Source organism: Bacillus litorisediminis, from assembly GCF_022808645.1.
GTDB lineage: Bacteria > Bacillota > Bacilli > Bacillales > JC228 > Bacillus_BF > Bacillus_BF litorisediminis.
The window spans coordinates 1-57,671 of record NZ_JAKZKT010000011.1 but is presented as its reverse complement, the minus strand read 5'-3'; the positions used below and the strand labels follow the sequence as shown (position 1 = coordinate 57,671).

General features: G+C 42.1%; 53 protein-coding genes (1 of these 53 running past the window's edge). 14 read left to right on the top strand and 39 right to left on the bottom strand.

What is annotated here, in order from left to right; translation table 11 throughout:
• Positions 1 to 1,530: the 3' portion of a PTS beta-glucoside transporter subunit IIBCA gene (locus MLE14_RS07870; RefSeq protein ID WP_243297811.1), read on the top strand. 354 nt of this gene lie to the left of the window's left edge; 1,530 of the gene's 1,884 nt are visible here — the last part of the coding sequence; the start codon falls outside the window, past its left edge; it ends in the stop codon at positions 1,528 to 1,530.
• Positions 1,531 to 1,679: 149 nt separating this feature from the next.
• On the opposite strand, the gene MLE14_RS07865 is transcribed toward MLE14_RS07870, so the two are convergent.
• The 6 genes from MLE14_RS07865 to MLE14_RS07835 form a co-directional block, all read right to left on the bottom strand.
• Complete coding sequence (locus MLE14_RS07865) at positions 1,680 to 2,282, bottom strand: class I SAM-dependent methyltransferase (RefSeq protein WP_243297810.1); 603 nt, start codon at positions 2,280 to 2,282, stop codon at positions 1,680 to 1,682.
• Positions 2,283 to 2,534: 252 nt separating this feature from the next.
• The gene (locus tag MLE14_RS22440; protein ID WP_390628459.1) at positions 2,535 to 3,311 is read right to left on the bottom strand and encodes an REP-associated tyrosine transposase; all 777 of its coding nucleotides are present in this window, start codon (positions 3,309 to 3,311) and stop codon (positions 2,535 to 2,537) included.
• A gap of 394 nt (positions 3,312 to 3,705) precedes the next feature.
• A complete protein-coding gene (locus tag MLE14_RS07850) occupies positions 3,706 to 4,716 on the bottom strand; it encodes a FecCD family ABC transporter permease (RefSeq protein ID WP_243297809.1) in 1,011 nt (336 codons plus the stop codon).
• Complete coding sequence (locus MLE14_RS07845; protein ID WP_390628456.1) at positions 4,713 to 5,714, bottom strand: FecCD family ABC transporter permease; 1,002 nt, start codon at positions 5,712 to 5,714, stop codon at positions 4,713 to 4,715. The genes MLE14_RS07850 and MLE14_RS07845 overlap by 4 nt, the downstream gene beginning before the upstream one ends.
• Positions 5,715 to 5,781: 67 nt before the next feature.
• Entirely contained in the window at positions 5,782 to 6,717 is a 936-nt protein-coding gene (locus MLE14_RS07840; RefSeq protein ID WP_243297808.1) for an iron-hydroxamate ABC transporter substrate-binding protein, read from the bottom strand.
• Positions 6,668 to 7,513: an ABC transporter ATP-binding protein gene (locus tag MLE14_RS07835; RefSeq protein ID WP_243297807.1), complete on the bottom strand. Its 846-nt coding sequence runs from the start codon at positions 7,511 to 7,513 to the stop codon at positions 6,668 to 6,670. The genes MLE14_RS07840 and MLE14_RS07835 overlap by 50 nt, the downstream gene beginning before the upstream one ends.
• A 234-nt stretch (positions 7,514 to 7,747) precedes the next feature.
• Between MLE14_RS07835 and MLE14_RS07830 the strand changes: the two genes are divergently transcribed.
• The 7 genes from MLE14_RS07830 (at position 7,748) to MLE14_RS07800 (ending at position 14,625) form a co-directional block, all read left to right on the top strand.
• Positions 7,748 to 8,797, top strand: a complete 1,050-nt coding sequence (locus MLE14_RS07830) for an NAD(P)/FAD-dependent oxidoreductase (RefSeq protein ID WP_243297806.1) — start codon at positions 7,748 to 7,750, stop codon at positions 8,795 to 8,797.
• 154 nt (positions 8,798 to 8,951) lie between these two features.
• The gene (locus tag MLE14_RS07825) at positions 8,952 to 9,713 is read left to right on the top strand and encodes a GntR family transcriptional regulator (protein WP_243297805.1); all 762 of its coding nucleotides are present in this window, start codon (positions 8,952 to 8,954) and stop codon (positions 9,711 to 9,713) included.
• Positions 9,714 to 9,736: 23 nt separating this feature from the next.
• Entirely contained in the window at positions 9,737 to 10,255 is a 519-nt protein-coding gene (locus MLE14_RS07820; protein ID WP_243297804.1) for an ECF transporter S component, read from the top strand.
• Between the two features lie 20 nt (positions 10,256 to 10,275).
• Entirely contained in the window at positions 10,276 to 11,058 is a 783-nt protein-coding gene (locus tag MLE14_RS07815; RefSeq protein ID WP_243297803.1) for an AIR synthase related protein, read from the top strand.
• Between the two features lie 5 nt (positions 11,059 to 11,063).
• Positions 11,064 to 12,800, top strand: coding sequence for an ABC transporter ATP-binding protein (locus tag MLE14_RS07810; protein WP_243297802.1), 1,737 nt, complete (start codon positions 11,064 to 11,066; stop codon positions 12,798 to 12,800).
• The gene (locus MLE14_RS07805; RefSeq protein ID WP_243297801.1) at positions 12,793 to 13,599 is read left to right on the top strand and encodes an energy-coupling factor transporter transmembrane component T family protein; all 807 of its coding nucleotides are present in this window, start codon (positions 12,793 to 12,795) and stop codon (positions 13,597 to 13,599) included. Before MLE14_RS07810 ends, MLE14_RS07805 begins: the two co-directional genes overlap by 8 nt.
• 36 nt (positions 13,600 to 13,635) lie before the next feature.
• The gene (locus MLE14_RS07800; protein WP_243297800.1) at positions 13,636 to 14,625 is read left to right on the top strand and encodes an ADP-ribosylglycohydrolase family protein; all 990 of its coding nucleotides are present in this window, start codon (positions 13,636 to 13,638) and stop codon (positions 14,623 to 14,625) included.
• 80 nt (positions 14,626 to 14,705) lie between these two features.
• Here the strand turns inward: MLE14_RS07800 and MLE14_RS07795 are convergent, their stop codons facing one another.
• The 11 genes from MLE14_RS07795 to MLE14_RS07750 all read right to left on the bottom strand — a co-directional run bounded on the left by MLE14_RS07795 (position 14,706) and on the right by MLE14_RS07750 (position 26,361).
• Positions 14,706 to 15,821, bottom strand: a complete 1,116-nt coding sequence (locus MLE14_RS07795) for an NAD(P)/FAD-dependent oxidoreductase (RefSeq protein WP_243297799.1) — start codon at positions 15,819 to 15,821, stop codon at positions 14,706 to 14,708.
• 132 nt (positions 15,822 to 15,953) lie between these two features.
• The gene (locus MLE14_RS07790; protein WP_243297798.1) at positions 15,954 to 16,964 is read right to left on the bottom strand and encodes a LacI family DNA-binding transcriptional regulator; all 1,011 of its coding nucleotides are present in this window, start codon (positions 16,962 to 16,964) and stop codon (positions 15,954 to 15,956) included.
• 166 nt (positions 16,965 to 17,130) lie between these two features.
• On the bottom strand, positions 17,131 to 19,242 hold the full coding sequence (locus tag MLE14_RS07785; RefSeq protein WP_243297797.1) for an ADP-ribosylglycohydrolase family protein: 2,112 nt from the start codon (positions 19,240 to 19,242) through the stop codon (positions 17,131 to 17,133).
• A complete protein-coding gene (locus MLE14_RS07780; RefSeq protein ID WP_243297796.1) occupies positions 19,243 to 20,418 on the bottom strand; it encodes an ADP-ribosylglycohydrolase family protein in 1,176 nt (391 codons plus the stop codon). It abuts the gene before it with no gap.
• Positions 20,419 to 20,432: 14 nt separating this feature from the next.
• The gene (locus MLE14_RS22595; protein ID WP_313897738.1) at positions 20,433 to 20,639 is read right to left on the bottom strand and encodes a hypothetical protein; all 207 of its coding nucleotides are present in this window, start codon (positions 20,637 to 20,639) and stop codon (positions 20,433 to 20,435) included.
• Between the two features lie 87 nt (positions 20,640 to 20,726).
• Positions 20,727 to 21,905 carry an extracellular solute-binding protein gene (locus MLE14_RS07775; RefSeq protein WP_313897737.1) on the bottom strand — a complete coding sequence of 393 codons (1,179 nt, stop codon included), beginning with the start codon at positions 21,903 to 21,905 and terminating at the stop codon, positions 20,727 to 20,729.
• Between the two features lie 63 nt (positions 21,906 to 21,968).
• The gene (locus MLE14_RS07770; protein WP_243297795.1) at positions 21,969 to 22,853 is read right to left on the bottom strand and encodes a carbohydrate ABC transporter permease; all 885 of its coding nucleotides are present in this window, start codon (positions 22,851 to 22,853) and stop codon (positions 21,969 to 21,971) included.
• A 16-nt stretch (positions 22,854 to 22,869) separates the two neighbouring features.
• Positions 22,870 to 23,772, bottom strand: a complete 903-nt coding sequence (locus tag MLE14_RS07765) for an ABC transporter permease (protein ID WP_243297794.1) — start codon at positions 23,770 to 23,772, stop codon at positions 22,870 to 22,872.
• Complete coding sequence (gene rbsK, locus MLE14_RS07760; protein WP_243297793.1) at positions 23,741 to 24,670, bottom strand: ribokinase; 930 nt, start codon at positions 24,668 to 24,670, stop codon at positions 23,741 to 23,743. Before rbsK ends, MLE14_RS07765 begins: the two co-directional genes overlap by 32 nt.
• 11 nt (positions 24,671 to 24,681) lie before the next feature.
• Complete coding sequence (locus MLE14_RS07755; RefSeq protein ID WP_243297792.1) at positions 24,682 to 24,993, bottom strand: DUF4387 domain-containing protein; 312 nt, start codon at positions 24,991 to 24,993, stop codon at positions 24,682 to 24,684.
• Positions 24,994 to 25,008: 15 nt separating this feature from the next.
• Complete coding sequence (locus MLE14_RS07750) at positions 25,009 to 26,361, bottom strand: acyclic terpene utilization AtuA family protein (RefSeq protein WP_243297791.1); 1,353 nt, start codon at positions 26,359 to 26,361, stop codon at positions 25,009 to 25,011.
• Between the two features lie 623 nt (positions 26,362 to 26,984).
• Here MLE14_RS07750 and MLE14_RS07745 point away from each other — a divergent pair.
• The 5 genes from MLE14_RS07745 to MLE14_RS07725 are packed head-to-tail and all read left to right on the top strand — an operon-like array spanning position 26,985 to position 32,655.
• The gene (locus MLE14_RS07745) at positions 26,985 to 28,241 is read left to right on the top strand and encodes a M20 family metallo-hydrolase (RefSeq protein ID WP_243297790.1); all 1,257 of its coding nucleotides are present in this window, start codon (positions 26,985 to 26,987) and stop codon (positions 28,239 to 28,241) included.
• Positions 28,238 to 28,456, top strand: coding sequence for a hypothetical protein (locus MLE14_RS07740; RefSeq protein WP_243297789.1), 219 nt, complete (start codon positions 28,238 to 28,240; stop codon positions 28,454 to 28,456). Before MLE14_RS07745 ends, MLE14_RS07740 begins: the two co-directional genes overlap by 4 nt.
• Positions 28,456 to 29,961: a sodium:solute symporter family protein gene (locus tag MLE14_RS07735; RefSeq protein WP_243297788.1), complete on the top strand. Its 1,506-nt coding sequence runs from the start codon at positions 28,456 to 28,458 to the stop codon at positions 29,959 to 29,961. Before MLE14_RS07740 ends, MLE14_RS07735 begins: the two co-directional genes overlap by 1 nt.
• A gap of 19 nt (positions 29,962 to 29,980) precedes the next feature.
• A complete protein-coding gene (locus MLE14_RS07730; RefSeq protein WP_243297787.1) occupies positions 29,981 to 31,603 on the top strand; it encodes an amidohydrolase in 1,623 nt (540 codons plus the stop codon).
• Positions 31,600 to 32,655 carry a C45 family autoproteolytic acyltransferase/hydolase gene (locus MLE14_RS07725; protein WP_243297786.1) on the top strand — a complete coding sequence of 352 codons (1,056 nt, stop codon included), beginning with the start codon at positions 31,600 to 31,602 and terminating at the stop codon, positions 32,653 to 32,655. The genes MLE14_RS07730 and MLE14_RS07725 overlap by 4 nt, the downstream gene beginning before the upstream one ends.
• Positions 32,656 to 32,812: 157 nt before the next feature.
• Here the strand turns inward: MLE14_RS07725 and MLE14_RS07720 are convergent, their stop codons facing one another.
• Both MLE14_RS07720 and MLE14_RS07715 read right to left on the bottom strand, forming a co-directional pair.
• The gene (locus tag MLE14_RS07720) at positions 32,813 to 33,562 is read right to left on the bottom strand and encodes a TerC family protein (RefSeq protein ID WP_243297785.1); all 750 of its coding nucleotides are present in this window, start codon (positions 33,560 to 33,562) and stop codon (positions 32,813 to 32,815) included.
• Between the two features lie 495 nt (positions 33,563 to 34,057).
• A complete protein-coding gene (locus MLE14_RS07715) occupies positions 34,058 to 34,522 on the bottom strand; it encodes a competence protein ComK (RefSeq protein WP_243297784.1) in 465 nt (154 codons plus the stop codon).
• A gap of 335 nt (positions 34,523 to 34,857) precedes the next feature.
• On the opposite strand from MLE14_RS07715, the gene MLE14_RS07710 reads away from it, so the two are divergent.
• The gene (locus MLE14_RS07710; RefSeq protein WP_243297783.1) at positions 34,858 to 35,358 is read left to right on the top strand and encodes a sigma-70 family RNA polymerase sigma factor; all 501 of its coding nucleotides are present in this window, start codon (positions 34,858 to 34,860) and stop codon (positions 35,356 to 35,358) included.
• A 76-nt stretch (positions 35,359 to 35,434) separates the two neighbouring features.
• On the opposite strand, the gene MLE14_RS07705 is transcribed toward MLE14_RS07710, so the two are convergent.
• The 20 genes from MLE14_RS07705 to larE all read right to left on the bottom strand — a co-directional run bounded on the left by MLE14_RS07705 (position 35,435) and on the right by larE (position 56,945).
• Positions 35,435 to 36,783, bottom strand: a protein-coding gene (locus MLE14_RS07705; RefSeq protein ID WP_243297782.1) for an IS3 family transposase whose coding sequence is annotated in 2 segments (ribosomal slippage) — positions 35,435 to 36,327 and positions 36,327 to 36,783 — 1,350 coding nt in all. Because the reading frame shifts where the segments join, the coding sequence is not laid out codon by codon here.
• 70 nt (positions 36,784 to 36,853) lie between these two features.
• Positions 36,854 to 37,762 carry a dihydrodipicolinate synthase family protein gene (locus tag MLE14_RS07700; RefSeq protein ID WP_390628444.1) on the bottom strand — a complete coding sequence of 303 codons (909 nt, stop codon included), beginning with the start codon at positions 37,760 to 37,762 and terminating at the stop codon, positions 36,854 to 36,856.
• Positions 37,763 to 37,884: 122 nt separating this feature from the next.
• The gene (gene gucD, locus MLE14_RS07695) at positions 37,885 to 39,351 is read right to left on the bottom strand and encodes an alpha-ketoglutaric semialdehyde dehydrogenase GucD (protein WP_243297780.1); all 1,467 of its coding nucleotides are present in this window, start codon (positions 39,349 to 39,351) and stop codon (positions 37,885 to 37,887) included.
• A 21-nt stretch (positions 39,352 to 39,372) separates the two neighbouring features.
• Complete coding sequence (locus tag MLE14_RS07690) at positions 39,373 to 40,548, bottom strand: UxaA family hydrolase (RefSeq protein ID WP_243297779.1); 1,176 nt, start codon at positions 40,546 to 40,548, stop codon at positions 39,373 to 39,375.
• On the bottom strand, positions 40,538 to 40,840 hold the full coding sequence (locus MLE14_RS07685; protein ID WP_243297778.1) for a UxaA family hydrolase: 303 nt from the start codon (positions 40,838 to 40,840) through the stop codon (positions 40,538 to 40,540). Before MLE14_RS07685 ends, MLE14_RS07690 begins: the two co-directional genes overlap by 11 nt.
• Positions 40,841 to 40,911: 71 nt before the next feature.
• Entirely contained in the window at positions 40,912 to 41,814 is a 903-nt protein-coding gene (locus tag MLE14_RS07680) for a fumarylacetoacetate hydrolase family protein (protein ID WP_243297777.1), read from the bottom strand.
• A gap of 82 nt (positions 41,815 to 41,896) precedes the next feature.
• Complete coding sequence (locus MLE14_RS07675; RefSeq protein ID WP_243297776.1) at positions 41,897 to 42,670, bottom strand: IclR family transcriptional regulator; 774 nt, start codon at positions 42,668 to 42,670, stop codon at positions 41,897 to 41,899.
• A 108-nt stretch (positions 42,671 to 42,778) separates the two neighbouring features.
• Positions 42,779 to 42,946 carry a hypothetical protein gene (locus tag MLE14_RS07670; RefSeq protein ID WP_243297775.1) on the bottom strand — a complete coding sequence of 56 codons (168 nt, stop codon included), beginning with the start codon at positions 42,944 to 42,946 and terminating at the stop codon, positions 42,779 to 42,781.
• Entirely contained in the window at positions 42,937 to 43,884 is a 948-nt protein-coding gene (locus MLE14_RS07665) for a U32 family peptidase (protein WP_243297774.1), read from the bottom strand. Before MLE14_RS07665 ends, MLE14_RS07670 begins: the two co-directional genes overlap by 10 nt.
• Before the next feature lie 23 nt (positions 43,885 to 43,907).
• Positions 43,908 to 46,118 carry a dihydroxy-acid dehydratase domain-containing protein gene (locus tag MLE14_RS07660; RefSeq protein WP_243297773.1) on the bottom strand — a complete coding sequence of 737 codons (2,211 nt, stop codon included), beginning with the start codon at positions 46,116 to 46,118 and terminating at the stop codon, positions 43,908 to 43,910.
• Positions 46,119 to 46,134: 16 nt separating this feature from the next.
• Positions 46,135 to 47,283 (bottom strand): galactonate dehydratase, encoded by a 1,149-nt coding sequence (gene dgoD, locus MLE14_RS07655; protein WP_243297772.1) that lies wholly within the window; start codon positions 47,281 to 47,283, stop codon positions 46,135 to 46,137.
• 34 nt (positions 47,284 to 47,317) lie between these two features.
• Entirely contained in the window at positions 47,318 to 48,583 is a 1,266-nt protein-coding gene (locus MLE14_RS07650) for a lactate racemase domain-containing protein (RefSeq protein ID WP_243297771.1), read from the bottom strand.
• Between the two features lie 24 nt (positions 48,584 to 48,607).
• The gene (locus MLE14_RS07645; RefSeq protein ID WP_243297770.1) at positions 48,608 to 49,657 is read right to left on the bottom strand and encodes a TRAP transporter substrate-binding protein; all 1,050 of its coding nucleotides are present in this window, start codon (positions 49,655 to 49,657) and stop codon (positions 48,608 to 48,610) included.
• 15 nt (positions 49,658 to 49,672) lie between these two features.
• Positions 49,673 to 50,704 carry a C-terminal binding protein gene (locus MLE14_RS07640; protein WP_243297769.1) on the bottom strand — a complete coding sequence of 344 codons (1,032 nt, stop codon included), beginning with the start codon at positions 50,702 to 50,704 and terminating at the stop codon, positions 49,673 to 49,675.
• A gap of 28 nt (positions 50,705 to 50,732) precedes the next feature.
• The gene (locus MLE14_RS07635) at positions 50,733 to 52,007 is read right to left on the bottom strand and encodes a TRAP transporter large permease (protein WP_243297768.1); all 1,275 of its coding nucleotides are present in this window, start codon (positions 52,005 to 52,007) and stop codon (positions 50,733 to 50,735) included.
• A 28-nt stretch (positions 52,008 to 52,035) separates the two neighbouring features.
• A complete protein-coding gene (locus MLE14_RS07630; RefSeq protein WP_243297767.1) occupies positions 52,036 to 52,599 on the bottom strand; it encodes a TRAP transporter small permease in 564 nt (187 codons plus the stop codon).
• A gap of 13 nt (positions 52,600 to 52,612) precedes the next feature.
• Positions 52,613 to 53,647 (bottom strand): TRAP transporter substrate-binding protein, encoded by a 1,035-nt coding sequence (locus tag MLE14_RS07625; RefSeq protein ID WP_243297766.1) that lies wholly within the window; start codon positions 53,645 to 53,647, stop codon positions 52,613 to 52,615.
• A 438-nt stretch (positions 53,648 to 54,085) separates the two neighbouring features.
• Positions 54,086 to 55,402, bottom strand: a complete 1,317-nt coding sequence (larC, locus tag MLE14_RS07620; protein ID WP_243297765.1) for a nickel pincer cofactor biosynthesis protein LarC — start codon at positions 55,400 to 55,402, stop codon at positions 54,086 to 54,088.
• On the bottom strand, positions 55,383 to 56,081 hold the full coding sequence (larB, locus tag MLE14_RS07615) for a nickel pincer cofactor biosynthesis protein LarB (RefSeq protein WP_243297764.1): 699 nt from the start codon (positions 56,079 to 56,081) through the stop codon (positions 55,383 to 55,385). The genes larC and larB overlap by 20 nt, the downstream gene beginning before the upstream one ends.
• Positions 56,082 to 56,129: 48 nt before the next feature.
• A complete protein-coding gene (gene larE, locus MLE14_RS07610) occupies positions 56,130 to 56,945 on the bottom strand; it encodes an ATP-dependent sacrificial sulfur transferase LarE (protein WP_243297763.1) in 816 nt (271 codons plus the stop codon).
• Positions 56,946 to 57,671: the final 726 nt, after the last annotated feature.

Genomic DNA, 57,671 nt, shown 5'->3' with positions numbered 1-57,671 from the left:
ATGGCTGGGGCCGGTATCCTGAAAGGTCTATTACTTATTGCAACGAACTTCGGCTGGTTAGATCCAGCAAGTACGACCTATATCATATTGGCGGCTACGGCAGATAGCTTATTCTACTTCTTGCCTCTTCTTTTAGCAGTTACAACGGCTAGAAAGTTTGAAGCAAATGTGTTCACAGCTCTAACTATCGCAGGGGCGCTATTGTATCCCTCTATCATCACTTTAAGAACAGATGGTGTTGAAACTGATTTCTTTGGGATTCCAGTCACATTGATGAGCTATTCATCAACTGTTATCCCGATTATTTTAGCTGTTATTGCCATGAGTAAACTTGAAAAGGTTTGTAATCGGTTCATTCATGATAGTGTGAAAAACTTCTTAACCCCATTAATCTCTCTTGTAATCATTCTGCCTCTTACTTTAATAGTATTTGGACCCATTGGAGTCAACGTAGGTAATGCGATTGCGGATGGATTAGTTGCAGTATTTAGCTGGAGTCCATTATTAGCTGGTGCCATTCTGGGTGCGAGCTGGCAGTTACTTGTGATTTTTGGTGTTCACTGGGGGCTAATTCCAGTATTTATTAACAACGTGGCGGTATATGGCAGAGATGGAGTCAAACCAGCCACTACCGCTTCCGTATTTGCACAAACGGGCGCAGCATTTGGCGTATTTTTGAAAACAAAGAATAAAAAGCTCAAAGCATTAGCAGGATCTACAACGATTACAGCATTATTCGGCATTACAGAGCCAGCTGTATACGGTGTCACATTACGATTGAAACGGCCATTTATCGCAGGAATTATTGGGGGTGCTGTTGGTGGTGCCATCATTGGCCAGGCTGGAACGCAAGCATTCGCTTCTGGAGCACCTGGACTATTAACTCTACCAATCTTCTATGGTCCTGGAGGCCAAGGATTCCCGGGTCTTATCTTAGGGATTGTGGCAGCGTTTATCGTATCAGCCGTTTTAACGTATATTTTAGGATTTGAAGATCCAGTTGAAGAAGCAGAAACAGACGATGAATCAAATGAAACAACTGAAAAATCAGATGAAGAAGTATTTAGCCCGCTAGATGGTAAAGTAACAGCATTGTCTAATGTGCCGGACCCAGCCTTTTCGTCCGAGGCAATGGGTAAAGGGATTGCCATCGAACCAACATCAGGAAGAGTGGTATCCCCTGTCAATGGAACCGTAACTGTTGCTTTTAAAACAAAGCATGCCATAGGTCTCGTTTCCGACAGCGGTGCTGAAATTTTAATCCATGTCGGGATTGATACGGTACAATTAGATGGGCAGTACTTTACTTCTCACGTCCAACAGGGCGACCGTGTTGCGGTTGGCGACCTTCTTTTAGAGTTTGATATCGATAAAATTAAAGAAGCTGGTTATCAAGTCGTAACCCCAATTATCGTAACCAACTCATCCAGCTATACAGAAATCGCAGCAACTAAAAAAGAATCCGTCAACCAACAAGACGCATTACTAAGCCTCAACGTACTAAGTGACACCGATAAAATAGCAGGATAGTGAAACATGGGGACGGTTCTTGTGTTTCAATCGCCATAGAAAAAACCAACTCCTAAGCTTGGAGTTGGTTTTTTCACTTAGTTCATGGTGAAAATAGACGGTTCTCCTGTTTCAGACGGTTGGCTGAACAGGAGAACCGTCCCTCTGTTTCACCTCGGTTTTGCCCAAACCAAATGTACAGTGCCGAACAAATGGTGTTCTATTTTTTCTATTTCTATATTCGATTGCTTAATGATGTGCACCATATCACGGTTAAGATGACATCCTACCATCTTCCTGTTTAATGGATTTAAAAGGTTTTGCAGATAACCAAGGAGTCGATTAGAACTAATCCCATGTTCGAGCAGCAGTATTTGTCCGTCTGGTTTGCACCATTTACTAAAGGAATCTAGCATTTTAATCGGATTCACGTATCCGCACATGGATAAGGTTGAGATCACGGTATCAAAAGACTGGTCCGGAAATGAGAAAGTTTCGACGTCGGAATGGATGAAAGTCGCTGAGACCCCTTCTTCATAGGCTGCTTCCTTTGCTTTCTTTAGCATTTCTTCACTAAAATCAACCGCTGTAACCTCAACCCCCTTAGGGTAAAAAGGAAAGTTTGCTCCTGCACCAACGGCTACCTCTAATACTTTACCTCTTGCAAAAGGAATCAACCTTTCTCGAAATTTCTTTTCCGATCGCTGTTTTCTTCTTCTCTCATAAATCCTCGCCTGTTTATCAAAAACTCGAATCAACTTGTCATTAGCCATTTACCCACAACCTTTTATCCAAATTTGAAACAAAGGGACGGTTCTTACGTTTCAAAAAACTGCCGTGCAGATGATTCAGTTATTTACCCCGCCTTATAATGTCTTTATCTTATTATATTCTTTGGCATAGGTCTTTTCTTTGTTTATTTAACAGAGGGACGGTTTTCACCCTTCGGCAGGAAAACAAAGATACGTTTAAAAAAGGGGGATGGAATGTGAAACAGAAGAACCGTCCCTCCGTTTCCCTCCGTTTCATGCCCTATTAATAAGCGAGGGGGAAACACCTAGAATTCTGGAGGCCTGGCGAAGTGATAGTCCATTGAGTTCTTTTATTGTTCGTAGCACTTTGGTTCGTTCTGTTTTAGGTAGACTCTTTACTTGTGCTATTTCCATAATGCCTAGTAATTTTTTGATTTCCATTCCCGCTTCTTGATCTGTTAATCTCTTCCGGCTTGCCCGCTCATCCAAAAAGCTATCGTTATCTAGAATCTCATTAAATTCTTTGAATCTTTCTTTTGCAATGAATAGATTGTCAGAGAAGTGACGTAGGATATATTGTTGATCCAGCAAATTCTCCGAAACAAGACTTTTTCCGTAGTAGCCACGACAGCTGCTCCATTTCCAGGCATCCACCCTTTCCACTATCCCTGCTTTCACTGGATTTTGGTGAATATATCTTATCACTCTCAATAAATATGGATATGTTTCCACATTCTCACTCCTGAAACGATCTTGAAACAGGTGTCCATTCGTATGGTACTTGCTGTTATAGTACCAAACAAAGCTCACACCTATTCGCTTCATCGTAACTGAAATATCTTCATTCCCCTCTTTTACAAGCAAGTGTACATGATTACTCATCAAACACCAGGCATAAATAATCATTTCAGATTGCGTTTTATATTTTGCGACAACATCTAGAAACCTACTACGATCATAATCATCGTGAAATATCTCCTGCCTATTAGCACCTCTCAGCATGATATGATATATACCACTATTACTCTTGACCCTGGGAATCCGGGGCATTCTATCACCACTATTCTGATTGGGTATTTGTGAAACATGGGGAAACATGGGTGAAACATGGGGACGGTTCTTGTGTTTCATAATAAAACAGAAGAACTGAACATTCTTTACCTTTAAAAGAGCTGAAACAGTCGATTGGAATTTTGTAAGTGAAGTTTTTTACATAATATAGAAGGTATTCGATAAAGGAAATTACTCTTAATGGGGCAAGTTACAAGCGGATATTCGTAATGACTGAATGGAGATATGGATTGCATCATCCTTTCTACAAGGTTTCTGGTCAACCGTCCCCTACTTATATCTTAAACTAGATTCCATATTTTTCAACATAAAACATAGGGACGGTTCTTGTGTTTCAGACGAGAGGATGAAACACAAGAACCGTCCCTCCGTTTCACTTAAGTTTTAGCAGCAAATAAATGAAATACGGGGCGCCGATGAGGGCGGTCATGATTCCGGCTGCTATTCCTTCTGGGTCTGCGAGGTTGCGGCCGATGGTGTCGGCCAACAGTAGGAGCCAGCCGCCAAGCAGGATGGCAATGGGCAGATACAGTTGGTTTCGCCGGCCTACTAGGGCTTTGGCTAGATGTGGTGCCATGAGTCCGATGAAAGCGATGCCTCCGGTAACGGAAACGGCTGCGGCTGCTAGAGCTACGGCCGCTAACAGAAGGACAAACCGCTCTTTTCCAATCGAGACGCCAACACCAATCGCCGTTTCCTCTTGCAAGCTTAATAGATTTAATTGTTGTGCCTTCAATAGGGTAAATGGAATAAGAATAACCAGCCACGGAAGTAATGCCAGAATAAACGGCCAATCTGTCCCCCAGATACTTCCTGCTAACCATTTTGAAATAAAATCAACTTTTTCCCGCTCCGAAGATGAGATCAGGATTACCATCGTTCCGGACATCGCCATCGAGAACCCGACTCCAACTAAAATCAACTTGACTGGCTGAAAACCGACCCGCTTGCTATACGAAAATAAAAAGATCAGACATGCTATCAAAAGCGCTCCCGCAAAAGCCACAACGGGAAGCAAATAAATAAACGTGCCAGCATCGATTGGGAAATACAAAAAGAATACGGCAATCGCGACTCCAGCACCAGAGTTGATTCCGATAATTCCCGGATCTGCTAAGTCATTTCGAGTAACGCCCTGAAGAATAGCACCCGATACAGCAAGAGCCATACCGGCTAGCAATGTAATCAAAATTCGCGGTAAACGGATCGAAAATAAAACGAATTCCTCTTTGAAGGTGCCCTCCCCCAGAATGGTCGGGAACAGCCGGTCGAATGATAGAGAAGCGTATCCGATCGACAAGCTAATAACCGCTGTCATCACAATCAGTACTAAAAACCCGAGCATGAGTATGCGCTGTTTTTTTACTAAACTAGGATGAATCATGAGAATGCCTTCCCTCCTTTACGGACAATGAATAAAAAGAAAGGAAGTCCCAACATGGCTACAATCGCTGGAACCGGGGTTTCAAAAGGAGCATTCAGATTGCGTCCAAGCGTATCCGCAATCAGCATAAATGCAGCTCCTAATAGTGCTGACATTGGCAAAACAGCGCGGTAATCGGTTCCGACCATTGCCCGTACAATATGAGGAATCATCAATCCGATAAACGCAAGATTTCCAACTAATGCGACCGAGGCCCCTGCCAATATGATGACAATCACAAACAAAGCGTATTTAATCTGGGTAATTTTTTGACCCAATCCAATCGCAAGCTCCTCATTTAAGCTAAGAATGGTAAGGTGTCTCGAGAGGAAAAGTGAAATCACAATGCCTGCAACAATAAAAGGAACTACAATCCCAAGCTGATTCCATGTAGTGCCAATAATCCCGCCGGCACTCCACATGGACACTTCCTTTGAAATTTTGAAATAAATTCCGACTCCTTCTGCAATAGCATAAAGAAATGCAGAAACGGCAGCTCCAGCTAGGACGATTCGAAGCGGTGAAAATCCTCCTTTTGTAAAGGCGCCAATACTAACAACCATAATCGCACCAATAGCCGCTCCTATAAAACAGGCAATCATGATTGCAAAGTAGTTGGCTCCAGGAATCAAGGCAATCGTTACAGCTAGGGCTGCGTTCGCTCCTGCTGTTAAACCGAGCAAGCCAGGGTCGGCTAAAGGATTTCTTGTTAATCCCTGCATGATGGCACCAGCTACTGATAGGCCCGCCCCGACAAATATTGCCCCTACTTCGCGCGGCAATCGGATTTCCCGAATCATGACAATCGTATCTGTTTTTACATCAGATGCGATAGCGAGCCACACTTCTTTTACACTGGTATCGGCCGCTCCAAAAACCATCGAAATAAAGAAGGTCACTATAAAAAGCAGGAAGCAAACGATAAATTTATAAAAAAATGACATTTTCCTTCTGTTCATCACCAATCAACCAATCTTTTTAGATATTAGAAGAGGAATTCCTTTTGAAAGAAATTCCTCTAAGCTATTACTTTCCAAGGAACGACTGCTTAAAAAAGTCGAGCTGATATTCTAGAGTAATAGGGTCATTAAAGTAAAATTCGTTTGCATTGGCAACAAACACTTGGCCATTTTTTACAGCCGGAATATTTTTAAACGTTTCGGACTCCATAAATGAACTTTGCTTATCCTCCGTTTTACTCACGACAAGATAATCTCCGACAAACTCTGGAAGCACTTCTAAAGATAATTGATAATAGCCTGGCTCTAATGCGGTTTCTTTCACTTTTTCTGGCATATTCAATCCCATTTCCTGATAGAGAATCTCCGTTCCGCGTCCCCAGTTATTACCAAAAACATAAAGCTCTTTATCAAAGTTTTCAATCACCGTCACAGTTGCATCCTCACCGATTTTCTTTTTAATTTCCTCTCCGGCTTCCTTTGCACGTTTTTTAAAATCATCAATCCACTTCTGAGCTTCTTCTTCCTTATTTAAAAGCTTTCCAATCTCTAAATGCTGTGATAAATAATCTAATTTTCCATAAGTAAAGGTAACAACCGGAGCAATTTCTTTTAATTTATCAATGTTTTTTGTATTAGAAAGCCCAATAATAAGGTCTGGCTCCAGTTCAATGATTTTTTCCAGGCTTTCATCTGTGACCTCTTCCACTCCCTCTAACGGATAGCGCGGATTCATTTTAGACCAAGAATCAACCCCAACAAGAGGGACATCTAGAGATAAAACATTCCCTGCAAAAGTCGAAAGTACAATGACACGCTGCGGGTTTGTCGGAACTTCTACCGGACCGTTTTCTGATTGATAGATAAACGTGTCAGATTCAGAAGATTTAGTATTGCTGTTAAAAGCATTTTGATCTGTTTTCTCTGACTGTTGGGCTGTTGAGCCACAAGCGCTAAGAGTGAGAGCCAACAAGAACAGAATCGTAATTTGCAGTTTTTTCATATTCGTTTCCTCCTTTTAAAAGGTTGTATGTTATACACATAGGCTTTTGAGTTCGGGGATCTCTTCCGATTTCAGCGTCGATTTGAAATACAGTTCGTAATACATCTCGTGTAATGACCTCTTCACTAGCTCCCGCTTTAACGATCTGGCCATCTTTTAAAGCAATTATGTAATCGGCGAATCGTGCCGCCTGGTTTAGGTCGTGAAGTACCATGACAATCGTACGCCCCTGTTCCCTATTTAGCTTTTGTAAAAGTTCAAGGACTTCAAGCTGATGGGCCATATCTAAATAAGTCGTCGGTTCATCCAGAAAAATCATGTCAGTCTCTTGTGCGAGGGACATAGCAATCCAAACACGTTGTCGCTGACCACCCGATAAGGCATCCACCGATTGATATTTAAACTCTGAAGTCCCCGTGACTTCCAATGCCCAGTTAATCACTTCCATATCCTTACTGGTTAAGCGCCCAAATCCCTTCTGGTAAGGATATCGTCCGTAGGATACTAACTCCCCTGCTGTAAGCCCGGTGGCACTTTCGGGTGTCTGCGGCAGGATGGCGATTTTTTTAGCCAAAGCTCTGGTACTCTCCCGAGAGATACTGCGACCGTCAAGGATGACTGCCCCCGACTGATAAGGAATAATGCGAGTCAGCGCTTTTAATAGAGTCGATTTTCCACAGCCATTGGAACCTATAATTGTAGTAATCTTTTTGTCTGGAATTTCGATACTCATATCCCGGACGATTAAGCGATCTCCATAGCTTATATTAAGGTCCTCTGTATATAGACGAGCCATCATACCGAGCCTCCCATAAAAAATTTAAGAATGATATTGATAATCATTATCATTACAGGTTACAATGACAATATAAAGTAATTGAGAATCATTGTCAATAAGGATTTGAAACACGGGGACGGTTCTTGTGTTTCAGAAGAAGAAACATAGGGATGAAACATAGGGACGGTTCTTCCGTTTCAACAATAAGAATAAAACAGAAGAACCGTCCCCCCGTTTCGAGGAGTGAGAAGGATGCAAAAAGCTGAATGTTTTGATGTAACGGTTATTGGCGGAGGTCCAGCTGGTCTTTACTCTGCTTTTTATAGTGGTCTTCGCGAAATGAAAACCAAAATTATAGATGCCCAGCCACAATTAGGGGGTAAACTGCATATTTATCCAGAAAAAATGATTTGGGACGTTGGGGGGCAAACACCCATCACAGGTGCCAGATTAATAGAACAGTTAGTGGAACAGGGTCTAACCTTTCAGCCAGAAGTTGTCCTAAACGAAAAGATTAATACGATTTCACGCAACGAAAATGGCCTGTTTGTTTTACGAGGATCATCTGGGCAGATACACGTTTCTAAAACCGTTATTGTTGCAGTGGGAAGCGGTATTTTGAAACCACAAAAGCTTGATATCGAAGGACAGAGTCTCGAAAAGGTTTCAAACTTACACTACACGGTGAAATCATTACAATACTTTAAGGATAAGGTCGTCATCGTTTCGGGTGGAGGAAATAGTGCGGTTGACTGGGCCAATGCGTTAGAGCCAGTAGCTAAAAAAGTATACGTTACACACCGGAGGGCCACTTTATCTGGACATGAATCGCAGGTTACGCAGCTATTAAATAGTTCAGCTGAATGCTTTTTTAACACATCCATAACAAGATTGTTAACGACAGAGAATGGAGATTTAATAGATCAAGTCGAATTAACCAATCATGCTTCAGGCGAAGTTTTCCATTTAGCCGCAGATGAAGTCTTGGTGAATCACGGATTTGAACAAGATGCCTCCCTCCTTAATAATAGCGAGTTAAATATTGAAATGATTGAAGACTTCTACATAGCTGGAAATGCGATGAGTGAGACTTCTGTAGAGGGCCTGTTTGCAGCTGGCGACATATTAAAGTTCGACGGTAAACTAAATTTAATTGCCGGTGCCTTCCAAGATGCAGCCAATGCCGTAAACAAAGCCAAACAATACATCCAGCCTGATGCAACGGCATATGCCATGGTTTCCTCTCACAATGAAATGTTTGATCAGCGAAATCGGGAAATCGTGAGAAGAATGTTGGGGTGAAACATAGGGACGGTTCTTTTGTTTCAGAAATAAGATGAAACAAAAGAACCGTCCCTCCGTTTCGTACCTACGTATCGGAAAATTTTTTATTGACTGAATATTCCATGTAATTTAGAATATGTCTAGACATATAGATTTTTGGGGGATAGGTGTGATGTCACAGAGTGTTAAAGAAGCGTTGCGGTTGAATTATAACAGTGAGTCTAAGGTGCCAAAGTATTTAAAAATCCGCAGTTCAATTCGGTCTATTATTGAACAAGGTCTAGTAAGGGAAAATGAGGTTTTGCCGACTGAAAGTGAGCTGTGTGAAATTTTTGAAGTAAGTCGGATGACGGTACGCCAGGCTTTAGATGAGCTAGTTCGGGAAGGGTTTCTTGAGAGACAGTCTGGATCCGGTACATTTGTGAAAACATTACGGTTAAAGGGCAGGCTTCGAACGATACAAAGTTTCTCAGGGGAACTCGCCTTAATGGGGAAATCCACGAGTACTAAATTGATAGGAGTTGATGTGGTTCAGCCAGATGAAGAAATTTTTAACAAGCTTCAGTTATCCGGCAAAATGAAAGCGCTTCAAATTAGAAGGATCCGGTATGTTGATGAGGAACCAATCGCTTACCAAAATTCATATTTGCCCTTCCCGCTTTTAGAGAGCTTGTTACATGAAAATCTGAATCATTGGTCTTTATACGATTTATTACAAGAAAAATATAAGCTTACTATGTCACATGGTATTGAGAATATCCAAGCGATCGTTATGCCTCGTTCGATTGCACCGTATTTACAGTGTCTTCCGGAGGCGGCCTGTTTTCATGTATCGAGATTGAGTTTCGTTAAGGAGTATGAAACTCCGATTGAGTACGTAGAGACGATCCTAAGAGGAGATAAATTCGTCTTTACGAATGAACTTAGTTATTAAATAAATTATTGGGGGTATGTGGGATGGCGGAGTTAGGTCGCAATGAGTCAGTAAAAATTAAGAAGGGATTTTGGACACCAAAACGTGTCGCACGTATTGCAATATTAATAGCGTTAAGTGCTGTCGGTGCTTTTATTAAGATTCCATCTCCAACGGGAACAGTTGCCTTGGATGCAGCAGCAGGCTTTTTTACTGCAGTAGCTTTTGGACCGCTTGACGGCGGAATTGTCGCGGGGCTTGGACATTTGTTTACCGCTGCAACTACTGGTTTTCCTTTAGGATTACCGTTGCACTTGTATGTAGCCCTACAAATGGTAGTATGGGCACTTATTTTCTGGTTTGTTGCCACGAAAGTAAATCTCTGGGTTGGCGTTGTCGTGGCTATACTGTGCAATGGTGCCGTTTCAGCAGCTCTTCTGATTCCGATTGGCGGTACGGGAATGTTTGTTGCCATGGTGGTACCACTTTTAGTTGGTTCGGCTGTGAATGTAATCGTTGCAGCACTGGCTTATAAAATTGTGAAAAAGAGTAACATCATTTAGATGGCGGAGGGGGTATGAACATGGTTTCTTACATTGATGATCCGGTAAAACAACTGCGAAAAATACGGGATTTAACCTTAATAGCTATCAATGATCACCAATACATTGTGATAGCTTGTGATTCTGATGGAGGTATTGGCAATAAGCCACAGGATGTTGTGAAGGTTGATGAGGAAACCATTGCTCAATTCGCTACGAGAGTCCCGCTCTTTGAGATCATCTCAAGCGGGGCTTCTCCCTTCCTCATCATTGATTGCTTATCATTTGAAATGGATGGTTCCGGCGAAAAAGTAATAGCCGCCATTAAGAAATACGTTCGTGAAGCTGGAATTCTGGAAGACATCCAAGTGACCGGCAGTACAGAAGACAATGTTCCGACGGTACAAACAGGGATTGGAGTAACTATTTTAGGTTTGGCAGATAAAAATCAATTCCATGTAGGCTCCTCAGTCCCTGGTGATCATCTTGTGTGTGTCGGAATCCCTAAAAGCGGACCAAAATATGAGGTTCGTATAGATGACCCAGAAATTATTTCTTTAAGAGAATTATTGAAAATCAGGAGACTGCCTTATGTTCATGACATTTTACCTGTAGGTTCTAAGGGCGTTTTGCATGAAGCCAACCAAATGGCGAAAAGTAGCTCCTTAGTTTACAAGCCTATCCAAAATCCAGGAATAAACATGAACCAATCTGCCGGTCCCTCTACTTGTGTTTTATTATCAATTCCTCTAGAAAAAATAAGAGATTTAATCATGGTTATACAAACACCAATCTTTATAATAGGTCAGTTGGGGAAGGAATAATCGACATGACGACCAAAACAGCTATTAAAATCTCAAACTTAAATTATACCTATGAAAAATCAAAAGAGCCCACCCTTTCAAATATAAATTTGACCATACCAAAGGGGCAGTTCACGGTTTTAATGGGGGCTGCTGGTGCCGGAAAAACAACGCTTCTGCTCACCTTAAATGGATTGATTCCGCAATTTATGGAAGGTCATTTTGAAGGATCTGTAGAAATTGGTGATTCTTTTACAGATGAAACTCCGATTCAGCAGCTCATTCAGAAAATTGGATTAGTGATGCAAGATCCTGAAACCCAAATATTCGGACTGACTGTAAAAGAAGATGTTGCATTTGGGCCAAGCAACTTGGGTCTTTTAATTGAGGAAATTGAAATGAGAATCCATGATTGTTTGGCTAAGGTTGGACTTTCCGGCTATGAAGAAAGGTCAACTGAATACTTATCTGGCGGCGAAAAGCAGCGTCTTGCAGTTGCTGGCATTTTGGCGATTGGTCCTGACATTATTGTTCTGGATGAACCAACTTCAGAATTAGATCCAGACGGGAAAGATGCGATTTTTGGAATCACGAAAGATTTGCAAAAACAGCGTGGAATGACGATTGTGATGGCAGAACATGAGTCGGAAAGGGTTCTTGCTTACGCTGACCATGTAGTAGTTATTCAAGACGGCTTAATTAAATGGCAAGGGGATCCTCAGACTTTGTTTGCACAAGAGGATCTGGTCAAACAGTTTTCTTTACGTCCTCCTGAAATTGCAAAGCTCTACTGGGAGTTCACGAAACAAGGAGGTCAGCTTGGAGAAAAATGTCCAAGGACCGTTGAAGAACTATATCGCTTATTGAACATCCAATCATTACCATACCCTTCAACTCAACAAATACACTATGAAGAAAATATGAATCTTCCCATTGACACCTCAGAACCAATCCTGCAAGTGGAAAACTTAAGACATGTATATCCGAACGGCCGGGAGGCATTAAAAGGAATCTCAACGACCATTTACAAAGGAGATTATATTGCAATCATTGGCCAAAACGGGGCAGGAAAGTCGACTTTCTGTAAGCACTTTAACCGATTACTTTCCCCTACAAGCGGTAGAATTTTATTTAAGGGCGAGGACATCTCTGACAAAACAACTTCCGACCTTGCGCAGCATATCGGATATGTTTTTCAAAATCCGGATCATCAAATTTTTTCTCCAACGGTTTACGAAGAAGTCACCTGGGGGCTGAAAATCAGAGGAGTCGGCGAGAAGAAACAAAAAGAACTTGCCCAAGAAGTCTTGGAGTTTGTGGGTTTGAACAAATATGCCAGCCAGCATCCCCTCTCCCTCAGTAAAGGGCTGCGTCAACGGTTAGCGGTGGCCACTGTATTAATTCTAGAACCAGATGTCCTAATTATTGATGAACCTACCACTGGTCAGGATTGGCAAGGAACGCAGGATATGCTCCGCCTAATCAACCGGCTGCATGAAAAAGGGCACACCATTATCATCATTACACACAATATGTCTTTGGTTACCGATCATGCCAAACGTGTATTTATCATGGGAAATGGTCAATTATTAAAGGACTGCAAACCTGAAGAAACATTCATTGACCATGAGATCCTAAGAGAAGCCAGAATTAAACCCACTCAGCTGGTACAACTAGCCGAGAAACTGCAGTTATCTCACCATGATATTTCGGTTACTTCTCTAGTCAGGAAGCTAATGGAAGGAGTGCCTAAACATGCTTGATTACATCCCGAGTAATAGTTTTGTCCATAGACTGGATGTAAGAGTAAAAGCTCTGGTGTTCTTATTATTAACGGTAGTTTCCTTTATTTTTAATCATCCGCTCTTCAATGCGGTGCTCGCCTTGTTTATTACGATTATTTATGTTTATATAAATATTCCTTTCTCACAATTATGGAAACTTTTAAAGCCTTTAGTTCCTATTTTTTTCATGATGATTTCCATATCAGGGTTCACCTACCCTGCTGATCAATTTAAAAGTGAGTTTGCGCAGCAGGTACTATTTTATGGCTGGTTTGATGAAGGTCTCCCTTTTTTATATGGAGGATTATTCTTTGGTCTGACTTTAATTTTTAGGATATACACCATGGTTGTTCTCACCTCCCTTTTTACGGCAACGACACCTTTAGATGATTTTATTCAATTGTTGAACGCCATGCGGCTACCCCAGCCGCTCACCTTTATCGTCGTAACAGGGATTCGCTTTATTCCAACCATGCAGAAAAAAGTCAACCAGGTTTATGATGCACAAAAAGCACGGGGTGCAAAGCTTGCCGGAAACGGATTTTTCAGTCAGATCAAGGCTTTTATTCCTGTGATGATCCCGCTTTTTGTAGACTCTATACGAATGTCAGAGAAGCTTGCTATTTCAATGTTGAATCGGGGCTATGGAGCCTCCAAAAAACGAACCGCTATTAAAACTTTAAAGATGCAGTCTAAAGATTACATCTTTTTTGCAACCGTATTAGTCATTACAGGATCATTAATATATTTGCGAATGTTAGGATATGGGGTTATTTAGGAAATAGATACGATATTTTGAAGGAGTTGCTGCTCTATGTCACTCAGCAAGGTGGTTGGAAGTTTAGTGGGTGTGGCTTTAGGAGATGCCATGGGAATGCCCTCCGAGTTATGGTCAAGAAAAAAGGTTAAAGAACGGTTTGGTAAAATCACTGAATTTCTGCCTGGCCCCGATGACCATTTTATTGTAAAGGGATTTAAAGCGGGAGAGTTTACCGACGATACATCTCAAGCCATCAAAATCTGTCAATCTATTATAAAAAACAATGGAAAGATCGAAGCGGCCTCGATTGCTTATGCGATACTAGAGTGGGCTGAAGAAAATGATGCTTTTAATAAAAGATATTTAGGACCAAGCTCTGAAAAGGCATTGAGAAATATTCAAAATGGCGTCCCTGTCGAAGAAGCCGGTGGAATGGGTGATACAAACGGAGCTGCAATGAGGATTGCCCCGATTGGCATGATTAGTAAATCGGAGGATATAACCGCTTTAGTAGATAATGTCGAAGAAGCAAGTAAGGGAACTCATAACACCAATATCGCTATAGCAGGTGCTGCTATGCTGGCTGCAGCCATTTCTACCGCTATCGACACAGACAACTGGAATACAATTCTTGAAAATGCTTTTAAAGCATACGATGTCGGCATGAATCGCGGGAATGATACGTACGGAGCTTCCTCCAAAGTACGGCTTAAGCTCGCCTTAGAATGGATTGACAATGGTGATGAAGAAGAAGTTCTTATGGATAAGCTGTATAATATCATTGGTGCTGGAGTAGCGACAACAGAAGCGGTCCCTACCGCTATTGCTCTCGCCTACTATGCAAAAGGAGATCCTATGAAAGGAACCCAGCTTGCTGCAAGTCTAGGCGGAGATTGCGATACCATCGGTGCCATGACCGGCGGATTATGCGGTGCCTACTCCGGAATTGAGGCTATTCCTTTAGATATAGTTGAGCAGCTTGAAACAGTGAATAACGTGAACCTGCGTGAGCTGGCGGAGAGGCTTTATCCATATCGGAGGTAAAAACATGGGTGAAACAAAGGGACGGTTCTTGTGTTTCAAAATCAAGAATGAAACACAAGAACCGTCCCTCCGTTTCAAAATCAAACATTTACACTGTTTCTAAATGGATTACAAGGACTAATATCAACTTCCACTTCTTCATTTAATGCCAGTTGAGCCGCTAATTTCCCTATGTATGGACCGATTGTAAGGCCTGAGGCGCCAAGACCCGTAGCAACTACTACTCCATCGATTGAAGGTACATGTCCGAATAACGGCAAGTAATCTGGACCAGCTGGACGAAATCCAATCCTGATGTCATGAAGTGTACTGTCTGATAGACCTGGTGCTACTGATAACGCTTCATCCAACACTTCTTTGAGTCCGGCAGCCGTTACACGATAGTCAAATCCGGAACCCGTTTCCCTTGTTGCCCCAACCACAACCCGATCATCAAAAGAGACAAGATAATGACTGCTTTGCGGAAGAACGACTGGCCAATTGGATGTATCTTGGCCTGGAAGCGTTAGATGTACGATTTGTCCCTTTTGGGGTTCAACCGGAATACTGATGCCGAATGGCTGTAATAATTCTGAAGCCCATGCTCCTGCTGCGATTACAACAGCATCTGCAGATAAGAATTCATCATTTACTTTGACGCCGGTTACTTTTCCATCTGCCACTTCAAGCTTAGCTTCTCCAGCCTGATGAACTACCCCATGTTTTTGCGCTGCTCTTTTCATTGCATCTCTTAATAATCGTCCATCCACTCGAGCGGCTCCAGTTACGTATACAGCTCCTAAGTTGGCTCTTAGAGGAGGAAACATATTACGAGCTTCTTCCGGAGATAAGCGGGTAACCTCACCAACCGCAGGTGTTTCAGCTTGACGTTTTCTTACCTTGTCTTCAATTCTATTCAATTCATCTTCATCATTACTGACAGCTAATGCACCAACCACCCGATATCCAAATTCATGTTCACCATCCTCTTTCAGCTGGGAAACTAAATTCGGATAGTAACAGGCTCCGCCTTTAGCAAACGTATACCAGTCTTGATCTTCTACTCTTGAAATCCAGGGGCAGACAATACCCGCACCCGCTGCAGTCGCTTGCCCCTCATGAAACTTATCAACCAAGACAACGTCCGCACCCTTTTTCGATAAATGATAAGCTGCGCTTGCTCCAACAATTCCCGCTCCTACGACTATTATTCTCATTCTAAAAAATCCTTTCTATCAGAATTTTAACGAAATTTTCCTAATGTTAAGTGAATTATAACATAGGGACGGTTCTTGTGTTTCATTCTGATTTCCGAAACACAAGAACCGTCCCTATGTTTCACCTCCGTTTTACACCCCGAATCCTAAGGTTGAGCGTCTTTTGACTAGGCGGACATCAAGTTCTTTTTCATCGGGAAGACCGTTGGTACCTTCGATTTTATGGATGAGTTTGTTGGTTGCTATAATGCCGATTTCGTAAATCGGCTGTTCGACTGTGCTTATTTCCGGTTCAACCATTTCCGTTAGTTTAATTCCGTCAAAGCCGATTAGGGCAACCTGTGTCGGGACTTGGATTCCCATTAGTTTTAAAGCCTTTAGCGATCCGATCGCCATCAGGTCATTAGCTAAAAATATACCATCCACATTGGGATTTTCCTGAAATAACTTTTCAGTTAAGACCTTTCCGCTTTCTAATGAAAAATCTCCTTCATATACGATAGGTTCCTTTTCTGGAAAGCGGCTTGCTAATCTATCTAGGTAGCCTCTCATTCTGTCTTGAGAAGGCGGATACGAAGCTGGACCGCTGATATGCGCAATATTTCTGCAGCCAACTTCTATTAAATGATCAACAGCTAAACTTGCCCCTTTAAAATTATTTAATCCAATGGAATCATCCGTATTATAATCCGCAGCTCGATCAATTCTTACAAAAGGGATTTGAAGTTCCTCAATTCCTTTTAAAACTTTTTCATCAAATTGGAATGATGCCAAAATAAAACCATCGACATATCTATTTTGAAGCTGGACCCAGAAATCATTGTTTTGCAGATCATCGTCATACGTGTTGACTAATATAATACTGTATCCCTTTGATTTAGCCACTTTTTCAATGGCAACTACGAGTTCCGGGAAAAAGGGGTTTGTGATATCAGGGATAATTAAAGCAATTGTCCTGGTTTTTTTCATAGCTAGCCCTCTTGCAATCTCATTGGGCTGATAGTTAAGGCGGTCCATTACATCTTTTATTTTTTTCTCTGCCTGATCACTGATATATCCATTATTATTTAAATATCGAGAAACAGTGGCGACAGACACACCGGCTTCCTTCGCTACATCTCGTATTGTTATTTTGCTTTTCACAAATTGTCTCCTTTTATTTGCTAAGTCTATCTTGTTTTTATTATATACATGCTGTTTTCGGAATCTATTTATTACGATATAAAATCCAACCACTGCAAATGTAAAAGGCTCAAGGAATGACCCTGAATATTTCAAACAGCATCTACCTTGAGCCTTCCCATCCCGTTTAATTGATCTCTTTCACTTTGAAACGATGGCATTCAGTTTCCCCTTGTTCAAGAACGGCTAAGCCAATCATTCCATATTCATTTTGGAGCTGATCGCTTTCAAAAAGAAGTTCCCCGTTAACTTCAAACTCAATCAAATTTCCTTTGCATGAAACGTGAAACTCATATACCTTACCATGGTCCCACTTATAAGAAACCGTTAGCAATCGCCTAATACCAAAATCATTTCTTATAAAAGATACTTGTCCCTCACCATCAAAACCAATGAAGTAATACCGTTCTGTCCCTTTTGCCCGGATTAGGAGACCATGACTATTACCACTGACAGGCTTAATCGCTGCTTGTAACTCAACATCACGGCAATAGTAATTGCCTGTATAGGAAGTAGCGTCCTCCTCGGTTACGCATTTTATATACCCATCCTCGAGAAGCCACTCTCCCCGATGGTGAGCAAACGGGGTGATGCTTTTAAATTCAACCGCTTGCTTCGAAAAATCCACAAAATACGTAGCATTTCCATAAATGCGGAACTCGTCAATAAACAGCTTTCCGAATGCCCGATTATGCAATGGAGATGGGCTTTCCACCACAAATCCTACCTCATCAATCATGGCACCGTCAGTATCAGGAATCACAAATTCTACATGTGTCCATTGATGCTGTTCTAAAACCACCTTTTCCAGCAATACTACTTCTTTTGAAAATGTATTGCGTACATAAGGCGTTAGATACACGTCTTCTCCCTGCCATTTGTCCAGAAAAACCTCTGCTGAAACTGTTTGCCCGCTATAAGCATTCGGAGCAAAAGTCGGTTTGTACTTTTCATCATTAAAATCTTCTCTTCGATAAAAGGGTTTGTAAAAAACTCTACTTTGGTCCCCTTCTACCATCCGGTCGAAAAGAACTTCCAAGGAACCCTTTGAAGAATAGCCCACTTCACTATTATGGCGAAGGAGAGTTTTAAAACGATTATTCGTACGAAAACCATGGGTTGATCCCGGTAATGTAAAATCAAAGTACACTTCCCCAAGGCGATAGCTGTCCTTTAAATAATCCGGAATCTCTTCTGCTGCTAGTTTATACCCTAATACAGCCAGTTCTTTACAAAAAGTCGGGATATCCAATAAGTTCAAGTATCCAGAAACACTCGAAGTAACAATAAAATCATTAACCGGTGCACGATAATGGTTAGGAATTCCTTCAATTCCATTCAGGACGCCTACAATCGTACCAACATTGCCCGCATTACAATCCGTATCCCAGCTGCACATCGTAGCTATTTCAATCGTTCTCGCAAAGTCACCTTTCCCGTATAGTAAAGCAAGAACACACACACCAGCATTCGGGATAATATGACATACACCCGTGTACTTATCATAGCCCCATTCATCTTCAAGAAATTGACGGCACTTTCTGAAATCCTCTTCATCCGGGTGCTTTTTGTAAAAGTCCATTACAGCCTGTGCAACTTCATAATAGGTGGACTGCTTTGGAATCACGGAAAGTCCAGCTTCGATTACTTCGTCAATCCCTTTAGCTGAAAATGCCTTAGAAATACAAGCAGCCATAAAACGTGCCCCATACAATCCATTTTTATCATGGGATACACTGGCTGCAATTTCTGCATACTGAGCAGCTTTGAACACATCGTTCGGAAACAACAAACCCCATGTATCTACGAAAATTTGCCCGCCAATTTGTTCAGCCAAGATAAGGCCATTTACATCAGCTGAACCCGACCTTGGTGCAGAAATCCCTCTCTTCAGGTTTAAATAAGCGGTATGTTCGGTACTGATGTTTTCTCCGCCCCACCAGAACATGCCAATACCTTCCCGTGTATAGTTGAGCCAAGCCCTGCCCACGTCTTCAGCAGTCAATTCCCTTCCAACTGCATCATCGATAAGAGCCCGAATAAAAAAGACCGGCCCATTTGCATCATCATCGGCTGAAAACATATTATAATCCTTGACGTATCCACGAATATCGCCGTGAATTTCTTGTATTTTTTCATAGGTCCACTCCACCGGTTCAAGCGGCGCTCCTAAGCGAATCCCTATATTCATCCCTAAAAATCCTGCGTATACTTTCTCTAAGTAGTTTTCAGGAAGCATTTACTCAACCCCTAGTTCTGCATTTCTCTCGAAGTACGCTTTTCTTTTTTCATTCACCCGGAGGTCTTCTGCGATGATGAGTTTTGCTACTTCAGCAAATTCGTCTGCCACCTGGATCAGCTTCAACTTATTGGTTTCTTCTAGCAATAGAATGTCTTCCTCCATAATCGAGCCAACACCATGCATGGCTCCTAAAATAACGCCAATCATTACACCGATTGAATCAGTGTCTCTGCCGGAGTTAATTCCGTCCAGAATAGCAGAATAGTAGTCTCCCTCATGTAAGACGATAAAAGCTAAAGCCAGCGGAAGCTCCTCAATCGAAAAGAGCCGGCTCGGCGTATAGTGATTAGAAGGAACTCCGACTTTTTCAATCTTCCGGTGAACATCATCTTTCATTGGAGAATATTTTTCTAAAGCTTGATGGAAAGTTTGAACCACTAAATCCATATTGGCTTTTTCACTTCGCAAATTCCTCGCAGCATCGGTTAAATCCTGTATCGCAGCTTTTGTGCCATCCTTCGCATAGTAAATAGCGGTGTCTACAATCTCATCCACCGTTACATTTTCTTCAAATGCCTTGGCCACACAGGCTGCCAGAACCCCAGCAGCTTCTAACCCGTAGCTGTTTTGGTGTCCCATTGCAAAAAGAATGGCTTCATCATAGGCTGCTTTTGGGTTACATGCATTAACGACTCCAATCGGAGCGATATACATAGCCGCTCCACAATTGACCATATTCCCAATTCCCGCTTCACGCGGATCGCAGTTAGCTAACACATGGCGCATAAAGATATATTTTTCGGGATAGAAGAGGCGATCAATAATGAGCGCCTCTCTGCCGAATTCCGGAATATAAGTTTTTCTGAAAGCAATTTCTTTGACAAACTCATTCCCCATATCATACGCGTCGAGATGTCTTTTTTCTTTAAGATAGACCTTGATAAGGGCAACTGTCATCAAGGTATCATCTGTTACAATGCCGTTGCCCCTCTTTCTTCCCAACGTAAGGTCAAGTGGATAGTCTTCTTTATACCACCTGGTACGCAAGGATTCGACCCGGTTATATTGACTTTTTATTTCTTCGTAGCTTAGCTTTTCCACGGGGGCTCCCATCGCATCTCCAAGAGCAGTAGATAAAACGACACCCCTTACTCGATCCTTAAATGAAACCATTGGAAAGACTCCCTTTATAGATTTTCGTTCGCGTATTCAGTGATTTGTTCTCCACCGGCATTTTTCCATTCTTCTACAAATTGATCAAAATCATCGATTGGCCGTTTACCAGTGATAATATCAGAAGCATATTCTTTATAAAGATTTTCCATCGCATCCCAGTTAGCTACGAACTCATCTGGAATAATGAAGCTATTATCTTCAGTATAATACTCATTCACAATCTCAGCCGATTTAGCAGCTGGCTCACTTAGCAGCGGAGTTTTTACAGGTGTTTCAGGATTGAACTCAGCTGGCTCCCAGAAACGTCAATACCATTCACTGTAGTATTTGTCATTTAATTCAATTTGGCCATCGACAATTTGATAGTGATCCCCTTCAAAGCCTAAGCGGTCAAGCATTTGGCCTTGTGGGCTAGCTAAATAATCTAACACCTGGAAGGCAATATCCTTATGTTCAGATTGAGAGGAAATCGCCACACCGCGAGATTCCTTTGTAATATCGGTCGCACCAAAACCTTGAGCTACTCCTTTTGCTGGCGGAAGCACCACTAATTCAGCACCTTCACCATTCACTTGCGTCATTTTTCCATTGTACAGGTCGATTACCTTACCATTTGTACCTACGATGACACCCACATCTCCGTCATAGAAAGCTTTTTCTTTCGTATCCCATGCTTTTGTCAGGTATTGTGGGTCAAGCAAACCTTCTTCATATAATTTGTTGTAGAATTCTAGTTTGTTTTTCTCGTATTCCGTAGTTTTTGCATATTGATAGCCTTCTTCTGTTTTAATCCAAGTATTTGTAATGCCAAAAGCCATGTTAAAGATAAAATCTAATTCAGTAATATCACCTGCTACCGTAACAGCGCTTGTTGGCTTTCCATTGCCTGGTGCTTTATCCACGAGCTCTTTGAAGAAAGCGTAATAGTTATCGACTGTCGGATCTTCCATTAAAGCCTGGGAGCTTTCCATTTGCTCAAACCAATCTCCGCGTATAACTGGTGTTTTTTGAGAAAGCGGCTTGATCCATAGTAAATATGGATAGTTTTCTAATCTTTTCTCATTGTATGGATATAAAACATCCTTAATATATTCCGATTCTTCAATATAAGGTCTTAAGTCTTCCAGCAATCCTTGCTGAGAAATCTGAACATCTCCGCCTTGGAAGTAAATAATATCCGGAATTTCTCCGCTATAAAGCAATAGATTTAGTTTTTCTGCATAGTTTCCTTGTGGTAATTCAACTTGTTCAAAATTCACATCCAAATTTTTGTCACGTTTTAGAGCCTTTTCTAATTCATCAAAATATTGGACAGCTACTGGATTGGATGGACCTTCATCCTTAAATGCAATTTTCAGGGTAACCGTTCCCTCTTCGGCGGTATCTTCATTGTTTTCCTCTTTCTTCTCAGCCTGATCTGAACAAGCGGCTAAAGTCATACTCATGACTACAGCGAACAAAAAGATAAAGATTTTCTTAAACATTCTCTTTTTTCCTCCCAAATTTTTAATGTTTTACTAGCAAATAATTGGGTTTCCCATCCGTCTTTAGTCCTTGACACCCCCTTCAAGCGCACCTTTGGTGTAGTATTTTAAAATCAGCGGGTACAACAGCAGTAATGGTACAATCGATATAATAATCGTCCCCGCCTGAAGGGATGCAAAATCAAGAGCGGCTACTTGTTCATAGGAAAGAAAATTTTGTACCCCGACGAGAGAAGTATTGTCCCTTTCTACAACAAATTGCCTTAAGACCACTTGGAGCGGCCATTTTTCTGTACTGGTTAAATAGATCATCGCCCTGAAGTATTCGTTCCAGTGATAAACTCCGTAGAAGAGTCCCATTGTCGCTAGAGCTGGCTTTGAGAGCGGCAGCATAATTCTCGTAAAAATTCTAAAGTGCCCCGCCCCATCAATGCGGGCCGCTTCAAGGATACTTTCAGGAACCTCCTCAAAGAATCTCATCATAATAAATAGGTAAAAGATATTGATCGTTTTATATAAAATCAGAGAAGCATACGAATCTAGTAAACCTAAATCACGTACAAGTAAATATTCAGGAATTAAACCTGGTTCAAATACCATGATAACGATCAGAAAAAGCATCACTAATTTTCTGCCTGGGAATCTGGTTCGCGCTAACACGTATGCGGTCATTGCGGTCAGCAGTAAATTAAAGGCTGTTCCCACAATCGTAATAAACAGCGTATTAAATATACTTTTTACAATTAAAGGATTCGACAAAAGAACCTGGTAGTTAATCAATGAGAAACCTTCTGGAATAATATCTAAACCGCCAAGTTCATGAACTTTCAGCGGATCAGATAGTGACATAGCCAGTAAGTGTAAAAGGGGAACCACAACCGACAAAGTTACTAAGAAGAGAAAACCGTAAATCAAGATGCTTGAGACACTAAATTTTTTAAGTTTCATTGTGTTCCACCTCCTATTACCAAACACCCTTACCGGTGATTCGTTTTGATATAAAGTGTGTGCTTAAGATTAAAATGACACCAATAACACCCTTAAACAGACTTGCTGCTGTAGACAAGGAATATTGCCCATTTAATATACCGATTCGATATACATAAGTATCTAAGATATCAATGACACTAATGACAGAATCGTTTATCATATTAAATACTTGGTCAAAACCAGCGTTCATAAAGAAACCTAAATTTAAAATAAAGACGGTGATAATAGTTCCTTTAAGAGCAGGCAGTGTAATATATCGCATCTGCTGGAGCCTTGAGGCTCCGTCCATTTTAGCCGCTTCGTACAGAGAAGGACTGATTTTTAAAATCGCAGCTAAATAGATAATCGAATCCCATCCGGCACTTCGCCACATTTCCTGAAAGACTAGCACCCAGCGGATATGATCTTTGCTTGTCATATAATCAAGAGATGGCAATTGGAAGAAATCCCGAATAACTGCAATGCCACCTTCAACCGGATTTAAGAAAGCAATCCATATCCCAGCAATGACAACCCATGAGAGAAAGTGCGGCAGGTAAACGACTGACTGTACATATTTTCTAAAAATCCCCTCGCGCAGCTCATTAATTAGCAGCGACATGATAATAGGAATCGGAAAGAAGAAAACAATTTTCATCACACTGATAATAATGGTATTTTTCAATACATCAAGGAAAGCTGGAGAGCTGAAAAGGGTTTCAAAATGCTTCATCCCAACCCAAACATTTTCCCCGATAATTCGGTAATCCTGAAAGGCAAGCTTCATCCCGATTAATGGAATAACATGAAAGATACTAAAATATAGGATGGCGGGAAAAAGCATGACATACAGAACCCAATTTGCTTTAATTTGTTTGAGTATGCCCTTCACTTTCATGTACATGCTCCTTTTTCTTTTCAAAATGGGTCACATCTGACCGATAAGGCATCCCCGTTTGTGCCCCCTTCTTTGTGACCGATAAACCCGCGGCAATGGTTCCAAACCTTATACTTTCAATCAAAGATTTTCCTTCTGCAACAGCAACTGCAAATGCTCCAGAAAACGTATCACCCGCACCAGTTGTATCAACTGGTGTTACTTTCATGGAAGGTACTAACACGATTTCCTTTCCATCGAAAAACCGAACCCCTTCTGCCCCGCACGTGATAATTAATTTATTTGGGTAACGGCCAAGAAGCATTTCCATGGAATCTTCTGTACTAAATATGGTTTGATATTCGTATTGGTTTGGCGTTAGATACGTGATTTTTTCAATTAATTCCTGAGGTAAAGCTTGTGCCGGTGCCGGATTTAGAATAATGGTTTTTCTGTGTTCATATAAAATCGGAATAAGATACTCTAACATCTCAACTGGTGTCTCGAGCTGAAACATAAAAACATCATGTTGTAAAATCGCTGATAACATACGTTCAACATATGCATCATTGGTAGACTCATTCGATCCTGGCACTACTAAGATCCGGTTGTCGCTATTACAAAGCTCGATAAAGGCTGCACCAGTCGGCTGATCATCGATAAATTGAAGATTTGCCAGATTAATATTTTCGTTTTTTAACTTTTTAACAATGATTTCACAATTTTCGTCATTACCGAGAGAACCAAATAAAGAAACCTCTCCCCCAAGCCGTGCAGCTGCCACAGCCTGATTGGCACCCTTTCCTCCTATTGATAAGAAGAAATCCTTTCCTAATACTGTCTCTCCTATTTCTGGGAGAATATCAGATTCAATAAAATAATCCATATTAATACTTCCAATAACCGCAATTTTCTTCATTTGGCATCATCCTACTCAATCGTTATATTCATTAGCGGCGCATGCTGCTGAGCTCCATACACATCCCTGTCACCAACAGTGCCCGACGATATATCTCTAAAAATCGTAATCTTGATCCCGAGTGCCTGATCAAAGAATACTATATGCTCTACTTGATCCACTGAAATATTAAAAAGTTTACATATGGTTTGGATATTGATTTTTCCAGAATTCTTTACTTTTTCATAGATTTCTTTTTGATCAAACAGAATATCAAATGTCAGTTCGAAGGGCCCCGCGTTTTTACTTCTTAATACTTTAGCAAGTTCATATAGTGTGGCCATCCTCTTCTCTCCCCTTTACAGATACTCAATCATAAATGGATTTTCATCGATTTCCATTAGGTGATAAATCGAGAATTCATAAACAGGGCCAAACTCTACATCACTTGGTGCAAATGGGAAGGCCAAGTTCCCTGCGGTTGATTTCCTTGCTTCATATCCATAATGGAGAAAAGTGGAACGTACACTTGCGCAAATACTGCTCGCCAGTTCTTGAGTTTTAGCCACCACTTCGAACATGACTCCAATTTCATGACCTTGAAAGGCGGCCGTTTCTCTTGTTCCAAGCACTCCATTCTTCCCGTAGTTATAAAAGTGAATCGAGTAATCCTCAGAAGGAATATCTTCGTAATAGTGTTTGACTTGTTCCGTGACAAGATTCTCGATTTCTTCTATATTTTGGACTAATATCGGGTCGCGGACACCTGCTATCACAAAGGTACGATAAGCAACCTTCCGTGCCCCTTCGAGTTTAATTAAGTACTTTTCATTTTTTACAAGCTTACTATTTTTTACCTCGACAACCCCGTCACTTACTTGGGTAAATTCACATTGACTTAAATCAAGAGTGAGGCCTGGTCCATGCAGGATAAAGGGATGTTCCTTTTCATAGAAGGTGTGAGCACTGACACTAATTGGCGAACACTTTCGAGCCGGATTCAAGGATTGAACGGTAAAAGAATCATCCGTTAATGTCCCAAGAATACAATCCTTCGTCGTTCCAGGCTCTGCACATAAGGCTCCGCATTCTAGTATTTTTCCTAAGTGATAAGACAGGCCTGAATCTTTTCCATGGTAGATCCCAATGGCAGCAAATGGGGACGGATCATAGGCTCTGCCGCATACGATGATGTCAGCATTATTTTCGAGTGCTTCTAAAATCGGTTCATGTCCCATTTGTGCAACAATACTGTCCGTTTCACGGATTGTTTTTTCAGTTAAGGCTGGAATATTAGGTGTAAGCGGTTTAATTTTCCCCGCTTCGTTTGCCTGTATAATAGATTCCTGTGAAAAATCTGCCCAGATGATGGCGAGCTTTGCAGTAAGATTTCTTTCTGCTAAAATCTCCTGAATGATGTCGATTGTCCATTGAACGTGTGGTCTCGCCCCAGCTCCCCCAGCAGAACCTATTATGATAGGAATCTTTCGTGGAACTCCATTTTTAATCAAAATATCTAAATCCTTTTTGGTGGCACGTCTGCTGACAATTGCTACTCCTGCTCCTAACTTATGTGGCCCTGCATCAGTGGAACCGGCATCTACAACAATCCCATGTACCTCATTCTCAAATGCCCGATTAAACGATTCTTCTGGAAAGCCGTAGCCTAGAATTCCGCACGGAGAGACAATCCGTATATCATTGCTGCTCATATCGTACCCTCTTTCGCTGAACTTGGAATGTGTAACCGGTTACACAAAAAGCAAAAAAATGAAGCTCTATTTTTACGTATAGGACTATTAATAGAACTTTTCTATATATTTATGTAACCGGTTACACATCTTTTCTTTAAAATCATGTTAACTTCTGCCTAATCAACTGTCAACAAAAAATTTAAAAAGCGAAACACAGGGACGGTTCTTGCGTTTCAAACGCAGCTCCTTATTAAGTGAATTTTCATAAGGTTTCATTTGGATGCTCCTTGTCCTCTGTCAACTGAATCTGTAAATACCTCCCCTATCCCACCTTGGTCGTTAACCCTCTTTCCTTCATGCAAATTATATTAACAAGTACTTCTTCAAATAAACCTCTCAATCTGTTATCACTTTTAAAAATGCTAACTTCCCTATCGGAAATTCTCCAAGCCTGCCTAGAATACAATGAGTCTTGGGAAGACACTTCTTATTTTTTCTGGAAAAAAGCAATGATAAGACAAATTGTAAAACATCCTCCCCATAATTTTTAACACTATGAATAATATTAACTTGTAGCATTAAACATATAATTAGAAAAATTCAGTCAATTAAAATAAATAGACGGACTGGGAGGGAAACGAATGGTATACATCTCTCGAATAGAGAAGCAATTGTTGGAGTTAGCGGAAATCGGCAAGATTAGCGAAACAGGTGTATCACGTCTAGCCCATTCACCAGAAGATAGAGAAGCGATCAATCTCGTTGAAACATGGATGATTGATGTCGGAATGTCTGTAACCATCGATTCCTTTAGTAATGTAATTGGTGTTTACCCCGGGAAAAATCCTCAACTTCCACCTGTTGTTATTGGATCCCACATTGACACACAGCCATATGCTGGCAGATTTGACGGTACCATCGGAGTGTTAGGTGCCATAGAAGTTATTAGGTTATTAAAGGAAAAAAACATCCAGCCAAACAGAACGATAGAGGTAGTCGCATTCTCCGATGAAGAAGGTTGCCGCTTCAATAAAGGATTGTTTGGGGTAAGAGGACTTACTGGAAAACTAGAGGAAAATGAATTAGATCGTAAGGATCAAAACGGAATAACTAGAAAGGAAGCACTTGAGCGTATTGGAATTGAAGTCAATCGGACACAAGAACCTAGGTACATGCCTGAGAATGTTTGTGCATTTATCGAAATGCATATTGAACAAGGTCCAATACTAGAATCCAAAGATTTAGCAGTAGGCATTGTTTCAGGAATTTCCGGGCCACTATGGTTGACAGTGGAATTCAAAGGTCACTCTGGTCATGCTGGTGCGGTTCCTATGAATCTTCGACAAGACGCCTTAGTAGGAGCTTCCCGAGTAATCTATCTATTTGATGAAATGTTAAAGGACAACCCTGATCATCCAACTGTAGGAACGGCAGGTCATATCGTCAACTTCCCGAATTCCCGAAATACCATCTCCGAACATGTTACCTTTACTGTTGACCTGCGAGATATTGATCCTAAACGCCGGAGCCATTATGAAAAAACATTGTACAACCTCATCGAGAGTACGGCTGAAAAATACAACCTGGATTATTCCATAACGAAAGACACCAATAGTCATCCTAAATATTGCGCGGACTGGATCAAAGCCATCATGGCAGAAGAATTAGCAAAAATGGGACATCAACCGTTTGAATTAATGAGTGGACCATTTCATGATTCGTTAATCATGGCAGATTGCTGTCCGTATGGAATGATTTTTGTTCGATGTAAAGATGGAATTAGTCACCACCCAAAGGAATTTGCGAGTATGGAGGATATAGCAATTGGAACAGAGTTGCTATATCGAACCGTCTTAAGGATAGCTGCAAAAAATGAAATATTGGAGGGATCACAATGAAGGCTACATTCAAACGACCGAAATCGGCTAAAGAATGGCTAAGTTTTTCCCTAATAATCTTTGTCATTCTCTTAGGAAGCTGGCCCGTTATTCCAATCTTCAATAAAGAAGTCATAGTATTTGGAATGCCGCTCATCATGACATGGTCCGTTTTTATTATCTTTTTAACTACCTTTATCATGTGGTTAATCAATAGAATTGGAGGTGTCAAATAATGCAGTCCTACATTCCTTTTCTTATTACGGTTTCCTATATGGTAGTTGCTGTTGTGCTTGGGTTTACTGCCGGTAAAGGGAAAAACATGAATAATGTGGAAGAATGGGGTGTTGGCAGCCGAAGCTTTGGGCCAATTATGATGTACCTATTAATTGGTGCCGGCGGTGTTAGTGCGTATACCTTTATGGGTTCACCGGGCTGGGCCTATACCAAAGGGGTTCCCGCACTTTACGTGGTTGTCTATTTAACGTATATGGCGATCTTGGCTTGGTACTTTGGTCCAAAAGTATGGGAACTTGGTAAAAAATATAACCATGTTACCCAATCCCAGGCGATTGCGGACAGGTACGAAAGTAAAGCATTAGGCGGATTAACGTCAATCGTTACCTCAATAGGTGTTCTAGCCTATGCCGTTATTCAAACAACTGGTTCTGCTTATATCCTGAACGTCATGAGTTATGGATTGATTCCGACTTGGGTTGGTGTATTTCTCTCCCTAGGTGCGATTGCCATTTATCTATATAAAAGCGGGTTAAAGGCAATTGGTGTAACGAACGCCTTTCAAGGTGCATTAATGTTATTTGTATCATGGTTTGTCGGTTTATGGGCAACCCAGCAATTTACAGGAAGTTATTCGTTCAGACCTATTTTTGAACGAGTGATGCAAGATGTGCCAGAGTTTTTAACACTTCCTGGAGCATTAGGTGATATGAACGCTACATTTTGGACAACTTCGATCTTGATATCCTTCTTCTCTATTTGGCAAACACACTGGATCCAATGGATGGGGGCAGATTCGAAACAATCTATAAGAAGATCGGCAACATTACTGCCTACTTTTTACGTCGTTCTGATTCCAATGATTGTGGTTGGGTTTATCGGAATATTTGCCTATCCAAATTTAGCAAATCCAGATACGGTTGCGATTCAATTTGCAGTTGATAACATGCCAGTCATTGTTGCCGGTCTGCTAGGTGCAGGAACACTTGCTGCAGCGATGTCTTCTTGTGAACCCTGTATTCACGCAACTGCATTAAGCTATAGTAAAGACGTACTGCAACCACTGTTAAAATGGAACGAAACGACCGTAGGTATTTGGACAAGACGGTTGATTTTCCCAATCATGGTCTTTATTGTTGCACCAATCTCAATCATTCAGCCTGCAAGTCTCGTTTACATCCTGCTGATTGGGTATGGATTTATTGGACAATCTTTCCCATCCATTGTAGGTATGTTCTTTTGGCCAAGGGCAACCAAACATGGTGCATTCTGGGGGCTATTTGGGGGATTCGTTGTAACTCTATTATTCTCTTTTGTCATCCCGCATCCTATGGATATTCATGCAGGTATTTGGGGATTGTTAGTCAATTTGACCATATTCGTTGTTGTATCTTTAGTGACTAAACCTGCTTCTAAAGAAACGATTGAAAGATTCTTCCCAGAAATGGTTGATGAATTATATGAAGAAAAGATTCTGCCATCCATTCAAGCAGAAACAAAATAAATACGGGGAGGAAAATAGTATGGAAAAGCAATACCTGTTTGTTGATGGTGAAGTTATTACAGCCAATAGTAAAAATCAAGTAGCAGAAGCTGTTGCCGTCAAAGGAAATAAGATAATTGCCGTCGGATCGACCGATGAAATACTCAAGCTAAAAGATAAAAACAGTGAGCTAGTTCATTTGAATGGGAAAACATTGCTGCCAGGTTTTATTGATTCGCATTTGCACATTACCGTGTATGGTACCAATACCCTTTCTATTTCGTGTAAAAGCGAAAGCATCCAATCGATTGAAGATCTGCTTGATGAATTAAAAGTCCGCGCTGAATATACTCCAAAAGGAGAATGGATTCGAGCTTGGGGTTATTTGGAAGATAAAATGATGGAGAAACGCTATCCTACAAAAGAAGAGCTGGATTCCGTTACAAAAGACCACCCAATCCTGATATGCAGGGCCTGCGGACATATTTCAATCGTAAATAGCTATGCACTTCGCTTAGGCAAAATAGATGCCCATACACCCGATCCTGAAGGAGGAAAAATTGGCAGAAATCACAACGGGGAGCCAACTGGATTATTAATTGAAAATGCCCATATGAAAATGTTCTCGATCGCTAAGTTTTCCGACAAAGAATTAACCGAAGCACATAAAATTGCATCCGAACATTTCGCGGCAAAAGGAATTACATCCATTCATGATGCAACTGGATATGGCTTAAATAATTTACGAGTTCTCCAGGCGGATAGCCAAAACGGCGTCATTAAACAAAGAGTCTATGCCATGGTTGGTGCACTTAATAATGCACAAGCAGTTGTGAAGCATATGACCAATTCCGGTATCTTTACTGGTTTAGGTGGCGATAAATTTAGACTGGGTCCGGTAAAATTATTCTTGGACGGGAGCAGCAGCGGTCCTACAGTTTGGACTCGCGAGCCATATACGAGTGATCCTGAAAATTATGGTATCCACTATTTTTCTCAGGAAGAAGTCGATGAATTATTGATTCCAGCCCATGAAAAAGGATGGCAAATTACCGCTCATGCACAAGGGGACGCAGCCATTGAAATGCTATTACATACAATTGAAAAAGCGAATCGGCTTCATCCGCGCCTTAATGCTAGGCACCGGATTGAGCATGCAGGAATTGCTAAACCGGATCTCATTCAACGAATGAAAGAATTAGGCGTGGTCCCCACTCCAAATCCTGCTTTTGTCTATGAATACGGAGATGGGTATATAAAAAATTATGGCGAACGAGTGAACCATATGTACCCGTTGGCGGACTATCTTGAAGCTGGAATCCCTGCGGCTATTGCTTCAGACTGTCCGGTTACAGACTTTTCACCAATACGCGGTATACATGCAGCGTTAACAAGGCGTTCTCAATCCGGAAAAGCCGTCGGTGAGAATCAACGAATCTCTCTACTGGAGGCAATTCGAATGTATACCTATAACGGCGCATATGCATCGTTTGAAGAAAATGTAAAAGGCAGCATTGAACCTGGAAAATTAGCTGACTTAGTGTTACTTGACCGTTCACTCCTTAACTCGGAAATAGATGAGCTGCTTGATACTCAAGTAGAGTGGACGATGATTGATGGCAAAATCGTGTATACCAGCGCAAAGGCAGAGATTGAAGCGTGAATAAATCTCAGGAATATGTTGTTAAATTAACTGGGTCTCCGTACGAAATAGGGTATAAACACGGCAGTATAGCAAAAGAAAAAGTTCATAATAGTCTAGAAACCTATGAGAGAATGTTTAAGGAAGAGTCAGGTTTTTCATGGAAGGAAGCATGCGAAAAAGCCCTGCTGCATGTGGATGCCATTGAAACATATAATAGGAATTACCTGGAAGAAATGGATGGACTAGCGCGAGGCGCAGCTGTCCAATTTGAGGATATCTTAGCACTCAATGCACGAAGCGAAATTGCCTTAGTTACCTCACCTGACGGGTGCACAGCCTTTTCTTTGACCAATCCGAAAACCTCCACCACCTGGTTAGCACAAAACTGGGACTGGAAGGGATTGCAAATAAATTCATTGGTTCATCTCAAAATTGAGCAAAAAGGGTTGCCAACTTTGGAGTTTATTACCGAAGCTGGCATTATCGGTAAAATAGGATGTAATAGTGAAGGAATCGGTGTATGCTTAAATGCCTTAGTAACCGATACCTGGCAGCCAAAGGTACCTATTCATCTGGGACTGCGAGCAGTATTAGAATCATCCTCTATAGAAGAAGTCATCACTAAGGTTAAGGTAGGTTATAATCAGATGGCCTCCCCTGCTCACTTCCTGGTCGCATCAGCAGATGAAAAAGCCGCAAGTTTAGAGGTCTCCCCTATTCATACAGCCGTGATTGAATCGACAAATGGGAAAGTCACCCATACTAATCACTTATGTTCGTTAGAAATGAAGAATAGAATCAATGAAAGAACCAAACCCGATTCATTCAGCCGCTTCTCAACGATGAATAGCTTGTTAGACTCCTTGAACGAAACAGAGCTCGATGAGGATCATTTATTCCAGATCTTATCAAACCACCATAATTATCCCTATTCCATTTGCCGTCACAAGCCTAATGAACCGAATGATGCTGAGCCATATATGGAGACGGTATTTAGTGTAGTGATGAATTTAACGCAACAAAAGTTGTGGTGGGTAAAAGGGAAACCTTGTGAAAGGAAGCTTAGTTAAAACTATAAATGAACCTTCTAATGGTATGGTAATTGGGTTTTATTATCTCAAAACCATTTCATACCGTGGCTGGTTCTTTTTTTTGGGGTGAAACATAGGGACGGTTCTTGCGTTTCAAAATGAAACGCAAGAACCGTCCCCTTTTCCCTTTGCTCCCCTATTTTGATTCACTAGTTCCTTCTGGTTTTTCTTTAGATAAAAACCAACCACCTACTGCTATAAGAATCATCACGGACCAGAAGATGGTGTTCCAAATCGGTCCTTCAACAAACTCATGCGGAATAATGTGCAAGGCTGGATGGGCAAGTGTATGCATTAATAACTTAATCCCAACCCAACCAACAATGAGCATAGCGGCGGTTTCTAAACCAGGGCGTGTTGTCAGTAATTTCACAAACAATCCTGCAGCAAACCGAATGACGATTAATCCTGCAATCGCACCTAATAAAATAACTATAAATTTCGCGCCATCCATACCTCCGATTGCGAACATTGGCGTATCTGGCAAGGCAAGGACTAGAGCAACTGCGGCTAATATCGAATCGACGGCAAAAGCGATATCGGCTAAGGCAATTTGGGCAATCGTCATACCATAGCTTTTTCCCTGCATGTCTTTTTCACCGTGATCTCTTTGAAATAAATGCTTCAAAGCGATGAAGATCAAATAAGCAGCTCCGATAGCTTGAATCCACCAAACATGGAAAAGGAACGAAATAATAAAAATCGCACCAATCCTAAATATAAAGGCTAATAACAAGCCAATATTAAGGGCTTTTTTTTGCTGTTCCTCTGGCAAATGTTTTGCCATGATAGCTAAAACTAAAGCATTATCTGCAGATAATAAACCTTCTAATACAATCAATACAAGTAAAACCCAGCCATACTCTACTAACAAAGATAATTCCATATTGTCCCCCTATCAATGATTACTTTGAATCGGCAGTATAAAATATATAATAACCTAAATTAATCAAAGATTTCCATTTTCTTTCTTCAAAATAGTGTTCCAATAAAATATTGTTTCAATGTTACTATTTCATTATTCAATTTTTCTAATCACCTTCACTTCAACAAGTTGCTAACAAGGTTTACGAAATACAGAAATAAAAGTCGGATAAGACAAGATATGATTTTCTGAAGTAGAAAGTTCTGACAGATCTTTCAAAACAGGCACAAATTAAAGCCTTGCGAGATTCTCAAGGCTTTTTATTTCAAAAGTATAGGGTTGGAGACCTTTCTCCAAGCATTAAAGTGTTAAAGCACCTTGGGGAGTTTAGGCACTGACATAGTAATAGAAATGAAACAGAAGAACCGTCCCTATGTTTCATCAAACGTTTGTTTAAATTTTATGTGATTTTATGTGATATAAAATGTAAGAATATGTATTAACGCACTCGTACCTTCACACAATGACTTTGGAGGATGAAAAATAGGTGATGACGTTTGCGGTTCGTTCCCATTGTTTATGCAAGGAGTAAATCGAGCAATTGACCTGTAATCGATAGCCGTTTTTGAATAATACGTAGGGTGTATTGCCTTCTATAAAGAAGGCTTTAATATGGTGGTGGAACAACCAGATACAGTCGTAGTCTTGGGGTGATTTGGTTGAGAATGCATAAATTGAATCCTGAGGGCAGATCATAAGAGGTGTTTTGTTTGGGTAATCGAGAGCTGTTCGGACTGCCTTAATGCGCCCGTCATAACTGCAGGCTCTGACAAGACAGGCATCATCCAGTATTTTTAACTTCGACTGGGGATTACTGTTACTGTTGCCATGTTGGTCTAAAATAATGGTTTGATTCATCCCATCATAAGCTGGCAGGAGAGCCATCGTACTGAGAGTTATAAAATTTTCTACTTTTTTCAAATAACAACACCTTCCCCTTCTTCCAATTTGGAATCATATCCCTTAATAGGTATTTTTTACTATAACCTACTTTTACTATAGCCTATCCCCCTGAAAAATTCCAATACTTTTTTCCGATATTTTCTAAATTTTAAAGAAACTAGGATTCTATCAAAATGATTGATATTTCAACTTTCTCTGGGAGAAAATCACATTTACCCAATAAAAAATTAATATTTCGAGATTATTCCCCCTTAAAATGTAACATTCCGGCTTTTGTCTCATCCCCTTCCCCTTAGTATGGTAAAGCTACCTAGGAATACAAAGAAAGGTGCACTTTTCGAAAGGAATGCAAGTTGGAGGAATTTGAACAGCTCAAAACACAATTTGAACCGATGATTTATAAAATCATCAAATCACTGAACATTTATAAAAATCAAGCCGAATTCTACCAAACCGGCCTGATCGCACTATGGGAAGCCCATGAAAGGTTCGATCCTGAGAAAGGTCTTTTTGTTTCGTTTGCTTATACGTATATAAGAGGAAGGATGTTAACGGAAATGAGGAGATCCAATCGAGTAGAGCAGCGGAATGTCTATCCGAAGGAAGAATTCTGGGAGATGATTCAAGATGATGATGCCGATCCGATGCTGCATGCAAACCACTTTCTTCTATCTATGATTGAAGGGTGTCATTTAACCAAGCAGCAAAAGAAATGGGTGATGTACACCTGTATTCACATGTTATCCGTACAAGAAATAGCAGAAATTGAAGGAGTCAACATTTCCGCGGTGAAACAGTGGCGCAAAGGAGCGAAGGAAAAACTGAAAGGCGGGCTATTAGAAATTAAAGATTAATAGTCGAATCAGAGGGACGGTTCTTGCGTTGCGAAACGCAAGAATGAAGTGACCCCAAAAAGTTAGACAATTATTTTTAAGCAGCTATCAAGGATTGAGTCCTGAATTGAACAGGGCTCAGTCCTTTTAGTTTTGCTTTTATTCGTTTGTGATTGTAATAATAGATAAATTCTTCTACTTCTGAAATAAAATGATCTACACTATCAAAATCTTTAAGATAAAGCAGCTCAGACTTCAATAAACCAAAGAAGTTTTCAATAACCGCATTATCTAAACAATTGCCCTTACGGGACATACTTTGTGTGATATTGTTCTCTTTTAACATGTGACGATACTTTTTCATCTGGTAATGCCACCCTTGGTCTGAATGAAGGATAGGTGTGTCTTCGTCTTTTAATCTATTAAAAGCCTTATTCAGCATTTTTGATACCAAGGAGAATGTAGGTCGTTTTCCTAGATTAAACGCGATAATTTCACCATTAAACAAATCAAGTATTGGCGATAAATATAATCTTTGACCATGAATTTTAAACTCAGTTATATCGGTTACCCACTTCTCATTAGGTTTTGTAGCTGTAAAATCACGTCCTAAGATATTAGGGGCAGTTTTCCCTACTTTACCACGGTATGAACGATATTTCTTCATGCGAACAAGACTCTTTAATCCCAACTCATTCATAAGGCGTAAAACTGTTTTATGATTTATAATAATGCCTCTATTACGGAGTTCTAATGTGATACGACGATATCCGTATCGACCTCGATGTTCATCGTAAATCTGTTGGATGACTTCTTTTACCTGTCTATATTTATCGGGACGATCCATCTGTTTTACCCAGTAATAATATGTACTACGTGGAATATCAGCTACCTTCACTAACTCAACTACTTTAAATTCATGCCTTAATTCATAGATTATTTGCGCTTTGTCTTGGTCTGTGATTGTTCCTTTTCTTGAATTAAGGCATGTAACTTTTTTAAATAGGCATTCTCCATGCGTAAACGTTCATTTTCAGCTACTAAGTCTTTTTCTACTTTTTTCTCAGGCTTATGTTTTTTAGTTTTTTTCTTCATGGGTGGGCGCTCCTTCTTATTACGTTTTAGAGCGTCAATCCCTCTTGTGTCATATAATTCTAGCCATCTTCTCACTACACTGGATGTAGAGACATTGAATTTCGCAGTGGCTTCTTCCGTGGACGCTCCCGTATTATGTATATAGTTAATTACGTCCATTTTAAACTCGATAGAGTATTTTGTACATCTTTCTTGAAACGCAGAAATTCCATGTTCTTGGTATTTCGCAGCCCATCTACATAACATACTTTTACTAATATTAAATCGCTTAGCTACTGTTCTTAAAGATTCTGCACCATTAAGATAAACGTGAACAGCTTCTAGTTTTGTTTCTAAGGAATATTTTTTCATAAAGAAACTGCACCTCCAATTGTTATTTGTGTCTAACAATTGGGGTGCAGTTCAGAACCGTCCCTCTGTTTCACACAAGATGTGTGTTTACAAATGATTGTACGTTTGTTTTTAATGCAGTATCAATTGAAGGAGCTGGGGCAATATTAGGTGTATCGTATCCTAGCACTGCCTGGTTGACTGTCTCTTTGATGGCGAGAAAGAGCGGCTGGCTGAGTTCATAAATAGACATAAGGGGGAGGAGCTTTTGATGGAGCTCAAGCGCTTTTTCATATTCCCCTTCCCGATAAGAATTATAAAGGTTCACAGAATATGCTGGGGCAAATACCGATGTACCGTTAATCGCACCTGCGGCCCCCATTTGCAGTGCAGGAAGAACAAGATCATCAAAAGCCGCAAAAACCGCAAAATCTTTTCTTACCTTTTTAGTCTCGGAGATAAGCTTCCTGATATGGCCGAGACTTTCAATGGTATCCTTGATCCCGACAATATTCTGTTTCTTGTCTGCCAGCCTGGCAACAAGCTGCGCCGACAAGCTTTGACCCGTTAATAGAGGAATATTGTAAAGGATGACAGAAATCTCTACACTATCCGCGATTACCGAAAAATATTCAAAAAGCTGGTCCTCGCTGAACTTCCAGTAATAGGGGTTGACTATTAGGACCCCATCTGCCCCGCTCGCTTGAGCATGCTTAGACAGGTCGATTGTATCAATAAGTGTTGTCGTTCCAGTACCAACCAGTACCGGCACCCGTCTGTCCACATATTCTACCATTTTTGAAACGAAGGTCTTTCGCTGCTGAATCGATAAGGATGAAAACTCACCCGTACTTCCCATATATAATATTCCATGAACTCCCTTATCAATCAGATAGTCTGTCAGCTTCTTATTGGCTTCCCAATGAAAACCTCCATCTTCATTAAATAAGGTAACGACTGGCGGGATAATCCCGTGAAACCCTCTTATTTTTCCAGTCACTTTTCCCATCCCCCTTTCTTGATTTTAAGCAGACCCCAGCTTGCTTTTTAGATTGCTGAGACTCCGAAAAAATGCCTTTACTAATATGAAGGTCCTCCATGGTAAGAAGGAGGACCCGTTATTTAAGCCTTAACAAAAACGGTTTTGATAGAAGTGAAAAATTCGATGGCGGCCTGCCCCTGTTCACGTGAATGTGAGCTTGACTGCTTCATGCCTCCGAACGGAGCCTGAAGTTCAACCCCTGCTGTTTCAGCATTTACTCGTACAAGCCCCGCTTCGATTTCATTAATAAAGGCTAGAATTTTCCCGATATCTTTCGTGTAAACAGAAGCACTAAGCCCATATTCTGTATCATTGGCCATTTCAATCGCTTCCTCAAAGCGATCTACTTTGATTATTGCAAGCACCGGACCAAATATCTCCTCTCGGGCAATGGTCATATTGAGATTGACATTGTCGAATACAGTAGGCTGCACAAAGAAACCATCCTCTAGCCCTTTGTCTGTACACTTATTGCCTCCAAACAGTAAGGCAGCCCCCTCTTCCTTTCCTTTTTCAATATAAGAAAGTACCGTATTTAACTGGCTCTCGCTCACACATGGACCCATCCATGTTTCGCTTTCGAGTCCATGTCCTACTTTTATCTCTTTCACTTTTGCGAGGAGTTTTTCCTTAAATGACTCATATACCTCCGCCTCCACAAACACTCTGCTCGTGGCTGTACATTTTTGGCCTGTGGACCTTAATCCCCCGCTGATCGTTCCTTCCACAGCAAGGTCTAGATCCGCGTCCTTGGCAATTATGACAGGATTCTTTCCGCCCATTTCAAGCTGATACTTCGCCCCGCGAGCCAATGCGCCCTGTCCGACTCTTTTTCCCGTACTATTTGACCCTGTAAACGTAATTCCGTTTATATCCGGGTGGTCGACGATTCCCTGCCCGATAACAGATCCAGACCCTGTCACCATATTGACGACACCTGCAGGGAAACCAGCATCATGGAAGCATTCTATCACTTTTGCTGCCGTAACAGCTGCTTCTGACGCAGGCTTTAGAACAACTGTATTTCCGTAGATTAGCGCAGGAGCCATTTTCCAAATCGGGATGGCAACCGGGAAATTCCAAGGCGCAATCACACCTACGACTCCGAGAGGGGCTCTTGTCGTAAACATAAGGGCCCCACTATCAGTAGACGGAATGACATCTCCCACCTTTCTCATTCCTTCCCCTGCATAGTAGCGGAGAATAGCTATGCCTCTGGCTGTTTCACCTTTCGCTTCGGGGAGTGTTTTTCCCATTTCTCTAGTCATAATTTCTGCAATTTCGTCCAATCGCTTCTCAAGTATGTTAGCAGCTTTATACAAGTAATCTCCTCTGGCCGCACCGGAAAGCCGGCTCCAGCTCTTTTTTGAGTCTTTCGCTGCTTGTACGGCATGGTTAAGATCTTCTATCGTCGATTGCTGAAAATAGCCTACCACCTCATTTTTATTGGCAGGATTCACACTTGCTTCCAATCTCGCTGACGGAGATGAAATCCATTCACCATTTATATAATTGCTGTATATCGCTGCCTGTGTTTGAATTGTCATACAATCACCTTCCTATTTTTATTAAAATGTAGGGCCGATTCGCCAAATCCCAAAATCATGCTGCTTTAATATTTCGGACTTCGTCAATTTACCCGAGCATACGTTCCCAATCTCGGAGAAAATCCGTTTCCCAACCTCAACTACTGTTTCTTTCCCGTCAATAATCGTGCCTGCATTGAGGTCCATATTTTCGCTCATTCTTTCAAACATCGGAGTATTGGTAGAAATCTTGATCACAGGAGCAATCGGTGAACCTGTTGGGGTGCCTCTTCCGCTTGTAAATAATACAAGCTGGGCTCCACCTGCCACCATACCTGTCAATTGCTCAATATCATGTCCCGGTGTATCCATCCACACAAGACCTTTTTTACTGGGAACCTCTGCATAATCGATTATTTCTGTTAAGGGACTGGTGCCAGATTTGGTGGAGGCGCCAAGCGATTTTTCTTCAAGCGAGCTCAAGCCCCCTTCTATGTTGCCGGGGCTTGGATTTCCTGTCCGAATATCAACCCCCATTAAAATCGCTCTCTGTTCCATAGCCTCAATCACTTCATATACCCGTTTTGCCACCCGGTCATCTGCGGCACGATTAGCTAATAAATGTTCGGCTCCAATTAATTCAGTGGTTTCAGCAAGAATCGCAGTTCCTCCCGCAGAAACAATCAGGTCACTTACCACTCCTACAGCAGGATTAGCTGAGATGCCAGAGCAGGCATCTGACCCGCCGCACTCTGTTCCAATAATAAGATCGCTGAAATGGCATAACTCACGAGTTTGCGCTGACGCATCCTGCACCATTTTGGCTGCCACCTTTGCACCTTCTGCAATAGCAGATAAGGTTCCGCCATGATCCTGAATCGAAACCACCTCTACCGGTTTGCCGCTTTTGGCGATTTCTCCTGCTACACTTCTTGCTTGATGGGTTTCACAGCCAAGGCCGAGAACGACTACACCGTATACATTTGGATTCAGCCCCATGCCGACATAAGTTCGGAATGTCTGGTCATAATCCACACCAACCTGGGCACATCCATGCTGGTGAATGAAGCTGACCGTTCCAGAAATAAGCTGGGTGATTTGATGGGCGGCCTGCGTGGCGCATGTTATCGTCGGCAGTATCAAAACATGATTGCGGATACCCACTTTTCCATCTGGCCTTCTGTATCCCCAAAAAGAATGGTTTTGATCATGCCCCAACTTTATCTCCCCTTCCTCTTTTGCCTTCCAGGTTATGAATATGTACGTGTTCTCCGGCCAGAATCCTCCTTGTCGCCTGGCCAATGACTTCGCCGTACTTTATGATGTCTTCTCCTTCTTCCATTGACACAACTGCAAATTTATGCCCGAATTTGATTTCGTCTAAAACGGTTACCTCAAACGTTTTGTCCTCACACGTAAAAGTTAGATCTGTTCCCGGGGGAATAGTCGTTAATGCAATCGCAACCTTGTCAATCGGCTTCATCATGACTATTTTGAATTTCTCTTCCATTCAAGCTCCACCTCCTGCTTTTTTGTGGTACAACCCACCACGAAAAACTTGATAATAACCAATTTTCTGAATTATCGGGCCTGTTCTATGCTGTACGACTGGACTTTAACTGGATTTCTCAGGATCCCAATGGAGGAAATTTCAATCTCAATCTGGTCATGCTCCTGAAGCGTAAAATCATTTGGCGGTATAATCGAAGTGCCAGTCAACAGCACAGTCCCATCAAAAATCTCATTGTCTTTTAAAAGGAAAGAGACCAGCTCATCAAATTTCCTTTTTAATTGGGCTGTATTGGCGCTTCCTTCTACAATAAGTTTTTCATCCCTGTAAATTCGGCAGGTTAGTGTAAAATTGTAGGGATCATCCACCGTTTCCGCAAGACGAATCGCAGGACCGATGGCACATGAATGCTTCCAAATTTTTGCCTGCGGAAGATAGAGAGGATTATCACCTTCAATATCCCGGCAGCTCATATCATTACCAATCGTATATCCGACAATTTTGCCGGTTTTGGTAAGGACAAGCCCTACTTCCGGCTCAGGTATTTGCCATTTGGAGTCGCTTCTTAAATAGACAGGAGTGTGCGGGCCAATTGTCCGGGCAGCTGTTGATTTAAAAAAGATTTCTGGCCTTTCTGCATCATAGACTTTGTCATAGCAGGTTGCACCGCCTATATTTCCTCCAGTAGCTTCATAGTTTCTGGCATCCTTGCTTTTTTCATAGGTGACTCCTGACGCCCACACTTCTGGAGCCACGATTGGCACAAGCAGCTCCAATTCTTCAAGTCGCTTGTCAAGAGGATTAATCCCAGCTATGGAAGCTTCAACTAGCTTAAGCGCTGTAATCCCTTTGGATTCCGCTTCATTTACCAGCTCCATAAAACCCGCAAATGGAAGGAGGTATACTTCTTCTTCGTCCGTTACGGCTCCAAGAACAGGAATGGCATTATCATTTAAATATCGAATAATTCTCATGTTCACACTCCTCTTGTTTTACAATATAAAACTAAGTTTTATTATTAAAACATACTCTGCCCTGTTCGAGCAGAATTTCAATCTAATTTGCAACTGAGCTTATTTCAAAACCCATCTCTTTTGAGATTTTAATAGAAGCATCTTTAAGCATTTCGACTGTTCGTTCCAGCTTCTCCTCATTTACACTCGCGGTATTTTGCGACATGCTTATAGCGGCTACCACTGTCCCGGAATGATCCCAGATAGGAACAGCGACACATGTAATTCCTGGTTCGTTCTCCTCATTGTCAATCGCATATCCTTTTTCCTTTACCTTTTCAAGCTCTGCAATAAATGTCTCTTCATCTGTAATAGTATTAGGTGTTTGCTGAATAAATTCATAATCATTAAGAATTTCCTGAAGCTCTCTTTTGCCTTTATTTGCAACAAGAGCCTTACCGACTGCGCTCGAATGCAGGGGAACTCTCCGCCCTATCCTTGAATAGAGAACAGTGGCTGATGCTCCCTCTACCTTATCTATATAGATCCCTTCTTTGCCATCGAGAATCACAAGGTGCACGGTATTCTGACTTTTTACTGATAAGTCTATTAAATATTTTTTGGCAATCGTTCGGAGATCCAATCTGCGAATCACCAGATTCCCGCGCTCAAACAGTTTCATTCCAAGTCTGTATTTGCCATTTTCCATGTTTTGTTCAATATAGCCATTTGTTTGAAGAGTCTTTAGCAATGAATGAACGGTGCTTTTATGAAGCTGCATTTTATCGCTAATATCAGTAATCTTCAGTTCGGTTTCGTATTCATCAAATAAATCCAGGATGCGGAGTGCCCTGTCAACTGATTGAATAATCGGCATTTATTTTCACCCTTTGCGATTGTTGATATATGTCTATATTACCATAGAGGCTGGAAGTTTTTATGCCAAAAAGGGGGTCGTTATCCTTAACAAAGCACTTCCGCAACTCTATTGTCCTGATTCGGTTGTGTCCAAAATCGGGACCAATCCGCATCTGCATGATAGGACAATCGCCACACCAGATTGAGCTTCAGTGATCAAATGATTGCTGCCCGAAATTCTTATAGTCCGGGAGGCAGAAGGTCCCATTGCTGCTGCAAACGTAATTACGTCCATGCTTTTTCACCCTGTATAGGAACTGATATACCTTCGGCTCCTTTTGCAGATGCTTTTAAGTGCGGGGCATATCTTTTGATCATATCCAATCCAATCCTGGCCCTTCTCACTCTTTCCCGCGATAAGGCAATCGATGTTTGTTCAAGATGTGTCCCGGAAGGATAAATGTTAGGAGCATTTCTCAAACCGAATTTGATATAAACCGGGGATGCAACCCTTATAATTTCGGGTATTTCATAATGTCTGATAAAACCTCCAATATCATCAGGCACCTCTACATAAATATCGATTGGAATATCGACTGCCTGCCGAATCGCAGCCAGACGCGCCAGTGTTAAATCAGTCGGAACATTAAATGTATTGGCGCCGATGTTTTCCATTAGCTTAATCGATACCGGGTTTGCCTGACCCATCTGCACGGAGATCTTCACCGTCAGGTCTAATGGAAGTTCCCCTTTTTTCTTGAACTCCTGAACAAGCCACAGCAGCCCTTCATCCGCAACCAGGATGCTTCTTATTCCGAAGCTTGTGGCCCGCTTAATATCTTCGATAGAATACACTAACTGATCCATGCTCTCGACCCGGAGCCCCGTCACTTTTCCGGCGCTCGCCCATGACATAGGAGTCACATCCCAAGTGCCTCTTGGTCCTACAAAAAGACTGACCTCTATTTGGTTTTCTGCCCCGATGGCAGCCATTTCCTTCAATTCTTCGTCAGTCAGGAGCATGATTCCGCTACCTTGCGAAATCCGATGCACCTCTACATCATATTCCCTGGAAGCCTGAATCACTTCCCGAAAGGACGCGGGGCCCTCTACGCTTGGGATTTCGATTCGATACTGAGCTCCATCCGGGAATGTTTTGACAGAATCGGGAAGATGATGAAGATCACTGCCTGGGAACCCTAGGCTTTCAATTACTTTACGCGTACTGTCCACAATCTATTTCTCCTTTCCGTCTTTTAATGTGAGTTTTCTGCCAAATCCTTGCGCTCGGGCATAAGCACATCGGTTTTATAGTCGTACACGGCCTCTTCTGCAACCGCTAAAGGAACGACGCCATTCGCTGCATCGGTATGGCCTGCTAAGCGGTTGCTTGCTGCAACAAGACGCTGCCGTTCCCGGATCTTTTCAAGCCTTTTTCTGCCAAGTTCTTCTCGCATCTGTTTTGTATCCTCAAAATTAAAAACGAGATGACCCTTCTGGAATTCGGTTTCATCGAGAAATTCGATTCTGCGATTGCGAAGCTCAAGGTACAGGACATCCCCTGTTTCCAGGTATAAAATCCCCCCGCCGTTCTTGGCTTCAGGAGTCATATGCCCGATTGCTGCCCCATAGGTTACGCCGGAATAGCGGCCGTCACTAATTAAAGTAGCTAGTCTTTTCAGCTTCCGGTTGGCGTTGATATGCTGCATCGGAGTAAACATTTCGGGCATGCCAAACGCTTCTGGTCCCTGCCCGGAAACAATGATAGAAATCTTTAATGCCCCTTCTGCCGCCATTTTGTCAAAAAGCTGATCATAATCGAGATCCCTGCAGGCTTCAAACAAATCTGGCGCATTCTGTTTTAGCATTGCAAGCATCGTATCGTATCGAAAGACTCGGGAGTTCTTTAATTTATCCAATAGATTTTCATCAAGCAGACTTTCATTCGCACTATCCTCATTATCATAGAAAAGCACAAATGACGCTTTCTTATCGAAATTATCAAGCTGCGGCGTTGTCATACCGCTTATTTTGACTACCGCGCTTTCGAAGAAGTTCCCTTTGATGACATCAACTCCGCTGAACGATCTTCTTGGATTTGATAGAATAATAGGATTATCTTTTACTCCCGCTGCTGACAAATCGTGTTTGTCCGAGAGCCTTTCCTCCCAAGTTGTTCCCGTTACGGTCGGTGCTCCAATATCCATTGGCACGCCGTTTTCGAGCAGTTCATAGAATAACGTTTCCATTCCCCTTATTTTGCCGCTGCAGCATTGCATTGCAAGGGCAAAGATGTCCCGCCCTTGAGTCAGGCTATAATCAAACAGATCAGGAACTGGCACTTCATGATGAATCCGGTCATATTCCCAAAGATCGAATTTATATCCTCCATAAAGCATGGCCGCGACAATGTGCATCATCAGATTTGTCGAGCCCCCGGACGCACTGTGGATTCTGATTGCATTTTTGATATTGGCAGCCATTATGTTCGCTACTCCATATACAGGATCGTTGATAAGGTATGCCAGTGAGTCTACAGCTTGATTGATTTCATCCTGTGAAGGCGGTTCCGTCAGCAGCTCAAGGGCAGGATGGACGAGCCCCATGCCTGCAACAAGATGTCTGGAGCTATTTCCGGTACCGTTGAATGCGCATACTCCTCCCTGTCCGTCGCAAGTGGCAACGGCGAGTTTCTTTTCATACATCGCATGCTGCTCTTTTGTAATGATCCCTCTATCAGTGGCACGCTCAAGGACCCCCTGAAAGGCTGTGTTTGAGGAACATTGTAAAATATAAGAAAGAGCATCGCGGAGATCAAAGGCGATGTCTTCAGCACCCTTTGCTTCTGCGAGAAGGGCAACATTCTCCAATTCAGCAAAAAGCTCAGCAGGAATGGTTCCTCCCCTCAGTACATGAGCAGGTGCAAAAGTAGCAAAGAATGGTGCTTCATTGCGGTGTCTCCTAATCCGGTCTAATTGGGCCAGCGCACTTACAACACCAAGCGGCTGTTTATCACAGCCCTGTATCACAAAAGCACCATGGTAGCTGTGTGCCTCCATCTGATTAACCACCATTTGAGCAACCGCATTTCGGCTTTGCAGCGAGTAGCTCATGCCCTGGTTGCTTTGTGCCGTTCCGTCACACATAACAGGAGTGGAAAATTGGAAAGGGACGCCGCCATTTTGCCAAATCCGGATTGCCGCCCTCGCAATTGTCTGGAAATCCATAATATGAGCAGGATGGTCCGGTGAGCCACCGATGATCGCAATCCGGGGAGCGTTATGATGGAGTCTGTCATAAATCTCGTCTAAAGACCAGTCCGGCTGCAATCCTTTTAGTTCACTGCTTAAAATTTGTTTAGAACGATCCAGCAGCCCTGCGACACAGATCGGTTCATTGGCCTTTCCCTGTACATTGTCCCGATAAGGATTAACTTTGTTATCAATACGGGGATACTTTACGGTCATGCTTTCTCCTCCTTCTTTACCATTCAGCTACACTTCCATCTTCATTCCGCCATACTGGGTTTTTCCAATTATGACCCTTTGCTGCGGCTTCTTTCACCATTTCTTCATTGATATGAATCCCGAGACCAGGGGCATTTGGTATTTCAACAAAACCATTTTTATATGCAAACACCGAGGCATCTGTCAAATAATCCAGCAAGTCATTTGCCTCATTATAGTGAATTCCGAGACTTTGTTCCTGAATAAACACGTTTGGTGTAGAGGCATCCAGCTGAAGGGAGGACGCCAGAGCAATGGGACCAAGCGGACAATGGGGTGCAACGGATACATCAAAGGCTTCCGCCATCGCGGCAATCTTTTTGCATTCAAGTATTCCGCCTGCATGGGATAAATCGGGCTGGATAATATCAACATACCCGTCGATCAAGAGCTGCTTAAAGCCCCAGCGTGTGTACTGTCTTTCACCTGTGGCAATCGGGCAAACCGTATGCCTCGCTATTTCCCTTAATGCTTCATTGTTTTCAGGGAGCACGGGTTCTTCGATGAACATTGGGCGGAATGGCTCAAGCTCTTTGACAAGAATTTTGGCCATTGATTTGTGCACCCGTCCGTGAAAATCCAAGCCAATGCCCATATCTTTTCCTACAGCTTCCCTGACCGCAGCAATCCGATTAACAGCTTCCTCAACCTTGGAAAATGTATCTATGTAATTCATTTCCTCTGTTGCATTCATTTTGATAGCGGTAAAGCCCTCCTGTTTCTTTTCCATGGCTGCTCTTGCAACATCGGTTGGCCGATCCCCGCCTACCCAGGCGTACACCCTGATTCGATCCCTCGCTTTTCCGCCCAGCATTTCATAAACAGGAATTCCGTAATATTTGCCCTTGATATCCCAAAGCGCCTGTTCGATTCCCGAAATCGCACTCATTAAAATCGGTCCGCCCCGGTAAAAGCCTCCTCTATATAGAACCTGCCAGTGATCTTCAATCCTTAATGGATCTTTTCCCACAAGATAGGAGCTGATCTCTTCGACACATGCTCTGACAGTATCAGCTTTCCCTTCTACGATGGGTTCACCCCATCCGGAAATCCCCTCATCTGTGTCAATTTTCAAGAATAACCAGCGTGGAGCTACTTTATAGAGAGTCAAACTTGATATTTTCATAGAATCACCTCCCCAAAATAGATTGGTGCTGTGCTTAATACACTTTTTCTGAAGAAAATTTCATTTCAGCAGGTTCTGACAGGATTTCGATCTCCTGTTTTTGCCTCGCTTCGTCTACCAAGGCTTCCGATATCCAGATTTCCTTGATATCTAATGTGTTTTTGATTCTGACCACTCTTGTTTTAGATAAGTCAAAGGCGTTACACGTTTTAATCGCCGCTTTTACCGCAAGCTCCTCATTTTCCAATATCATCGGCAGCTTTACTACCTGTATCACCGTACTGGTCAGAGCATTTGCATACCCTTTTTCCAATATCATGTCATCCATTACTTTTTGGGTTGTCATATCGGCCATTCCAATCCCATTAGCGTTGCCGTGCGTTTTTTGGGTAAGTCCCAGCACGACAATTCTTGAGACTTGTGGGCCCCCGCTTGCATAAGGCGTTGCATACCTGCCTGTAATATTCGGATCCATTCCGTCTCCCGAAATATCCTTGCCGATTTCATTCACGACCAGAACATCAATAGGGTCAAACATAATTCTCGGCATGAGGGATTTGGCCTGAAGCAGCAGTTCCGGCTCCTGATGAATCATTTCTTCTGCCGGGATCGCTACAATCTTCGCTGGCCGATCATAAGCATTCTCTAAGGTCCCAAGACCAAATATAATCGGGACACGCTGAATCGCGACCTTAGCCATTTCCACCACATGCTCAGCCATGTATTTAAAACTGAATGCATGTGCAGCCTCCGCACCCTTTTGTTTCCCGAGCCCAATCGTGATCATCTTCATCAGCCCGCTTTCAACCTGGCCCCTAAAGGCCGTATGCGGCTTAATTCTGTTAATCACTACGACCTTATCTGCTTCATATGCAAATTTATCGATGTAGATTGGAAGGCCGTTTTTTAGCCTTCCAATCTCTTCAACCTCCATGGTTGCCAGGATAGGAGCACCGGTGGCAGCTTCGGTTACACCCAGCTGCGCCAGGACGTCAATTTGGCCTTCAGCCGTTGCTCCCCCGTGGCTGCCCATGGCGGGAACAATAAACGGGCTGCCGCCTGCTCTTCTCACGGCACGCACGGTTTCCCTGACCAAAACAGGAATATCAGCGACTCCCCTTGAGCCTACCGCTATCGCTACTCTGTCCCCAGGAAGGATTCTGTCGAGAACACCGGCTCTATTAATAGCTTCGTGAACGGCTTCTGCGACATTCTCAATTTCTGGAGCGTTAAATTTTTGTCTCACCTTTACCATTCGCGGGAGTGGTACATCACGCAAAAGTTCTTTGATAATTGTCATTCAGATCATCTCCCGGAATCCGTTCTATTTGCGAACGTTTTCAATTTCTTTCATGAGTTCATCAACAAGCTCCTGACCGAATTCTTTTGCATATTTATCTATTACAGGCTGAATAATCTCTTTCATTTTCTCTTTTTCCTCGTCTGAAACTTCGTTGACCTTTGTTCCTGAATCCTTAATTTCTTCAATCGCATTTGCATCTTCTTCACGGCTTAATTGTCGCTGGTATTGCCCTGCTTCAACTGCTGCCTCTTTTAGGATGGTTTGTTCCTCCTCAGAAAGCTGGTCCCAGAACTTTTTGCTGACGAGAAAAACAAACGGCGTATACACATGCTTGGTCAGGCTCAAATATTCCTGGACCTCATTAAATTTGTTTGACTTGATGGTGGCAAGCGGATTTTCCTGACCATCTACGGTTTTGCTTTCCAAAGCAGTAAAGACTTCGGAAAAAGCCATCGGCGTCGGATTGGCTCCTAGAGCTTTAAAAGCATCAAGATGGACCTCATTTTGCATCGTCCTAATCTTCAGTCCCTCGAAGTCTTCAGCGGTTTCAACTGCATGTTTGCTGTTGGTCAGATGGCGGAATCCGTTCTCCCAATAGCCAAGCCCAATCAGCCCGTGTTCTGGAAGTTTATCTAAAAGCTTTTGGCCAATCGGTCCGTCTAGGATGGCATCTGCTTCTTCAGCGGTATTGAAAAGGAACGGGAAATCGAAAATTCCAAATTCCTTCACCATTCCAACCAGCGGTGAAGTGGAAGGAATCGTAATTTCCTGCAATCCGCCCTGGAGAGCCTCAGTCATTTTCTGATCATCTCCGAGTGAAGCAGCATAAAAAGGCTTTACTTCTAATTTACCGCCGCTCTTTTCATCTACAATTTCAACGAATTTTTTTAACGCTTGCCCTTGAGGATGGTCTTCATTAAGACCAATACCGGCTTTAATCGTTCTTTCCTGGATCCCTGAAGACCCGCCGGATCCAGTATTATTGCTTGTTGAAGATGCTCCGCAAGCGCTTAAAAGCAAGAGCCCCGGCAGCATCATGACAATCCCGATTTTCTTTAACCATTTGTTCATTTTGAAATTCCTCCTTTATTTAACCAATTCTGCATACCGCAGCTCACTCAGACTTTCTTCTAGCTTGATCCGATTCCTTACCTCATGGTTGACCAGATACTTGGGATACTCTTTATGTACAAGAACATCGATGATCCCTAAAGCTGCTTTTGTCCGCATTTCTTCTTCCGCTTCTTCCGAATACCAGGCAACATGCGGTGTGAGAATGACATGATCCATGGTAAGAAAAGGATGATGTTCACTAATCGGCTCTTCTTCTATTACATCAAGAGCTGCCCCCGATACCTGCCCGGAATGTAAAGCTTCAATTAAAGCACTTTCATCAATCACCGGGCCTCTTGAGGTGTTGATAATCAATGGCGTTTTCTTCATCCTTGCGAATTGCTCTCTTCCAAGCATCCCTTTCGTAGCTGGAGTCAGCGGAGCATGGACAGAAATGATATCCGCCTGCTCAACTAACTCATTAAGCGATACCAAAGCTACTCCCCTGTTCTTTGCTTCTTGATCAGAAACATAAGGATCAAATGCAAGAATATGAAATCCCAGGGGCTTTAATTTCTCTGCAAGTGACTGCGGAATCTTCCCGAATCCAACAAGACCAATCGTTTTATCACGGAGACGGTAAATCGGCCTTGTAACCTTAAAGTCCCAATTCCCTTTTTTCACCTGATCGTTTGCGACCACTACCTTTCTTATCCCCGACAGGATAAGCGCCAGGGCATGATCCGAAACTTCGTCCATACAGTAATCCGGTACATTCGCTACGCAGATTCCTTTTTCTGTAGCCGCTTGGAGATCAATCGTATTGACTCCGACCCCATATCTTGTGATGACCTTACATTTATTCAACCGTTCTATGACTCTTTTACTTAAAGGTGCATACTGGTTAATAATTCCGTCCGCTTCCCGGCACGCATGAATCACTTCATCCTCTGTGCGGCATTTGGCCCCTATTACTTCGATCACACCTGTTTGATGTAAAACCCTTTCTTCAAACCTAAGATCTTCAAACTCAAAATCAGTGACGACTACTTTGAATTTAACCATTCTAAACAGCCTCCTTTCATTTGATTGGTTAGGTTAGGAATTGCAGCGGAACATTAATAATAGAAGGAAATAGAATTAAAAGCAGCAGCACGATTACGTGAACGAGCACAAATGGCCAAATTCCCCTCGTTAAAGCGCCTATATTTATTTTGCTGATCCCGCATCCGACATATAAAACCGTTCCTACTGGAGGAGTGATCAGCCCAATACACAGATTAATGACAATCACAATTCCAAAATAGACTGGATCAATCCCAGCTAGTTCAGCCAGCGGAAGAAACACGGGCGTGAAAATCAGGATGGCTGGCGTTAAATCCATTACTAAGCCGACGGCTAATAAAAGAAGATTGATGACCAGCATCAGCATTAAAGGGTTTTCAACAAGCCCGCCAAGAAGTCTTGCCATTTCTCCTGGCACATCTGCAACAGTAATCAGCCATGCAGACACCATCGCTGCTGCAGCGACAAACATCACAACGGCAGTTGTTTTAGCTGCGGATACAAGAACATGACTGATATCCTTCCAGTTCATTTCCCGATAGACTGCCATACCGACGAATAAAGCATAAAATGCGGCAACAACAGCTGCTTCAGTTGGAGTAAAAATTCCGCCTCTTAATCCTCCAATAATAATGACCGGAAGCAATAGAGCCCAGCTGGCCTGCTTGGTGGCCTGTAAAATCTCCTTCATCGATTTGCGCTTTGGAAGTTCACTTGTATCCTTCCTTGAAATCAGTGCCCAAGCAACAATCAAGCCAAGACCCATCATAATTCCCGGAACAATTCCCCCCATAAATAGCTGAGTAATGGAAACTCCAGCCGTAACCCCGTAGATGATTAGCGGAATACTAGGAGGGATTACGGGAGCAATAATTCCCGAAGCACAGATCAACCCTGTTGCACGTTTGATATCATAGCCTCTGGCAATCATCATCGGTATTAAAATCGCCCCAAGAGCAGCGGTATCAGCGACAGCCGACCCTGATAACCCGGCAAACAAAATACTGGCAATGATCGCTACAAATCCCAGCCCGCCGCGGATATGCCCGACAAGAGCCATGGCAAACCCGACAATCCGTTTGGAAATTCCCCCCGCATTCATCAGCTCCCCGGCAAGCACGAAAAACGGTATCGCCATCAGCGAAAAATTATTAGCTCCATTAATCAGGTTTTGTGCAACAATTTGCGCGTCCATCATATCTAAAGTAAACATGAGGGCAACGCCGCAAAGAATCAAAGCAAAAGCGATCGGAACTCCCAGTGCGAGCGAACCAAATAGTGACCCTAAAAAAATACTAACCATCTATTCTCCTCCTTTCGATTGACTTGGATTAAATCGTCATTTTTCCTGACGGTTGATTATGGCTATCACCCAATTCCTCTTTCAAAATATCTTCTGTAGATGAGACCATTGTCAAAGAGGATTCGTTCTTTGAAGTAAGGGTCTGAACCATGCGGATGATAATAATAGCAGCCATTGAGATACTTGTAACAATCCCGATTCCATATAGAAACGAAAACGGAAGTCCAGTCGCAGGCGCATAACTGTTCATATTCAACACGGTCATTTTCCAGCTGCCTACAAGCAAAAGCCATAAAACATATAAGACTAATAAATTACTAATCACAAAAACAATCTTTTTAATCTTTTGCGGCAAGGCATTTACAATAATGTCAACCCCAAGATGCATGTTATCTTTAAGAGCGGCAATCGCCCCTAAAAATACCATCCACACAAACAGGAATCTTGACATTTCCTCTGACCAAGTGATCCCTGAATTAAAAACATATCGGAGGACTACATTTCCAAAAACAAGGATACACATGAAGGTGAAAGCTATAGCAATGGAACCAATCAGCATTTTATCCAGTATCTTAGCTGTTTTCTGCAGCATATTTTTCCCTCCTTTAGTTAGCTTCAGCTTTTATCCTTTCAACCAGATCCTCGGCCCAATCATACGTTTCAAAGATTTCATCATATAAAGGCTGGACAGCTTTTTCCATTTCCGATGAGAAAGCTTCGGTTGGCTCGGTAAATGTGATACCGTGTTCTTCAAGGAACTTTTTATCTTCTTCATAGCTTTTCTCCAATAATTCAAATTCATATTCTGCAGCTTCTTTCGAAGCCCTTTTAATTATCTCCTGCTGTTCCTTTGACAAGCTGTTCCAGAAGGTACTGTTAATGATGTAGATATTGGGGCTAAACATGTGCTTGGATTCCAGCACATCACTTTGAACTTCATACCATCCTGATGCACGCAGCGTAGCTATTGGATTATCTTGTCCGTCCACTACCTGCTGCTCCAAAGCGGTAAACACTTCGGAAATCGGCAGCGGGGTAACATTTGCCCCAAGAAGCTTTCCAAGCTCAATGTAGTTTGGAATATTTGGCATACGGATGCGAAGACCTTGGAAATCTTCCATGCTTTCAATTGGTTTATTGGAAGAAAACATTCTGAATCCGTTTGCACTCCAGGCAAGAGGTATTACACCGTGCTCTTTTTCAAGGTCAGCTGTCAGTTCTTCGCCAATGGGGCCGTTTAATACAGCCTTTACATGATCAAAATCCTCGAAAAGGAAAGGCCATTCCGGAACTGCCATTTTTGGAATATCCGCCTGCATGATTAAACCTGGAATTCCCATTTCAATGGTGCCGTTTCGTACACCGTCATAAAATTCTTTTTCAGCACCTAGTGTGCTATTTGGAAAAATGTTCACTTTTAGACTTCCATTACTCTCTTCTTCTACAATCTTCTTGAATTTTTCTTTGAGGGCTATGTTTTGAGGATGATCTTCTGCAAAATAATGGGCGACTTTTATGGTTTTAGCAGTACCTTCACCGCCTGCTCCATTTGAACTGGATTGTTCAGTGCCTCCGCATGCGGAAAGAATGAAAGAGGCACTAAGAGCAAGGCCGCTGACAACAGACAATATTTTTTTCATTTATCCCACCCCTTGTAAATGTTTAAGCCTTCATTGGGAGCCCTTTCAAACTATTAATCTTCTGATCGAATCAGCAAACAGCATCTGGGAGTACACTCTGCTGTTTCACCGGTTACTTATAAAAAAAAGAGTCTTAAAATCTTACCGACGCCCTTAGTCCGAATGAAAGCGGTGTCATTTCACAACAAATAAATTTGATGGATACGGTATCCCCCCTTATATCGTTTTAGACTAAATATTTGTTTTATAATATAAAACAAATATTTATAATATAAAACAACTGCTACCTATATATAATAAAGTTGAATTTTCTGATTTGTCAATAAACTATTTTGGAATTTTTCTCTTCCTGATAAAAGAACCCTTGATTTCTCTGCTTTCCAGACAAACAAGAGCTAACCATTTTTACCTGCCATTGCTTTGGATATACCGGCTTTTTCACTCCTCCGGAGAATGGCCTTTCTGGTGCATGATTTTCCTTTTGGCTTCCATTTGCACTTCAGAATACACATCCATTAATGGCTTTTTAAAATGGATGGCAGCTGTCTTTACCTCTTCAAATTCAGGCGATATTTGGAAAATTTTATTTCCTTCATATCCAATTTTTACTGTGATTTCACCGAAACGGGTGCAGATCTTTTCAAACTTTCGGGACAGTACTCTTCTCGACCATTCTGAGCTCCGGACACCAAATGTAGAGGTTTCTTTCAAAAGCAATTCTTCAATGGCTTCGGCGTCTTCCCGATTCACGAGGACGGTAATCAGACAGCCAGGCCGGCTTTTTTTCATGACAACAGGAGTATAAAAAACATCCAGGGCTCCACTATCGAGGATTTTTCCCATAAGAAACCCAAAGGCTTCCCCCGTCATATCATCCAGCTGACATTCCAAAACGGTAATAACCTCCCTTTGCGGAAAAGGGGATGACTGAAAGAGGAAGGCTCTTAAAACATTAGGATGATCAAAATCCTTCTTGCCAGCACCGTAGCCGATCCGTTCGATCGGAAGCGGAGGCAAATAGCCGAATTCAGCTGCCAATGCTTTTAAAAAACCGGCACCGGTGGGCGTTGTCAGCTCGCCTTTCACGTGAAAATCTGCTAATGGAATTCCGATTAGAATTTCTGCCGTAGCAGGAGCAGGGACAGGATAGAGACCATGTGCCATTTTGACTTTGCCATACCCGGTCGGCACAGGAGAGGAAATAATTTTATCAATGCCAAGATTCTCAAGAGCTAAACAAACCCCGATAATATCAATAATCGAATCCATGGCCCCAACCTCATGGAAATGGACATCCTTAGGGTCTACACCATGTATTTTTCCTTCTGCCTCTGCTATGACTCGGAAAACAGCGATGCTCCGCTGCTTGACTCGAACTGGCAATTTACTTTTTTCGATCATTTCGATGATAGTCGAGGCTTTTCTGTGAACATGGTGATGCGAGTGGTCGTGGTGATCGTGGTGATCGTGAGAATGGTGGTGATGAGAAGCATGATCATGAGGAAATAGCTCTTCCTGATGGATGTGTCCGCCAGCGTAAACCATTTCCTTCTTTTCATCATGAAATTCAAGCACTAGCTGACTGGAACAGATTCCTTTTTTATCTACTTTCTTAATGCTTAGAGTAAACGGGTCAATCGCCAGCTTACTTAACTCGTCCTTGATATAAGATAGATCAGCGCCTAAATCAATGAGCGCAGCCAAGGTCATATCTCCTGAAATTCCTGACTGGCAATCAAGATAAAGTATGTTCATGCAGGACCGCCTCCTCTGACACAAGCTTAAGAATAAGGGCTGCCTGATAAGCAGCTCCGAAGCCGTTATCAATATTGACGACACTGACCCCAGAAGCACAGGAAGTCAGCATTGCAAGCAGCGGTGTTAATCCTTGCAGGTGCGCGCCATACCCCACAGATGTCGGGACGGCGATAACAGGCCGGCTTACCATTCCTCCCACCACACTTGGCAGGGCTCCTTCCATTCCCGCAACAACGATAAGAACACTGGCATTGGCGATTTCCTCCCGGTAGGAAAGGAGTCTGTCTATCCCTGCAACACCGACATCATACAGCTTTTTGACTCTGCATCCCATCCACTCTGCGGTTATTGCTGCTTCTTCTGCCACCGGCAAATCAGAGGTTCCTGCACAAAGCACGATGACTTGACCAGGATATTTACGGGACGGTGAACCATATACGAGAATCCTAGATACAGAATCATAGTTTGCATGCGGGTATTCTTTCAAAACCTCAGCTGCCTTTTCCTTTTCCAGCCTCGTCACCATTACCTTTCCATGAGATTCAATCAATTTGCCCATTATGGCCGTGATCTGATCGGCCGTTTTACCTTCCCCATAAATCACCTCTGGATAGCCAGTTCTCCTTTCCCGGTCAATGTCTACTTTGCAAAACCCCAGGTCCGTAAAATTTTTCATGCTCTCACCTTCATTTCAGAACTTGTAAAGTTAAGTTGATGTCTGGATTTATGACGTCTCTGCCATCTTTAATCCCATGTTCATGCTGCCGCTTTTGTAGCCAGCGAGGTCCATTGTGATATATTTGTAGCCTAACTCTTTCAGTTTTTTGCTTATCTCCTGATGCGCCTCCATCAGAATCGGCATGTCCCCTGGCTCTACCTCGATTCGGGCAATTTCTCCATGGGTCCGAACACGGACTTGACGAATACCCAAGGCACGAATCGCCTGTTCGGAACGGTTTATTCGGTTGAGCTTCTCAATCGTAATTTTTTCTCCATAAGCAATTCTTGAAGAAAGACAGGCGAATGACGGCTTATCCCAGGTTGACAGTCCCAGCTGCTGGGAAAGCTCCCGAATTTCGGCTTTATAGAGGTCAGCCTCGGCTAATGGCCCCCGTATGTTATATTCCTTGGCAGCCTGAATCCCGGGCCGATGATCTCCAAGGTCATCAGCAATTAAGCCAAAAACGATATTTTCGTAGTTTTGTTCCTTCATAATCGGGATTAAATGCTCAAACAGACTTTTTTTGCAGTAATAGCACCGGTTTGGGGTGTTCTCTGAATAACCCGGTATCGCTAATTCAGAGGTTTGAATGACTTCATGTCTGGCACCGAGAAGCTGTGCAAGTTTGACTGCGTCTTCGAGCTCTTCATAGGGGTACGTTTCACTGTCAGCTGTCACAGCCAGGACATGATCTTTGCCAAGCGTATCAATGGCAGCCTTTAATAAAAAGGTGCTGTCTACACCACCGGAAAAAGCGACAACGACGGTTTTCATGTCCCGCAAAATTTCCTGAAGCCTTTGATATTTTAACTCCAGCAACTTCATCCCCTCCTTATGGATAATCCACTACAACTACATGTGTTTTTACACATTCAAAAGAAGAATAATAGGAACTGAATGCTTTGTAACCGGTATCATTTACGCGGAAAAAATTTGTAAAACAATGGGTAAGCATTTTTTGAATTTTATATTATAAAACTCGGTTTTAAATTGCAATATGTTTTGAATTTTTAGTCATTTATTCCTATATTGGCTTTTTGGTATTGCGCAAACTCAAAGGAGTTGGTCTTTCATCTGTAAATTGATGGAGAAAGGATGCGAATCGAAAAGCTGAAGGATAGTTGGTAGAGATTTTAAATTAGAAGGGTTATGTCAAATGCAGTGGAATGTTTCTTGGAAAAATGCTTTAAGCAACTATCCTCTCTACACCTTCTTTTAAATAATAAACTTGAATAAAGCCTTGCAGAGGTTATCCGCAAGGCTTTTTATATTGCATTTCTATCACACAACCAATAAGAGTTTAAACAAACGATTGTTTAAATTTCAAAGAGACACAGGTTTATGTAATAAATCGGACTTCAAACCGGCAGTAGCGGAGAATCTAGCTTTACTCTAGGGTGTGAAAAGTAAATTCTGGTTATAAATGTCAACGATAATATGTACACTTTTGCTCGTTTTAGAATGTACAATTCTGCTATTCGGACTTTGGTATTATCCCCCAGCCTTTCTGTTTCTTTTGCTGGGGGGAGGTTTTGTTAATCTAAA

Excerpts from the sequence above, each read along its gene's own strand:
- MLE14_RS07740 (WP_243297789.1), top strand. The coding sequence starts at position 28,238 with ATGAAGGCTACATTCAAACGACCGAAATCGGCTAAAGAATGGCTAAGT.
- MLE14_RS07770 (WP_243297795.1), bottom strand. The coding sequence starts at position 22,853 with ATGAAACTTAAAAAATTTAGTGTCTCAAGCATCTTGATTTACGGTTTT.
- dgoD (WP_243297772.1), bottom strand. The coding sequence starts at position 47,283 with ATGAAAATATCAAGTTTGACTCTCTATAAAGTAGCTCCACGCTGGTTA.
- MLE14_RS07685 (WP_243297778.1), bottom strand. The coding sequence starts at position 40,840 with ATGGAAGAGAAATTCAAAATAGTCATGATGAAGCCGATTGACAAGGTT.
- MLE14_RS07675 (WP_243297776.1), bottom strand. The coding sequence starts at position 42,670 with ATGCCGATTATTCAATCAGTTGACAGGGCACTCCGCATCCTGGATTTA.
- MLE14_RS07805 (WP_243297801.1), top strand. The coding sequence starts at position 12,793 with ATGCTTGATTACATCCCGAGTAATAGTTTTGTCCATAGACTGGATGTA.
- MLE14_RS07755 (WP_243297792.1), bottom strand. The coding sequence starts at position 24,993 with ATGGCCACACTATATGAACTTGCTAAAGTATTAAGAAGTAAAAACGCG.
- MLE14_RS07750 (WP_243297791.1), bottom strand. The coding sequence starts at position 26,361 with ATGAGCAGCAATGATATACGGATTGTCTCTCCGTGCGGAATTCTAGGC.
- MLE14_RS07625 (WP_243297766.1), bottom strand. The coding sequence starts at position 53,647 with ATGAAAAAAATATTGTCTGTTGTCAGCGGCCTTGCTCTTAGTGCCTCT.
- larB (WP_243297764.1), bottom strand. The coding sequence starts at position 56,081 with ATGAAAAATTTTACGGACCTGGGGTTTTGCAAAGTAGACATTGACCGG.
- MLE14_RS07730 (WP_243297787.1), top strand. The coding sequence starts at position 29,981 with ATGGAAAAGCAATACCTGTTTGTTGATGGTGAAGTTATTACAGCCAAT.
- MLE14_RS07765 (WP_243297794.1), bottom strand. The coding sequence starts at position 23,772 with ATGAAAGTGAAGGGCATACTCAAACAAATTAAAGCAAATTGGGTTCTG.
- MLE14_RS07850 (WP_243297809.1), bottom strand. The coding sequence starts at position 4,716 with ATGATTCATCCTAGTTTAGTAAAAAAACAGCGCATACTCATGCTCGGG.
- MLE14_RS07785 (WP_243297797.1), bottom strand. The coding sequence starts at position 19,242 with ATGCTTCCTGAAAACTACTTAGAGAAAGTATACGCAGGATTTTTAGGG.
- MLE14_RS07670 (WP_243297775.1), bottom strand. The coding sequence starts at position 42,946 with ATGGACGTAATTACGTTTGCAGCAGCAATGGGACCTTCTGCCTCCCGG.
- MLE14_RS07650 (WP_243297771.1), bottom strand. The coding sequence starts at position 48,583 with ATGACAATTATCAAAGAACTTTTGCGTGATGTACCACTCCCGCGAATG.
- MLE14_RS07810 (WP_243297802.1), top strand. The coding sequence starts at position 11,064 with ATGACGACCAAAACAGCTATTAAAATCTCAAACTTAAATTATACCTAT.
- MLE14_RS07680 (WP_243297777.1), bottom strand. The coding sequence starts at position 41,814 with ATGAGAATTATTCGATATTTAAATGATAATGCCATTCCTGTTCTTGGA.
- MLE14_RS07775 (WP_313897737.1), bottom strand. The coding sequence starts at position 21,905 with ATGTTTAAGAAAATCTTTATCTTTTTGTTCGCTGTAGTCATGAGTATG.
- MLE14_RS07825 (WP_243297805.1), top strand. The coding sequence starts at position 8,952 with ATGTCACAGAGTGTTAAAGAAGCGTTGCGGTTGAATTATAACAGTGAG.
- rbsK (WP_243297793.1), bottom strand. The coding sequence starts at position 24,670 with ATGAAGAAAATTGCGGTTATTGGAAGTATTAATATGGATTATTTTATT.
- MLE14_RS07630 (WP_243297767.1), bottom strand. The coding sequence starts at position 52,599 with ATGCTGCAGAAAACAGCTAAGATACTGGATAAAATGCTGATTGGTTCC.
- MLE14_RS07865 (WP_243297810.1), bottom strand. The coding sequence starts at position 2,282 with ATGGCTAATGACAAGTTGATTCGAGTTTTTGATAAACAGGCGAGGATT.
- MLE14_RS07660 (WP_243297773.1), bottom strand. The coding sequence starts at position 46,118 with ATGACCGTAAAGTATCCCCGTATTGATAACAAAGTTAATCCTTATCGG.
- MLE14_RS07635 (WP_243297768.1), bottom strand. The coding sequence starts at position 52,007 with ATGGTTAGTATTTTTTTAGGGTCACTATTTGGTTCGCTCGCACTGGGA.
- MLE14_RS07815 (WP_243297803.1), top strand. The coding sequence starts at position 10,276 with ATGGTTTCTTACATTGATGATCCGGTAAAACAACTGCGAAAAATACGG.
- MLE14_RS07840 (WP_243297808.1), bottom strand. The coding sequence starts at position 6,717 with ATGAAAAAACTGCAAATTACGATTCTGTTCTTGTTGGCTCTCACTCTT.
- MLE14_RS07835 (WP_243297807.1), bottom strand. The coding sequence starts at position 7,513 with ATGGCTCGTCTATATACAGAGGACCTTAATATAAGCTATGGAGATCGC.
- larC (WP_243297765.1), bottom strand. The coding sequence starts at position 55,402 with ATGAACATACTTTATCTTGATTGCCAGTCAGGAATTTCAGGAGATATG.
- MLE14_RS07720 (WP_243297785.1), bottom strand. The coding sequence starts at position 33,562 with ATGGAATTATCTTTGTTAGTAGAGTATGGCTGGGTTTTACTTGTATTG.
- MLE14_RS07640 (WP_243297769.1), bottom strand. The coding sequence starts at position 50,704 with ATGGTTAAATTCAAAGTAGTCGTCACTGATTTTGAGTTTGAAGATCTT.
- gucD (WP_243297780.1), bottom strand. The coding sequence starts at position 39,351 with ATGACAATTCAAACACAGGCAGCGATATACAGCAATTATATAAATGGT.
- MLE14_RS07845 (WP_390628456.1), bottom strand. The coding sequence starts at position 5,714 with ATGAACAGAAGGAAAATGTCATTTTTTTATAAATTTATCGTTTGCTTC.
- MLE14_RS07830 (WP_243297806.1), top strand. The coding sequence starts at position 7,748 with ATGCAAAAAGCTGAATGTTTTGATGTAACGGTTATTGGCGGAGGTCCA.
- MLE14_RS07745 (WP_243297790.1), top strand. The coding sequence starts at position 26,985 with ATGGTATACATCTCTCGAATAGAGAAGCAATTGTTGGAGTTAGCGGAA.
- MLE14_RS22440 (WP_390628459.1), bottom strand. The coding sequence starts at position 3,311 with ATGCCCCGGATTCCCAGGGTCAAGAGTAATAGTGGTATATATCATATC.
- MLE14_RS07645 (WP_243297770.1), bottom strand. The coding sequence starts at position 49,657 with ATGAACAAATGGTTAAAGAAAATCGGGATTGTCATGATGCTGCCGGGG.
- MLE14_RS07795 (WP_243297799.1), bottom strand. The coding sequence starts at position 15,821 with ATGAGAATAATAGTCGTAGGAGCGGGAATTGTTGGAGCAAGCGCAGCT.
- MLE14_RS07820 (WP_243297804.1), top strand. The coding sequence starts at position 9,737 with ATGGCGGAGTTAGGTCGCAATGAGTCAGTAAAAATTAAGAAGGGATTT.
- MLE14_RS07735 (WP_243297788.1), top strand. The coding sequence starts at position 28,456 with ATGCAGTCCTACATTCCTTTTCTTATTACGGTTTCCTATATGGTAGTT.
- MLE14_RS07800 (WP_243297800.1), top strand. The coding sequence starts at position 13,636 with ATGTCACTCAGCAAGGTGGTTGGAAGTTTAGTGGGTGTGGCTTTAGGA.
- MLE14_RS07780 (WP_243297796.1), bottom strand. The coding sequence starts at position 20,418 with ATGGTTTCATTTAAGGATCGAGTAAGGGGTGTCGTTTTATCTACTGCT.